Annotated in this window: 43 protein-coding genes (1 of these 43 running past the window's edge); 26 read left to right on the forward strand and 17 right to left on the reverse strand. The window is 56.0% G+C overall.

From position 1 onward, the window contains the following. The 10 genes from GYA94_RS11205 to GYA94_RS11250 form a co-directional block, all read left to right on the forward strand. The coding region (locus GYA94_RS11205) for an MBL fold metallo-hydrolase RNA specificity domain-containing protein (RefSeq protein ID WP_304363540.1) at window positions 1-420 on the forward strand (420 nt) is incomplete at its 5' end. 323 nt (window positions 421-743) lie between these two features. Further along, window positions 744-2186, forward strand: a complete 1443-nt coding sequence (locus GYA94_RS11210; protein ID WP_110677878.1) for a mannose-1-phosphate guanylyltransferase/mannose-6-phosphate isomerase — start codon at window positions 744-746, stop codon at window positions 2184-2186. A 122-nt stretch (window positions 2187-2308) separates the two neighbouring features. Further along, the gene (locus GYA94_RS11215) at window positions 2309-3670 is read left to right on the forward strand and encodes a phosphohexomutase domain-containing protein (protein ID WP_110677879.1); all 1362 of its coding nucleotides are present in this window, start codon (window positions 2309-2311) and stop codon (window positions 3668-3670) included. 2 nt (window positions 3671-3672) lie between these two features. Further along, window positions 3673-4467, forward strand: coding sequence for an ABC transporter permease (locus tag GYA94_RS11220; RefSeq protein ID WP_110677881.1), 795 nt, complete (start codon window positions 3673-3675; stop codon window positions 4465-4467). Next, the gene (locus GYA94_RS11225; protein WP_110677883.1) at window positions 4464-5678 is read left to right on the forward strand and encodes an ABC transporter ATP-binding protein; all 1215 of its coding nucleotides are present in this window, start codon (window positions 4464-4466) and stop codon (window positions 5676-5678) included. Before GYA94_RS11220 ends, GYA94_RS11225 begins: the two co-directional genes overlap by 4 nt. Further along, window positions 5678-7021, forward strand: a complete 1344-nt coding sequence (locus GYA94_RS11230) for a class I SAM-dependent methyltransferase (RefSeq protein ID WP_161892319.1) — start codon at window positions 5678-5680, stop codon at window positions 7019-7021. The genes GYA94_RS11225 and GYA94_RS11230 overlap by 1 nt, the downstream gene beginning before the upstream one ends. Next, complete coding sequence (locus tag GYA94_RS11235) at window positions 7022-9541, forward strand: glycosyltransferase (RefSeq protein ID WP_161892320.1); 2520 nt, start codon at window positions 7022-7024, stop codon at window positions 9539-9541. Window positions 9542-9583: 42 nt separating this feature from the next. Beyond that, window positions 9584-11224, forward strand: coding sequence for a DUF6311 domain-containing protein (locus GYA94_RS11240; protein ID WP_161892321.1), 1641 nt, complete (start codon window positions 9584-9586; stop codon window positions 11222-11224). Further along, on the forward strand, window positions 11221-12165 hold the full coding sequence (locus GYA94_RS11245; RefSeq protein ID WP_054913320.1) for a glycosyltransferase family 2 protein: 945 nt from the start codon (window positions 11221-11223) through the stop codon (window positions 12163-12165). The genes GYA94_RS11240 and GYA94_RS11245 overlap by 4 nt, the downstream gene beginning before the upstream one ends. Beyond that, complete coding sequence (locus GYA94_RS11250) at window positions 12162-12554, forward strand: GtrA family protein (protein WP_054913319.1); 393 nt, start codon at window positions 12162-12164, stop codon at window positions 12552-12554. Before GYA94_RS11245 ends, GYA94_RS11250 begins: the two co-directional genes overlap by 4 nt. Before the next feature lie 397 nt (window positions 12555-12951). On the opposite strand, the gene rfbC is transcribed toward GYA94_RS11250, so the two are convergent. The 12 genes from rfbC to GYA94_RS11310 form a co-directional block, all read right to left on the reverse strand. Further along, window positions 12952-13500 (reverse strand): dTDP-4-dehydrorhamnose 3,5-epimerase, encoded by a 549-nt coding sequence (gene rfbC / locus GYA94_RS11255; protein WP_161892322.1) that lies wholly within the window; start codon window positions 13498-13500, stop codon window positions 12952-12954. Then, complete coding sequence (gene rfbA, locus GYA94_RS11260; protein WP_154211210.1) at window positions 13500-14390, reverse strand: glucose-1-phosphate thymidylyltransferase RfbA; 891 nt, start codon at window positions 14388-14390, stop codon at window positions 13500-13502. The genes rfbC and rfbA overlap by 1 nt, the downstream gene beginning before the upstream one ends. Next, entirely contained in the window at window positions 14387-15292 is a 906-nt protein-coding gene (gene rfbD / locus GYA94_RS11265; RefSeq protein WP_161892323.1) for a dTDP-4-dehydrorhamnose reductase, read from the reverse strand. The genes rfbA and rfbD overlap by 4 nt, the downstream gene beginning before the upstream one ends. Continuing rightward, entirely contained in the window at window positions 15289-16365 is a 1077-nt protein-coding gene (rfbB, locus tag GYA94_RS11270; protein WP_161892324.1) for a dTDP-glucose 4,6-dehydratase, read from the reverse strand. The genes rfbD and rfbB overlap by 4 nt, the downstream gene beginning before the upstream one ends. 162 nt (window positions 16366-16527) lie before the next feature. Continuing rightward, window positions 16528-17694 (reverse strand): nucleotide sugar dehydrogenase, encoded by a 1167-nt coding sequence (locus GYA94_RS11275; RefSeq protein ID WP_161892325.1) that lies wholly within the window; start codon window positions 17692-17694, stop codon window positions 16528-16530. Window positions 17695-17707: 13 nt separating this feature from the next. Beyond that, the gene (locus GYA94_RS11280) at window positions 17708-19048 is read right to left on the reverse strand and encodes a glycosyltransferase family 92 protein (protein ID WP_161892326.1); all 1341 of its coding nucleotides are present in this window, start codon (window positions 19046-19048) and stop codon (window positions 17708-17710) included. A gap of 9 nt (window positions 19049-19057) precedes the next feature. Continuing rightward, window positions 19058-21697 (reverse strand): glycoside hydrolase family 99-like domain-containing protein, encoded by a 2640-nt coding sequence (locus GYA94_RS11285; protein ID WP_161892327.1) that lies wholly within the window; start codon window positions 21695-21697, stop codon window positions 19058-19060. A gap of 53 nt (window positions 21698-21750) precedes the next feature. Further along, window positions 21751-22998, reverse strand: coding sequence for a hypothetical protein (locus tag GYA94_RS11290; RefSeq protein ID WP_161892328.1), 1248 nt, complete (start codon window positions 22996-22998; stop codon window positions 21751-21753). 83 nt (window positions 22999-23081) lie between these two features. Continuing rightward, window positions 23082-25457 carry a glycosyltransferase family 2 protein gene (locus GYA94_RS11295; protein WP_161892329.1) on the reverse strand — a complete coding sequence of 792 codons (2376 nt, stop codon included), beginning with the start codon at window positions 25455-25457 and terminating at the stop codon, window positions 23082-23084. Further along, entirely contained in the window at window positions 25454-27925 is a 2472-nt protein-coding gene (locus GYA94_RS11300) for a glycosyltransferase family 2 protein (RefSeq protein WP_161892330.1), read from the reverse strand. The genes GYA94_RS11295 and GYA94_RS11300 overlap by 4 nt, the downstream gene beginning before the upstream one ends. Window positions 27926-28069: 144 nt before the next feature. After that, window positions 28070-29497 carry a DUF4214 domain-containing protein gene (locus GYA94_RS11305; protein WP_110677910.1) on the reverse strand — a complete coding sequence of 476 codons (1428 nt, stop codon included), beginning with the start codon at window positions 29495-29497 and terminating at the stop codon, window positions 28070-28072. Between the two features lie 17 nt (window positions 29498-29514). Next, a complete protein-coding gene (locus GYA94_RS11310) occupies window positions 29515-30396 on the reverse strand; it encodes a hypothetical protein (protein ID WP_161892346.1) in 882 nt (293 codons plus the stop codon). Between the two features lie 532 nt (window positions 30397-30928). On the opposite strand from GYA94_RS11310, the gene GYA94_RS11315 reads away from it, so the two are divergent. The 11 genes from GYA94_RS11315 (at window position 30929) to GYA94_RS11365 (ending at window position 44437) form a co-directional block, all read left to right on the forward strand. Then, window positions 30929-32734, forward strand: a complete 1806-nt coding sequence (locus GYA94_RS11315) for a type I secretion system permease/ATPase (protein WP_161892331.1) — start codon at window positions 30929-30931, stop codon at window positions 32732-32734. A gap of 12 nt (window positions 32735-32746) precedes the next feature. Next, window positions 32747-34072 (forward strand): HlyD family type I secretion periplasmic adaptor subunit, encoded by a 1326-nt coding sequence (locus tag GYA94_RS11320; RefSeq protein ID WP_161892332.1) that lies wholly within the window; start codon window positions 32747-32749, stop codon window positions 34070-34072. Next, complete coding sequence (locus tag GYA94_RS11325) at window positions 34069-35484, forward strand: TolC family outer membrane protein (RefSeq protein ID WP_161892333.1); 1416 nt, start codon at window positions 34069-34071, stop codon at window positions 35482-35484. Before GYA94_RS11320 ends, GYA94_RS11325 begins: the two co-directional genes overlap by 4 nt. 326 nt (window positions 35485-35810) lie before the next feature. Then, window positions 35811-36842, forward strand: a complete 1032-nt coding sequence (gmd, locus tag GYA94_RS11330) for a GDP-mannose 4,6-dehydratase (RefSeq protein WP_161892334.1) — start codon at window positions 35811-35813, stop codon at window positions 36840-36842. Next, window positions 36842-37738, forward strand: a complete 897-nt coding sequence (locus GYA94_RS11335) for a GDP-mannose 4,6-dehydratase (RefSeq protein WP_161892335.1) — start codon at window positions 36842-36844, stop codon at window positions 37736-37738. Before gmd ends, GYA94_RS11335 begins: the two co-directional genes overlap by 1 nt. Further along, window positions 37735-38877 (forward strand): glycosyltransferase family 4 protein, encoded by a 1143-nt coding sequence (locus tag GYA94_RS11340; protein ID WP_161892336.1) that lies wholly within the window; start codon window positions 37735-37737, stop codon window positions 38875-38877. Before GYA94_RS11335 ends, GYA94_RS11340 begins: the two co-directional genes overlap by 4 nt. After that, the gene (locus GYA94_RS11345) at window positions 38874-39983 is read left to right on the forward strand and encodes a glycosyltransferase family 4 protein (RefSeq protein WP_029885246.1); all 1110 of its coding nucleotides are present in this window, start codon (window positions 38874-38876) and stop codon (window positions 39981-39983) included. Before GYA94_RS11340 ends, GYA94_RS11345 begins: the two co-directional genes overlap by 4 nt. 141 nt (window positions 39984-40124) lie before the next feature. After that, window positions 40125-41096, forward strand: a complete 972-nt coding sequence (locus GYA94_RS11350) for a UDP-glucose 4-epimerase family protein (protein WP_161892337.1) — start codon at window positions 40125-40127, stop codon at window positions 41094-41096. Further along, window positions 41093-42097 (forward strand): MraY family glycosyltransferase, encoded by a 1005-nt coding sequence (locus tag GYA94_RS11355; RefSeq protein ID WP_161892338.1) that lies wholly within the window; start codon window positions 41093-41095, stop codon window positions 42095-42097. The genes GYA94_RS11350 and GYA94_RS11355 overlap by 4 nt, the downstream gene beginning before the upstream one ends. 105 nt (window positions 42098-42202) lie before the next feature. Next, window positions 42203-44209 carry a polysaccharide biosynthesis protein gene (locus GYA94_RS11360; RefSeq protein ID WP_054911858.1) on the forward strand — a complete coding sequence of 669 codons (2007 nt, stop codon included), beginning with the start codon at window positions 42203-42205 and terminating at the stop codon, window positions 44207-44209. Continuing rightward, entirely contained in the window at window positions 44210-44437 is a 228-nt protein-coding gene (locus GYA94_RS11365; RefSeq protein ID WP_255326921.1) for a CBS domain-containing protein, read from the forward strand. It begins immediately after the preceding gene. Window positions 44438-44484: 47 nt separating this feature from the next. Here the strand turns inward: GYA94_RS11365 and kdsA are convergent, their stop codons facing one another. The 3 genes from kdsA to GYA94_RS11380 form a co-directional block, all read right to left on the reverse strand. Continuing rightward, complete coding sequence (gene kdsA, locus GYA94_RS11370; protein ID WP_161892339.1) at window positions 44485-45327, reverse strand: 3-deoxy-8-phosphooctulonate synthase; 843 nt, start codon at window positions 45325-45327, stop codon at window positions 44485-44487. 304 nt (window positions 45328-45631) lie between these two features. Next, window positions 45632-45907 carry a DUF3077 domain-containing protein gene (locus GYA94_RS11375; RefSeq protein ID WP_009685953.1) on the reverse strand — a complete coding sequence of 92 codons (276 nt, stop codon included), beginning with the start codon at window positions 45905-45907 and terminating at the stop codon, window positions 45632-45634. Window positions 45908-46275: 368 nt separating this feature from the next. Then, window positions 46276-48207, reverse strand: a complete 1932-nt coding sequence (locus GYA94_RS11380) for a hypothetical protein (protein WP_161892340.1) — start codon at window positions 48205-48207, stop codon at window positions 46276-46278. A gap of 417 nt (window positions 48208-48624) precedes the next feature. Between GYA94_RS11380 and GYA94_RS11385 the strand changes: the two genes are divergently transcribed. The 3 genes from GYA94_RS11385 to GYA94_RS11395 all read left to right on the forward strand — a co-directional run bounded on the left by GYA94_RS11385 (window position 48625) and on the right by GYA94_RS11395 (window position 54481). After that, on the forward strand, window positions 48625-50421 hold the full coding sequence (locus GYA94_RS11385) for a hypothetical protein (RefSeq protein ID WP_161892341.1): 1797 nt from the start codon (window positions 48625-48627) through the stop codon (window positions 50419-50421). Window positions 50422-50826: 405 nt separating this feature from the next. Continuing rightward, window positions 50827-51162 (forward strand): ComEA family DNA-binding protein, encoded by a 336-nt coding sequence (locus GYA94_RS11390; RefSeq protein ID WP_161892342.1) that lies wholly within the window; start codon window positions 50827-50829, stop codon window positions 51160-51162. 265 nt (window positions 51163-51427) lie between these two features. Beyond that, complete coding sequence (locus GYA94_RS11395; RefSeq protein WP_161892343.1) at window positions 51428-54481, forward strand: NACHT domain-containing protein; 3054 nt, start codon at window positions 51428-51430, stop codon at window positions 54479-54481. Window positions 54482-54584: 103 nt separating this feature from the next. Here the strand turns inward: GYA94_RS11395 and GYA94_RS11400 are convergent, their stop codons facing one another. Beyond that, a complete protein-coding gene (locus tag GYA94_RS11400; protein WP_009685950.1) occupies window positions 54585-54752 on the reverse strand; it encodes a DUF2897 family protein in 168 nt (55 codons plus the stop codon). A gap of 182 nt (window positions 54753-54934) precedes the next feature. Between GYA94_RS11400 and pyrF the strand changes: the two genes are divergently transcribed. After that, complete coding sequence (gene pyrF / locus GYA94_RS11405) at window positions 54935-55636, forward strand: orotidine-5'-phosphate decarboxylase (RefSeq protein WP_009685949.1); 702 nt, start codon at window positions 54935-54937, stop codon at window positions 55634-55636. Window positions 55637-55752: 116 nt separating this feature from the next. Then, on the forward strand, window positions 55753-56949 hold the full coding sequence (locus GYA94_RS11415; protein WP_110677926.1) for an O-antigen ligase family protein: 1197 nt from the start codon (window positions 55753-55755) through the stop codon (window positions 56947-56949). On the opposite strand, the gene GYA94_RS11420 is transcribed toward GYA94_RS11415, so the two are convergent. Next, window positions 56946-57671: the 3' portion of a glycosyltransferase family 2 protein gene (locus tag GYA94_RS11420; protein ID WP_110677928.1), read on the reverse strand. It continues 165 nt past the right edge of the window; only the last 726 of its 891 coding nucleotides appear in the window; the start codon falls outside the window, past its right edge — the gene reads right to left on this strand; the stop codon is at window positions 56946-56948. The two genes, GYA94_RS11415 and GYA94_RS11420, sit on opposite strands and share 4 nt — an antisense overlap.

Genomic DNA, 57671 nt, shown 5'->3' on the forward strand with positions numbered 1-57671 from the left:
AAGAGTACCGGGCGCCCGGCGATCGTGATTGCAGGTAATGGCATGTGTTCAAGTGGTCGAATCGTCAATTACCTGGAGGCCATGCTCGGCGACCCTCGGCATGAAATAATTTTTGTCGGCCACCAGGCCAAGGGGACGCCAGGGGCGGTGATACAGGCCAGTGAAGGCGCGGAAGGCTTCTTGCAGATCGAGCTGAGCGGCAAGACGCATGAGATCAAAGCGAAGGTGCTAACGGTTGGTGGCTACTCGGGCCACGCAGACAGGGAAGGTTTGATAAGTTTTATCGAGGGTATTCCATCGCCTCCCGCAAAAGTTGTTTTAGTGCATGGTGAGCGGCAGGCGAAAACCGCATTGAAGCAGGCGCTTGAGCATCGTCTGGCTGAAGCGAACCGACCAATGGCGGTTTTTATAGGCAAATAAACAGGTCGCGCTCAGAACATTGGCGATCTCTGTTGTCTCAACCGCGCCCTCATCCGTTTCAAGGGCTTTACAGGTGGTTAGGTGCTTGGCTCCTTGGTACGTCGGAAGCCGTATGGACAGGGAGGGGCGCCCAACCTGGCGGGTAAATCTCTGGTATTCTAGCGCCGAAGCTTGCCTCTACAGCCTATGGATGGCTAGGGATTAAACTCGCTAAACGCGTATATTTATGCGCCGCTGCGGCTGCCGCGGTGGTGTTCAGTGATAAAAAACAGATGCAGGTTTCCTGAGGTTGACAACTTCAAGTGGCCGTTAAGGACTCGATTATGGAATTGATCCCGGTAATTCTTTCCGGTGGCGTTGGCAGCCGTTTGTGGCCAGTTTCCCGTGAGGCTCATCCCAAGCCATTCATGGCCCTGCCCGACGGGCAGAATCTTATACAGAAAACCTTCCAGCGCGCCGCGCGCTTGGAGGGTGTGGTCGAAGTACTGACTGTCACCAACCGGGAACTGTTGTTCAAGACCGAAGACGAGTACCGCAGCATCAATACCCAAGGCCATGCCCAGGGTTACATCCTTGAGCCCTTCGGCCGTAATACCGCGGCTGCCGTGGCTGCCGCTGCGCTGCAGTTGCACCAGACCCACGGCCCTCATGTGCACATGCTGGTGCTGGCTGCCGACCACCTTATCCAGAATGAACAGGCATTTGCCGATGCCGTCGGAAAAGCTCTGCACCTGGCCGAGCAAGGCTGGTTGGTTACGTTCGGCATCAAGCCGCAGTATCCCGAAACCGGTTTCGGTTACATCGAGGCCGCTGCCGGCGGAGCGCTGGAAGGTGGCCTCAAAGTCGAGCGTTTCGTAGAGAAACCAGACATGAAAACAGCCGAGGCCTACGTTGCTGCCGGCAACTACTTCTGGAATGCGGGCATGTTCTGCTTCCAGGTCGGCGCCGTCATTGATGAGTTCAGGGCCCATGCCCCCGATGTGCTCGAAGCCGTGGAGCACACCCTGGAGGCTTCCCGCCGCTCCACCTCCACCGGTTACAGCTGCCTGGCGCTTGAGCCTGACAGTTTTGCCAAGGTGCCAGATATCTCCATCGACTATGCCTTGATGGAGCGCTCTCGCAAAGTGGCTACCGTGCCATGCGATATTGGCTGGAGCGACATCGGCTCGTGGAACGCGGTCAGTGAGCTGACTCCGCCGGATGAGTTCGGCAACCGCTTTGAAGGCGAGGTAATGGCCTACGACGCGCGCGATAACTATGTCAATTCCGAGAACCGCCTGGCTGCACTGGTGGGCGTGCAAAACCTGCTGGTAGTGGATACACCCGACGCCTTGCTCATCGCCCACAAGGATCACGCCCAGGACGTGAAGCATATCGTCAAGCGCCTGAAAAACGACGGCCATGGGGCACACCTGTTGCATCAGACCGTGCATCGCCCTTGGGGTACCTATACCACACTGGAAAATGGCGAGCGCTTCAAGATCAAGCGTATCGTGGTCAAGCCCAAGGCTTCCTTGTCGTTGCAAATGCACCATCATCGCAGCGAACACTGGATTGTGGTCAGCGGCATGGCGGTGGTGGTGAATGACGACCAGGAATTGATGCTCAACACTAACGAGTCCACCTTCATTCGCGCAGGCCACAGGCATCGTCTGGAAAACCCCGGCGTCATCGACCTGGTGCTGATCGAAGTGCAGAGTGGTGATTACCTCGGCGAGGATGACATTGTTCGCTTCGAGGACAAGTACGGGCGTTGCAACGCCTGACACCGGTTATGCTGTCGGCCCCCTGCCAGTCGGGCGCGGGGCTGGTTTTCATGCGGCAATTCTTCGCCGGTCATCCCCTTCCAGTCGGAACCTGTTTTGCGCTTGCGCACCGAGAGAGATGCATGTACGCACCTATCCAGACCCGCTGCTTCAAAGCCTATGACATCCGCGGCCAAGTGCCCGCTGACCTCAACGATGACATCGCCTACCGTATAGGCCGCGCCCTGGTGGCCCAGTTGGGCGGGCGCAGTTATATCGTTGGCCGGGACATGCGCCTGGAAAGCCCTGGCCTGTCCCGTGCCCTGATAAAAGGGCTGACCGAAGGCGGCGCCGATGTAATCGACATCGGCTTGTGCGGTACCGAAGAAGTGTATTTCGCTACCAGCCACTACCAGGCCGATGGCGGCATCATGGTCACCGCTAGCCATAATCCCAAGGGCTACAACGGCATGAAGCTGGTCCGCGAGCAGTCTCGCCCCATCAGTGGCGACACCGGCCTCACCGATATCCGCCACCGCGTCGAAGCCGGCGACCTTGGCCCGCAGGCCGCCCACCCTGGCAGCGTGCGCGAAGCGTTTGATAAAACCGCCTACATCGACCACTTGCTGACCTATATTGACCTCGCCGCGCTCAAGCCGTTGAAAGTGCTGGCCGACCCGGGCAACGGCGCGGTCGGCCCCGTGCTGGAACTGCTGAAGGCGCGCCTGCCGCTGGCGATAACCATCATTAACGGCCAGCCGGACGGGCACTTCCCCAACGGCATCCCCAACCCGCTGCTACCAGAGAATCGGGACCTTACCCGCCAGGCCGTCCTGGACACTGGGGCAGACATGGGCATCGCGTTTGACGGTGATTTCGACCGCTGCTTTTTCTTCGATAGCCAAGGTCGTTTCATCGAGGGCTACTACGTGGTCGGCCTGCTGGCCGAAATGCTGCTGGCCAAGCACCCAGGCAGCAAGATCATTCATGACCCTCGCCTTACCTGGAACACCATCGAGCAAGTCAGCGCTGCCGGTGGCCAGGCCATCCAGAGCAAAACCGGTCACGCTTTCATCAAGGAACGCATGCGCGCCGAAGACGCCGTATACGGGGGCGAAATGAGCGCGCACCATTACTTCCGCGACTTTGCCTACTGCGATAGCGGGAACATCCCGTGGCTGCTGGTAGCCGCGCTGATGAGCGTGACTGGAAAGAGCCTGGCACAACTGGTGGATGAGCGTATTGCGGCATTCCCGTGTAGCGGCGAGATCAACTATGAAGTGGCCGATGTAGCAGGCACTATCGATAAGATCCTGGCCTTCTACCTGCCCCAGGCGCCGAGTGTGGACCGTACCGATGGCATCAGTGTCGAATTTGCCGACTGGCGTTTCAGCCTGCGCGGCTCCAATACAGAGCCGTTGCTGCGGTTGAATGTTGAAAGCCGCGGTGATCAAGCGCTGGTAGCGCAACGCGTGACTGAAATCGCCGGCCTGATCCAGGGATAACTATGTTTGGCATGCTTCGGGGCATCTGGGATTACAGAGGCTTCATCTTTACTTCCATCAAAAACGAATTCATCTCCAGGTTCGCGCGCAGCAAGCTCGGTGGCCTGTGGATGATCATTCACCCTCTGGCGCAAGTAGCCATCTATGCGTTGATTTTGTCGAATGTACTCGGCGCGCGGCTGCCGGGTATCGACAACAAGTATGCTTATGCGCTCTACCTGATTGCCGGCATCCTGGCGTGGAACCTTTTCGCCGAGATCGTCGGGCGTTGCCTTACGGTGTTCATCGACCAAGGTAACCTGATGAAGAAGATGCGCTTTCCACGCATCGCCCTTCCAGTGATTGTGGTGGGCTCGTGCCTGCTCAATAACTTGCTGTTGTTTGTGGCAGTGATGATCATTTTTGCAGTGCTGGGGCATGCACCCAACCTGCAGATGCTCTGGTTATTGCCGCTGACGCTGGTTGTGGTGGCATTTGCCGTGGGGCTCGGGTTGGTATTGGGGGTGATGAATGTATTCCTGCGCGACATCGGCCAGGTCGTACCGATCATCCTGCAGGTGTGGTTCTGGTTCACCCCGATTGTGTATTCGGTGAATATCGTGCCCGACTACCTGAAGGGCACGCTGGACATCAACCCCATGTATGCCATCGTCACTTCCTACCACAATGTAATGGTGTACAAACTCGCGCCGAATATCGCCGGGTTGGGTGTCACCATTGGCATCGCCCTGGGCCTGATGGTGTTGGGGCTGTTCCTGTTCCGTCGAGCCTCGGCTGAAATGGTGGACTCCCTATGACACTCATGTCCGTCAACAACGTGGGCAAGGCCTACCGCAGTTATCGCTCGGAATGGCAACGTATCGCACGCTGGTTCTATATGCCGGTCAAGGCCAGCAGCGAGCACTGGGTGCTCAAGCACGTCAGCTTCAACATTGAGGCCGGCGAAGCCATTGGCCTGGTAGGGCAGAACGGTGCTGGCAAATCGACCTTGCTGAAGATGATTACCGGTACGCTGCAGCCTACCGAAGGGCGCGTGCAGGTACACGGGCGTATCGCCGCTATTCTTGAGCTGGGTATGGGTTTCAATGCCGAGCTTACCGGCCGCCAGAATGCCTACCACGCCGCTGGCCTGATGGGGTTCAGCACGGAGCAGATCGACGGTGTCATAGCCGACATTGAAGCGTTCGCCGAAATTGGCGAGTACTTTGACCAGGCCGTGCGTACCTATTCAAGCGGCATGCAGATGCGCGTGGCGTTCGCGGTGGCGACCGCGTTTCGGCCGGAAATCCTCATCATTGATGAGGCGTTGTCAGTAGGAGACAGCTATTTCCAGCACAAAAGCTTTAGCCGTATCAAGGAATTTCAAAAGGCCGGTACCACACTGTTGATCGTGTCCCACGACCGTGGCGCGATCCAGGCCTTGTGCAACCGCGCGATTCTGCTGGACGGCGGTACCGTGATCAAGGACGGGCCGCCCGAAGAAGTAATGGATTACTACAACGCCATCATCGCACAGAAAGAAAACGCCACGGTCGAGGTCCAGACCTTGCAGGATGGTAGCGTGCAAACGCGTTCAGGTAGCGGGAAGGCCAGTATTGCCAAGGTGGCACTGCTTAACGCCGAGGGCGCGCCGGTTGAGTACATTACGGTCGGAGAGGCCGTTTGCTTGAGTATCGGCGTCCAGGTGCATGCACGCTTGCCGGAATTGGTGGTGGGTTATGTGATCAAGGACCGCCTTGGCCAGGACGTCTTTGGTACCAACACTCACCACCTGCAGTGCGTGCGCACCGACCTTGCGGCGGGTACAAGGTTGACCTACGCCTTCCGCTTCCCGGCAAACCTGGGGGTGGGATCTTATTCGGTGGCTGTTGCCTTGCACGCCACCGACAGCCATATCGCTGATAACTATGAGTGGCGTGACCTCGCGTTGGTGTTCAATGTGGTGAACATGTCCGAACAGAACTTCGTAGGCCTTGCGTGGATACCGCCTACAGTGGAGTGCAATTGATGAATGCAGGTTTTTACAGGGCTTTCGAGGACCGTTACCGTGGTTCGCGCGAGACGATCACACAGCGGCTCCAGGCCTATCTGCCGTTCCTCGAACCGCTCAAGGCGTTGTACGCTGACTGCCCTGTACTTGATCTAGGTTGTGGCCGTGGAGAGTGGCTGGAGCTGATGGTGCGCGAGGGCTTTTCACCACTGGGTGTAGACCTGGACGACGGCATGCTGGAAGCCTGCGAAGCGCTCAAGCTGCCGGCGAACAAGGATGATGTGCTGAGCGCGCTGCGCAAGCTGCCCGATAACAGCCAGGTGGCGGTAAGCGGGTTTCATATCGCCGAGCACCTGCCGTTTGCCGTTTTGCAGGAACTGGTTGCCGAATCTTTGCGGGTACTGCGCCCTGCCGGGCTGCTGATTCTGGAAACCCCCAACGCTGAAAACGTGACGGTTGGCACCAACAATTTCTACCTTGACCCAACCCACGAACAACCTTTGCCCAGCCTGCTGATGTCGTTTCTGGCGGATTACAGCGGGTTTGCCCGGGCCAAGATTGTGCGGTTGCAGGAACCGCCTGAAGTCCATGACGAGCAAGCGCCCCTTGGCGTGTTGAACGTGTTGTTCAGCGTCAGCCCGGACTACGCCGTGGTAGCGCAGAAAGCCGCTAGCCCAAGCCAGTTGCAGCCCTTTGACGACATGTTCGAGGCGGCTTATGGCATCTCACTCGACCAACTGGCGCACCGCTACGATCGCGCGATCGACCGCCGGTTCGCTGAACTGCACAACACGGTGGAAACGGTGCGAGCGACATTCTTCGAACCCGCTGAATTCCAGCGAATCATGGCCGAGGTCCAGGCCCAGCAAACCCATCAGTTGCTGGTGATCCAGGATCGCTACCAGACAGCTCTCAATGACCTGCAGCAGCAGTTTGGCGCAGTGCAGCAAGAGCGCAACGTGGCGCTGGAAAATTGCCATCATCACTTCCAGCGCGCCCAGGCCGTTGAGCAACAATTGCAGGCAATGCTTGCCAGCACCTCGTGGCGGGTTAGCGCGCCGCTGCGCATGATAGGCCGGGTGCTGTACTGGCCTTCCCGGCACGGCAAGGCTGCGTTGCGTCGCGTGGCACCGCATGCGCGGCTTTGGGTAGAGCGCCGCCCGGCGGTAAAACGCCTGGCGCTGGCGGCTTTGCACCGTAGCCCTTGGCTGACGCAGCAGATTCGCCGGGTGCTGGCATCCGAACCTGTGGCAATGGCCAGTGACCCACAACACGGCGTGATCGACCACGCACCCTTGACACCGCGTGGGCGCTCGATTGAAAGCGCCCTCAGCGAAGCCATGATTAAGAGCAAGCACTGAATGCGTATCGTAATTGACTTGCAGGGCGCGCAAACCGAGAGCCGTTTCCGTGGTATCGGGCGCTACAGCCTTTCCCTGGCGCAGGGCATCGTGCGCAACAGTAACGGCCATGAGGTATACCTGCTGCTCAACGGCATGCTGTCAGACAGCATCGACAGCATCCGCACAGCGTTCATCGGCCTGCTGCCGCAAAGCCACATTCGCGTGTGGTACGCCGAAGGCCCAGTGTCTGCACGCGATCCGGCCAACCGCGCCCGGCGCGAGGTGGCCGAGCGTATCCGCCAGGCCTGCATCGATGACTTGCAACCCGATGTGGTACATGTCTGTAGCCCGGTGGAAGGCTATATCGACGATGCCGTGATCGGCAGCCCGCAACTGGATCAGCGGGCGCTGGTCAGTGCAACCCTGTATGACCTGATTCCGCTGGTCAGCCCCCGGCAGTACCTGGACCCCAACCCGGGCTACAAGGCGCACTACCTGGACAAGGTCGAGGCGTTCAAACAGTACGGCCTGTTGCTGTCGATTTCCCAGTTCGCCCGCCAAGAGGCACTGTCCCTGCTGCCTTTGGAGGCCGCCAAGGTTGTGAATGTGTCGACAGCGGCCGACGAGATATTCCGGCCCATCGAACTGGACGCAGCGCAGCGTCAGGCCCTGGCCGTGCGCTTCGGCTTGCGCACCCCCTTCGTGCTCTACTCCGGGGGAGCCGATGAACGCAAGAACCTGGTAAGGCTGATCGAGGCATTCGCCAAGGTTCGCCAGGAAGCTGGCAATGTGCAGCTGGTTTTTGCAGGCAAGATGCCGCAGTTTCATATCGACCAGTACCGCGCCGCTGCGCGCAGCCAAGGCCTGGGGGACACCGACTTGGTCTTCACCGGCTACATTACCGATGAGGAACTGGTTGCACTGTATAACGCATGCCAGCTCTACGTGTTCCCTTCATGGCACGAGGGCTTCGGCTTGCCACCGCTGGAAGCGATGAAGTGCGGCGCCCCGGTTATCGGTGCCAATACTTCCAGCGTGCCCGAGGTCATCGGGCTGGAGGAAGCGACTTTCGACCCGCTCAATACCCAGTCTTTGGTGGCAAAGCTGCGTCAGGCACTGGGCGATGAAGCTTTCCGCGAGCGCTTGGCAGCCCATGGTTTGCAGCGCGCTGAAGCTTTCTCGTGGGACCTTACCGGCAAGGCTGCCGTGGAGGCCTTTGAGCAAGCACTGGCCCAGGCCGATAAACCGGTCGCGGTCGAACAGGCCACCGACGCTCTGCAGGCGCTGATCGACGGCCTTGCTGGCCGAGCCCTGTTGCAGCCCGGTGCAGTGGATATCAAGCGGCTGGCAAAAGCCATTGACTACTCGCTACAGGGCCCGGCTGGCAAGCCACAACTGTTCGTGGATATCTCCGAGCTGAGCAAGCACGACGGCAAGAGTGGCATCCAACGGGTAGTGCGCAGCATCCTGCTGGAATGGTTGACCAACCCGCCTGCGGCGTATGACGTGCGGCCTGTATATACCGTCGCCGGCGAAGCTTTTTACCGCCATGCCTCGCGCTTTACCGCCAAGTTCCTTGGCCAGGCGTTCGAGCACGTCGAAGATGAAGCCATCAGCTACCGCGCTGGCGATGTATACCTGTGCCTTGACCTGCTGATGGACGTGTTGCCGCATAAGCGCAGCTACCTCGATACCTTGCGTAGCCATGGGGTGAACATTTTCTTCGTGGTGTACGACCTGCTGATCCTGCAGTTGCCGCACTGCTTCGTCGACAGCCTGCAAGCCCACTACCGCACGTGGATCCATGCCGTTGCCGAATACGATGGTGCGCTGTGCATCTCCCGGGCTGTGGCGGACGAGTTGCGCGACTGGCTGGCCGAAAACAACCTGGCAGGCGAACGCCCGTTCCGAATTGGCGCGTTCCATCTGGGGGCGGACATCGACCAGTCCATGCCCTCCACAGGTCTTCCGCAAGACCCTGCCAAGCGCCTTGAAGCTTTGGCCGACAACACCAACTTCCTTATGGTCGGTACCCTTGAACCACGCAAGGGCCATGCTCAGGCACTGGAAGCGTTCGAGCACCTCTGGGCGGCCGGCGTACAGGCCAACCTGATAATTGTCGGCAAGCACGGCTGGCTGGTCGACGACCTGGCAGCCAAACTGCGCAACCACCCGGAGGCCGGCAAACGGCTGCTCTGGCTGGAAGGGGCTAGCGACGAATACCTCGAATATCTGTATAACAACTGCGATTGTCTGGTAGCGGCCTCGTACGGTGAGGGTTTTGGCCTGCCGTTGATTGAAGCTGCGCAATACCAACTGCCCATTATTGCCCGCGACCTCCCTGTGTTCCGCGAAGTGGCGGGTGAGCATGCGTGGTTCTTCTCGGGTGCCGATGCCCAGGCAGTTGCCGACAGTATTGGCGAATGGTTGTTGCTGCATGCCGAAGGGCGGCACCCGCAGTCCAGCCAGATGCCTTGGCTTACCTGGAAGGCCAGCGCACAGCAACTCATTGGCGAGATCGACAAGTACAAGTTTTGATAAGCCAGTCACGACACAGCAGAAAATTTGGGATATAGGGAAATGCGTTTGAAGTTAGACTCAACGGGGAGAGCCGGCTTTGCGGTCGCGCTGGCTATTGGGGTGTTTTTTGTCCTGCGCTACTTTCCCGCGGGCTTCATCACTGGGACATCCTCGTATTGGTTAACCGAGGTCGATGATGTCACTCAGTACTTCGCTGGGTTCAACGCCTTCTTTAATGCGCCATTCAGCTACCCGCTACTGGCTTTCGACAGCATCAACTATCCGCAAGGCACGCGCGCCACTTTTGTTGACGCGATCCCGTTGTACGCGTTGCTGCTAAAGGTTTTCGTACCTTCTAGCTTCGCGCCGTTCAACCCGTTCGGTGTGTGGGTCGCGCTTTCCTTCATCGCCCAGGCTGTATGCGGCTGGTGGATCCTGCGTGAATTGCGGGTGCATTCCTGGTTGGCGCTGTTTGCCTTGGTGGTGTGCCTGTTGACGTTCCCGGCGCTAACTACCCGCCTGGGGCATATCTCGCTGATGTCGCACTGGATTATCCTTTGCGCACTGGCGTTGTATGTCCGCAGCCGTCGCACGGTCACGCCAGAGCGGCTGGGCTGGACGTTGCTGTTGGTATCGTCGTTCTACGTCAACATCTATCTCTGTGTAATGGCCAGCGCCATCTACGTTGCCGGGCTGTTTCACCAGCCGTCGTGGCGCGCACCGCGTGAATTGGCCCGAGCTGCCATTCCCTTCGTGATAATCGGTGCCAGCCTGTTTCTTACCATCTTCCCCATGGAGCGGGTAGAAGTAGCACCAGAGTCCGGTTTCGGTACTTATTCAATGAACTTGCTATCACCGTTTCATGGTGGCAAGTACATCAAGTTCCCCGACCCTGAAATGCCTGGCCAGTATGAAGGCTTCAACTATCTTGGCCTGGGTGTGCTGCTGGCCTTTGCGCTTGCCTGGGTGCTGAACCGTAGTGCGTCCGAGAGCAGCTTTGCCAAACACCGGGCACTGACATGGCTGATGTTCCTCTTCACCGCCTACGCGCTTTCAGACACCATCTACCTTGGCGTGCATGAAATTGTCTCGCTTCACTATCCTTCGTTCATGGACCGTATCACATCTCAGTTCCGTGCCTCGGGCAGGTTCTTCTGGCCGGTGGGTTATTGCGTGGTGATATTTGCCATTGCGAGCCTCTATAAACGCTTGGGTGCCAAAGTATTTGCCGTCAGCATGGTGGTATTGATCGGCCTGCAATTGGCAGACCTGTCCAACTTGCGCCACCGTCTGGTCGATACCGCCAAACGTCCTGCTGCGGCCGTGCTGACCCAGCCGACCTGGGACCAACAACTCACTACCGACACCCAGTACTTGTACTTTTTCCCCAAGTTCCGTTGCGGTCGTGCCGACCAGATTTTGAACACGCTGATGCCAACCATGCGCTTTGCCTCCGTGCATAACCTGAAGATCAACACCGGTTATGTATCACGAGCGGCTTCTAACTGCGCAGTGGAAAGCACCCAGGCCGAAATTGCAGGCTCGCAAATGGCCAATTCGATGTATGTGTTCAACCGCGGCGATTTCCCTGCAGTAGCACAGGTGAAAGCGTTGTTCCCGGCAGACCGCCAACCTGCGTGCATAGAAATCGATTTCGCCCATGTGTGCAGCTTCCAGCCAACAGGGAGTAAAGTTCAATGACCCCTTTGCCAAAGCGAAAAGTTTCCCTGGTCTCGCCGTTTTATAACGAAGAAAAGGGTGTACAAGCTTTTTTCGCCAGGATCAACGAAGTATTCGCACCGCTCGCCGACCGCTACGAGCTCGAAGTTATTGGTATCAACGATGGTAGCCGTGACCGCACGTACGATGAGCTGGTCAAAGCCAAAGCAGCAAACCATTACCTTACCGTTGTCGACCTGTCGCGCAACTTCGGCAAGGAGGCGGCCATATCTGCGGGCCTTGATTTTGCCACTGGTGACGCGGTAATCCCCATTGATTCTGACCTGCAGCACCCGCCAGAGGTCATCCTCGAGCTTATTCAGAAGTGGGAGGAGGGTGCAGAAGTGGTGCTGGCCAAGCGGGTCGACCGTGACACTGACCACGCTGTGCAAAAGCTGACGGCCAACTGGTTCTACCGTGTGCACAACCGGATTTCCGACATTGATATTCCTGCCGATGTCGGCGATTTTCGACTGATGGACCGCAAGGTCGTTGAAGCCTTGAAAACCCTTCCTGAAACAAGACGCTTCATGAAAGGTTTATTTGCCTGGGTGGGCTTCCGGACCACTACCGTGGAGTACAAAGTAGCCCCGCGTGAGCACGGTACCTCAAGCTTCAATACCTGGAAACTGTGGAACTTTGCAATCGAGGGCATCACCAGCTTCAGCAGTGCGCCGTTGCGCATCTGGACCTATCTCGGTTGTGCAGTGTCGGCGTTGTCATTCTTGTACGCCGCTTACTTGCTGATCAAAACCATTTTCTTTGGTGCTGACACGCCGGGTTATGCATCGATCATGATCACCATATTGTTTGCCAGTGGTGTACAGCTAATTGGCATTGGTGTTTTGGGAGAATACGTAGGGCGGATTTTTGCCGAGTCGAAAAAACGGCCGGTTTACATAGTGCGTGATGTTATCAAGTGATCAATCTAGTCCCCCAACGTTACCACGAGTTCATCCGCTTCGGCCTGGTGGGCGTGACCAACACTCTAGTGCATGCGGGAATCGTGGTCACGTTGATGGAACTGTTGGCACCGCCGGCCTATGTTGCCAATGGCGTGGCGTTCATGTTTGCCAACGTGATGTCGTATATCCTCAATAGCCGTTTCACCTTCAAAACGCCCGCCAGTTTTCTTGGCTATCGGCGCTTTTTGCTGGTTTCTTTGGTGTCGTTGGCCCTTACCCTGGCGATCACCTCGCTGGTGGAGTTCCTGGGGTGGCATTACGCCTTTGGTTTGCTGATGGTGATTTTTGTGGTGCCGGTGCTCAACTACATAGTCATGAAACTTTGGGCATTTTCCCCCACGCGCTAGCATAACGGTGCGGGGCCTTTACGGCCCCGCGCTCTGTGCGGTGGTTAGCTTGCAGCCCAGGTTTTCAGCCAGCTAAGCGGCACAGTCATGCGTCAGCTGGTGGAGTTATGCACTGCCTCCAGCGCCAACTGGTGCTGGCTCTGTTCATGTTGTACGGGCTTTAGTTCAGCTGACGGCAGCGCAGGGGTCCAAAGCGGGTGTTGAGCCAAACCATCGTGCCATCCAGTTCTGCTTTCACGTTCTTGAGTTATAAGATACCGTGAGTGCTATGGGTCTCTCGCCCGATGCTAGTCGTTACAGCGATGCTGAGCTCAAGCGCCCCCATTCGATAAGCCTCGATCAGGATATGCCTTCAGAAAAAAGGCTGCGTTTTCGCAGCCTTTCTCAGCGCTAGTCGCTATTCAAACAACTCAGCGTCAGCCAGTGCCACCCCGAGTTGGTCTTTGCCAGACAAGCTTGGGATAAAGTCTATGGGCCACTCGATCCCGACTGCCGGGTCATCCCATGCAATGCAGCGCTCGCACTGCGGCGAGTAGAAGTCGGTGGTCTTGTAGAGGAACTCTGCGGTTTCACTCAAGGTGACGAAGCCGTGGGCAAACCCTGGCGGGATCCACAGCTGGTTCTTATTCTCGGCTGACAACACCGCACCCACCCATTTACCGAAGGTAGGGGACGAGCGGCGGATATCTACCGCAACGTCGAAAACCTCACCCTGCACCACACGCACCAGCTTGCCCTGAGCGTGAGGTGCCAGCTGATAATGCAGGCCACGCAGCACGCCTTTAGCCGAGCGGGAGTGGTTGTCTTGAACGAAATCAGGCCGCAGGCCGGTTACTTCGGCGAAGACGCGGGCGTTGAAGCTCTCGTAGAAAAAACCTCGTTCATCGCCGAATACCTTCGGGGTGAACAGAACGACTTCCGGGATACTCATCGGAATGGCTTGCATCAGAATACCTTCTCTTTCAACAAGTTTTGCAGATACTTGCCATAACCGTTTTTCAGCATGGGTTGAGCCAGCCGCTCGAGTTGCTCGGCGTCGATCCAGCCAGCGCGGTAGCAAATTTCTTCAGGGCAGGCCACTTTCAAGCCCTGACGGCGCTCCATCGTGGCGATGTATTGGCTTGCTTCGAGCAGGCTATCGTGCGTACCGGTGTCGAGCCATGCGTAGCCGCGGCCCATGATTTCTACCTGCAACTGCTGCTGTTGCAGGTAGAGATTGTTAAGGTCGGTGATTTCCAGCTCGCCGCGCGCTGAGGGCTTGAGGTCGCGAGCCAGGTCGACGACTTGGTTGTCATAGAAATACAGACCAGTGACGGCATAGCTCGACTTTGGAACAGCCGGCTTTTCTTCCAGAGACAACACACGGCCGCTGTCGTCGAACTCAGCCACGCCGTAGCGCTCTGGGTCGTGCACGTGATAGGCGAATACCGACGCACCGGAATCCCGCTTGTCGGCATTCAGCAGCAGCGCCTGGAAATCATGGCCGTAGAAGATGTTATCGCCCAGCACCAGTGCTGAGGGATCGTTACCGATGAAGTCAGCGCCGATCGTGAAGGCCTGCGCCAGGCCATCCGGACTCGGCTGCACTGCATAAGTGAGGTTGATGCCCCACTGGCTGCCGTCGCCAAGAAGCTGCTCGAACCGAGGCGTATCTTGTGGAGTAGAGATGATCAGAATGTCGCGAATACCTGCCAGCAGCAAAGTGCCCAGCGGGTAGTAGATCATCGGTTTGTCATAAACAGGCAAAAGCTGCTTCGAAACAGAAAGCGTTGCGGGGTGCAGACGCGTTCCGGAACCACCAGCCAGAATGATCCCTTTACGATTGGTTGCGTTCATTTGTTAAGAGCTTCCATGAGCATACGGGTGACACCACTTTGCCAGTCAGGCAAGTGCAGCGTGAAAGAGTTGCGAAGCTTGGCGGTATCCAAGCGTGAATTCAACGGGCGACTTGCCGGAGTAGGGTACTCGGTAGTAGCAATCGGATTCACGGCTTCGACCACGAGATCCTCGCCATGACTCCGCGCGAAATCAATAACATAGCTGGCATATGCATGCCAGGTCGTTTCGCCCGTTGGCGCCAGGTGGTAGACCCCGCTCAGCTCAGGTTTATGCAACGCTTGTTGCAGAGCAGCTACAGCCACATCCGCGAGTAACTCCGCTCCCGTGGGCACTCCTACCTGGTCAGCGATTACATTGAGTGCGGTACGCTCCTTTGCCAGGCGTAGCATCGTCTTGGCGAAATTGTTGCCCCGCGCGGCATACACCCAGCTGGTACGGAAAATCAGATGCTTGCAGCCCGAGGCCTGTATCAGCTGTTCGCCTTCGAGCTTTGTGGCGCCATAAAAGTTAACCGGCGCAACGCTGTCGGTTTCTTTCCACGGGGTAGTACCCGTGCCGTCGAAAACATAGTCGGTTGAGTAGTGTACCAACCATGCATCCAGGCGCTTGGCTTCCTCCGCCATCACTTGGCTAGCCAAGGAATTCACAAGATGGGCTGTGTCGCGTTCGCTTTCAGCCTTGTCCACTGCCGTGTAGGCGGCTGCGTTCACAATCGCTTGGGGCGAGATAGCGCGAATGGCGGCCCTGAGGCTTTCCAGGTCCGAAAGATCCCCTTTGAGCTCACCGTAGGGTGTGGCGGCCAGGTGTCGATCGAGTGCCACAACTTCACCGAGCACGCTCAGCGCGCGCTGAAGCTCCCAGCCAACCTGGCCGTTTTTTCCTAACAGCAGAATTTTCATGCTTGGCCTGTACGCTTGGCGTAGTTGCTGTCGATCCACTGTTGGTAGCTACCGCTTTTAACGTGCTCAACCCACTCAGGGTTGTCCAGATACCATTGAACGGTCTTGCGAATACCCGACTCGAAGGTTTCTTCCGGCACCCAGCCGAGCTCTCGCTGGATCTTGCTAGCGTCGATTGCGTACCGCAGATCGTGGCCTGGACGATCTTGAACGTAGGTCAGCAGGTCGACATGAGGGCGGTATTTGGAATCAGGACGCAGTTCATCAAGCAGTGAGCAAACTGTGCGTACCACTTCGATGTTTTGCTTCTCGTTATGGCCGCCGATGTTGTAGGTTTCACCCACTTCACCTTCGGTGACCACTTTGTATAGCGCGCGGGCGTGATCTTCAACATAAAGCCAGTCGCGAATTTGATCGCCTTTGCCATAGATCGGCAGTGGTTTGCCTTCCAACGCGTTCAAAATCACAAGCGGGATCAGCTTTTCCGGGAAGTGGAAAGGGCCGTAGTTGTTGGAGCAGTTGGTTACGATGGTTGGTAGACCGTAGGTGCGCGCCCAGGCGCGTACCAAGTGATCGGAGCTGGCCTTACTGGCCGAATATGGCGAGCTTGGCTGGTAGGGTGTAGTTTCGGTGAACAGATCCTCCGGGCCTTCCAGGTCGCCATAAACCTCATCGGTGGAGATATGGTGGAAGCGGAACGCTGCTTTGCGAGACTCATCAAGGGTCAGCCAGTAACCTCTGGCGGCTTCAAGCAGGGTGTAAGTGCCTATGATGTTGGTCTGGATGAACTCGGACGGGCCCGAAATGGAACGGTCTACGTGAGACTCGGCAGCCAAGTGCATTACGGCATCAGGTTGGTGCTCAAGGAATACGCGATCCAAGTCGACACGGTCGCAGATGTCAACGTGTTCGAAAGCGTAGCGCGAATCTTGATCGATCGATTGCAGGGATTCTAGATTGCCTGCGTAGGTCAGTTTGTCCAAGTTAACTACGGAATTGTTGGTATGCGACACTATGTGACGAACCACCGCCGAACCGATGAAGCCGGCGCCACCTGTAACCAGTATTTTCACGGGGTTTCCACCTTTATTTTCTGACAGAGCCCTGGCTCTGTTTAAAGAAGTATTTATGGAGTATATCGCATTGGCGCGTCTTGAAGCGATACCGTTTACATGACATCGTCAAAGGTCTGCAGCCTTGTTCTATAATGCTCATTAAGAAACGTGGAATATTTACTAATCATGCCCAAATAAGTCACGAGTATAGACTTTGTCTTTAACATCCAAAATTTCTTCGACTAATCTATTTGCCACAATCACATCAACGCTGTCTTTGAAAACTTGGAGGTCTGAAATATTTTCGGAATTGAAGAAGGTTTTTTCCTTCAAAGCTGGTTCATATAGTACTACCTCAATGCCCTTCGCTTTGAGGCGCTTCATGATCCCCTGTATTGATGAGGCTCTAAAGTTGTCGGATCCAGCCTTCATGATCAACCGGTAGATGCCAACCTTGCGGGGGTGGAGCTTGAGAATTGCGTCAGCAATATAATCCTTCCGCATCGTATTCGAATCAACAATAGCGCGGATTAAGGTGTTTGGGACCTCGGCGTAGTTTGCCAGCAATTGCTTAGTATCTTTCGGGAGGCAGTAGCCCCCATAGCCGAAAGATGGATTGTGATAATGATTTCCAATTCTTGGGTCAAGACCTACGCCTTCAATTATCTGACGGGTGTCAAGTCCTCTTGACTCTGCGTAAGTATCTAACTCATTAAAATACGCTACGCGCATCGCCAAATAAGTATTGGCAAAAAGCTTTATGGCCTCCGCTTCAGTCGAACCAGTGAGAAGAATGGCGGCATCAGTTTTTCTTGCGCCTTGCAAGAAAAGATCAGCAAGCATTTGCCCGCGGGCAGACTGTTCACCAACTATTATCCTTGAAGGATAAAGGTTGTCGTGTAATGCCTTCCCTTCACGCAAAAATTCTGGAGAAAAGATAATATTGTCTGTTTTAAACTTGGCGCGAATGCGAGTGGTGAAGCCTACCGGGACAGTTGACTTTACAACTATCAAGGGTTGCGGGCTGAGTTCGGCAGCGACGCGAATTACTGCTTCTACAGATTCTGTATTAAAGTTGTTGGTTTTTTCGTCGTAATTAGTTGGAGTAGCAATAACGACAATTTCTGGCGAGTCATAAGCTTTTGCGATATCGGTAGTAGCAATGAGATTTGCTGAAGACCCCTTCAAGGCCAAGCTTATCTCGGGGTCTTCAATGGGCGAGATCCCATTGTTGACCTTGTCTACTTTATCTGAGTCGATATCCAATGCGATAACTTTGTTGTGCTGGGCTAACAGTAAGGCATTTGACAAGCCAACATATCCGATTCCCACTACCGTGATTTTCATTTTAATCGCTCTACTAATTACTGATTGGTTCAATTAATAGTGTCTGGGTAATTCCGGAGGAAGCGAGCAAGAGACGCAAGTCTCCTGCGCCAGGAGCACATACGGAAATCTTGAAACCGCAACCTTTAGGAGCGTCAGGGTAGATCTTCTCAACATCGGGCCTGTCGTGTCGATAGATTTCAACTGGGAGAGCTTGGCCATCTTCGCTTAGGGCTGAAATAATCGGACGCACACTTGATAGCGCATCGAACGCCCACCCTTCGATAACAACACCATCCGATGAAACTTTGGTTTTGTCTACTGCAAATAACAGCTGATCGTGTGGGAGATATTCGTCCAAGAAATCATTAATCTTAATCCCTCTGATTTGATCGCGATGCAATGTTAACAGTTCAGGCGTTTCTCGAATTTTTCGAACTGCGGACCAAAATCGATTAATAATGAACTGCTGGGCTACCATAACTTGGTCGTCAATAATTGACAAGAACTTCGAAAGGCTTCGATTATGTTCAAATATACGCTGCAGATTAATGCCAAAATCCATAGCAGGCGCGGACTGGTTATCTAGGATATAACCTATCCGATTAGCCTTGAAGACTCTCTGATCATTTTTATGTCCGCGACCCCTGAGTAAGGAAGACAGATACTCAACAGGTGTCCGATTAATTTGGTGAAGTACGAAAGCCTTGTCTGGCCTCATGCCATTAATCTTTTGAAAGGCAATTGGTACAAGAGACTTGTTGAGGGTCTCTTGGTCTGTTCCAGGGAACTGAGTGCCATCTGCAAGGATAAATTCACCATCTTTGATGATGTGATTATGAACGGAAAGCTCCGTCATTCTGTTTGTGAGCTTAACCACCGTTTTAACATGACGATTTTTTTGCAGTTTATTAAGGTGGGAGAATGGTGGGCTAAAGATGTGTTTGTATGTATCTGGAGTATCAATTAACCACTGAAAGGATATGGCATCAGCATCCGGAGAGGAGGAGATAAAATCTGCAATGGTGGTAGTGAAATCTTGGGGGGTCCAAAATTCATCCAAATCAAGAAAGAGGATATGACTGAAGTCTGAGGTCTCGAAGGTGCTTTTGTAGATTTCACTATAAGCACCTTGTTGGAATTGTAGATTTTGCGACAAACACCGTTCAAGAAATTCATCAGCCATCTTGAATTTTATAGAGATTTCTGGGTGTTTGGATTGAATATCTTGAAGTAATTCAATTGAATTGTCAGTAGTGTTATTCAGCCAGATTTCGATCTCCTGAAATCCAAATGCCGCGTGGTGGTGTATCCACTGCGGTATGTAGGCCGCTTCATCTTTTGCAATTGCAGCCAGCTTAACTTTGATGGTCATAGAATTGTTTTATCCGATCTTCGCAAAAGCATACGGTTTATTAGTTTTTTTTCCGGTCTGCTCAGTCGTTACCAACCCAGCTGCCGCACAGCTAACGGTAAAAATCCTTTCTAAAGCGTGCGCAAAGGTACCATCAGTTTGACCTAGCTCTTCGTCGAAATCTTCATCGTCGATGGCCAAGTTAAGAATCGGGAGAATCGCTTTAGTCTGGGCGAAGAACATTGTACCTGCAGCAAACTTCATATCGATAATTTCTTCGAATTCATAGCCCAGCCGGGCGGCGAGGGTTGCACAATGCTCTGCATTTCCACCCCAGTGATTCTTGAGGGGTACAAGGTGACCTGACGGGCAGAGTATGCCTATAGATTGATCTCTAATAATATTCTGATGGTTTCTAAACAACTCGCCATTACCAACTAGCTTTTGCAAAAGCTCATTTCGCCACTGGTCGCCATCTTCCCGGTGTTTGGATTTCTTAGTGTGTAACTTAAGGATAAGAGGAAATCCATCTTTGGCTGCCATTCGGCAGAGCTTAATGAAGGGTAGAACATCCCGGCCTAAGTTTTGGACTTCAGTTAAAATGTAATCAAACTTGGAGGCATTGAGCATAGCTCGTGCGGCATCCGTGTTCCCGAAAGGTACGGAGACATAAATTTTCACTTTGAGTTTTGAAGAGTTTTTCTTGATTTCAATCAAAAATTCTTCAAGTACGTCTAAGTAGAATGCATGAATAATGACCGCAAGCGATTTTTCGTCGCTTTTGATCGCTGGCATATTAGCAATAGCCGACTTAAGGATAGAAAGTTTGGTAGCCTCGAGGTGTGCGTAGCCGTATTTTTGATCGGGCTCCAGGTGCGCTCCCTCTGCCCACTCATTCCAGGCATTAATAAAGACCAAACTGTCATTGGGCGCTGACTTGCACTCTGTCATGTATTTAATGGAGTTGTCTAGCCACTTCTGATACTTGACGGGCGAGCTATTTAAAAATATATATCCCTTATTTTTCTTTCTCGCGGTGTTGTCCCATGAGGGGCTTGCGCCGCGGAAGATTGTAAAATCTTCGACTCGATAATTATCACTTTGCGCGACTAGGTTATCATAATTGAACAGGCCGCCCTCGAATGACGGAGGGAGGTTCTCGATAAGGTCCCTTGTAGGGGACAAGCCCGCGCTGTTTGGGGTGAAGTCAACGACTGCATCGAATCCGTACTCGGCAGGGTTACTTTTCTCAAAGGAGTTAGTTGTTGCTAGGAAGATTTCGCCAATCCCCTGCTTGCGACAGTACTCTCGCCATATATTTGCGGTACGCTTGGCATCTGGAAGCTCGGCTGGACGGTAAACTACAACCAGCGGCTTGCCACCGACTTTGATATATCTGGGATCAGTAATGTATTTAGTTATATACTTAATAAAGTCAATATCATCCTCGTCCGAGTGGTCCTGGGCAATCAGTACGTCGGATTCGTTGCCGTCCCAGCGGCGAGACCAATTTTCATTCGCCCAACATAGACAGAATGGCATTTCGTGTGATTTGTCGCTCTGGAAAAGTTCAATCGGCTTTTCGAGCAGACGGTGACCGCCAAACCAATAGAAATAAAAGCAAAATCCATCTATTCCATATTCATGAGCTTGTTTGATCTGTCGAGCAATCACCCCTGGCTCGAGCAGGTTGTAGTAACCGACATCAGGGTGCGGCACATGAGGCTGATAGTGACCATCAAATTGAGGCTTCGCAGGTACTACATTAGTCCACTCAGTAAATCCTTTACCCCACCATTTATCATTTTCGGGGATTGCGTGGAATTGCGGGAGATAAAGGCATATAGTGCGGACAGTCTTTTCAGGGATCAAGGTGTAGCTGCCGCGTCGTGTAGGCGCGAAATCGATATTACCAAGTTCATCAGCTTTCAAGAATTTTTTAAAATTTCGACCCTCTTTCAATCCTTGGAATAGATAATGCTCAAGAGGGTTGACGCCCGCGTCATATACGTCTTTGTTAAGCTCAAAATATGTATTTGTTGAAAATTTAGGACTTGGGTCGCGGCCAATATGCCACCCGATGGACATATAATGTTTAACAGGATCAATTTGGCTTAGGGCCACATCTGGATAGGTATCAATGTACCACGCCTGGTCGAAAAGTTTCGATTCGGCAATTTTTGTGTACACTTGTTCATTGTAAACTGTTTTTGACTTCCCAAATATGCCTAAATGTCCATTTTCCTCAAGAAAGTAATGGCTTTGAGTGATCAATGCAAGCTCATGAATAGTCCTTTTATATTTATCGGCGTTGCACGAGAGCACACCGTTTTCGAGGATATCACCACGCTTTTTAATTTCTAGGCATTTGCCAGCGCTCGCTTCCGAGCTGAGATTTGTACGGTCTGACGTTTGCTCTATCTCTGTGCTGGATACGTCTCCCGTATCACTAACTTTGTTGTCCTGTGAGTCAATACGTAAAATCTGTTGGGTACTATGTTGACTTGCAGTACTTATGCGCGAGCGGGCAAGTTCGAGATTGAAGCGGATACTATCTGCCACACTCGGTTCTTCAGCTAAAGCAGTCTCGTACAGCTCTACAGCAAGTGCGTAATCTTTTGCTCGAAATGCTATATTGGCGAGCTTGAAATGGGAGGGTGAATCGGTCATCTATTAAGTTCCTTGCGATCGTAGGCTGATTGTTGTTCAAACCGCATGCTTAGTCAGCCTGCGCGATTAGTCATACCCTCGAACTGGCTTGCGAGTATGCTTCTCATGACCAGCCCAAGTTCATTCCATTTCTGCCAGTCCTGCATATGGATACCCTGTCTATCCAGAGCTGCAATTTGGGAGGGGATGCTGGTAACGAGTGCGGTGATTAGTAATCTGTCCTCATTCGATAGTCTGGTCCAGACATTCCAATCAAATGCATTTGGCTTTGCAAATCTCAACTCGAGTCGTGCTCCTCGCCCATCTAGGGTCTCAGGATACCAATTGCTTACAACCTGTTTGCTCGACTCCGGAAATTCCAGTCTTGGGTTTTGTCCAAAACTTCCATCGTGATCTACCGTCGCTATTCCGTAATCCAAGCGAGACCAGGTGAAGTTACCAATACTAAGATTCTCAATTCTGAACGTGAGTTTTTGGTACTCATGAGTTTGCAAGGTTTCACTCAATTGAATAGCGTCAAACCTAAAAATCCAAGGCCAGTTGTTAAGCCTTTGATTGAGGTTCACTAACCCAGTTCGGAGCACGCCTACATCTTTCTTCTTGAGTCGGCTGTGGCTGAACTCTGAATTTTCCACCAGGGATGTCAAGCGTCGTAGTATTTCTCTGGAGGCGTTCCAGTCGGAAGTTCCAAGATTGCTGATTTCGGCATTCGCCCCTTGATTTACCGGTTTGGATTCAGGAAATATTGTAATGGTATCGCCGTTAGCCAACTTTCCGAATTGAGCGGAGGAGGTCATGCTGTTCGATATGGTTCGCTTTAACACTACACCAGCATCACCATTGCGAAGATGAACCTCTACATATAATTCGGGAATATACGCGCCCGTGATGTAAACGTCTTTCAAGGTCCAGCATATGATTTCTGTTGCAGCTTTCCGCTTGCGGTGGATGTCCTTGACTTCCATTTCCCAGTGGTCGGGCAAAAGAGCTTTGAGCTTATCAATACGTGCCTGCTGCTGAATAGCCTGTTCACTCGTCGCTCTTTGGGATTTGCAAGCCTGCTCAAGCGCCTCTTGCGTCTTATGCAGTTCTACCAGTAGGCCAGAAGCTTCAGTTCTTAAATCCTCCAGAAAACGCGCTTGCTCCTGGATTTGCCTCTCAGCTAGTAAAAGCGCGGAGTTCTTTTCAGCAAAGGCGTGCTGGATTGCATTGATCAACTCTGCGTCTGATTTAATCGAGCTATCCGCAGTACTTGGCGCTGACTTGGTAAAGTTGTTCATCTTCGCTTGCCCGGTTGCCATGATTTTACCTTAATTGGATACTTCATAATTTTGCATGTCGGGTGGGAACTATGTTCTGATAAAATATAACTGCTACTTATCAGCTACGACCGGCTCGTAATATTGTATGGCGGTAATGCCAGGCCTCCATAAGTTCCACTGAGATAATCATGACTCAACGCAGGGTGGTAGTAAGGGTCAGTTTGCTCGGCTATAGACCACTTACCAATAAATCTATGTTGCTCTCTATCTGCCCTGGCTCTCTTTTCCGCGCTGATATCTTTACCGCGACTTGCGGATTCCGCGTGTATTAGTTTGGCAAATGCCGTCCACACTAAATGTAGGCCCGAGCAGCGGATGCGCAGGCAAAGATCTACGTCATTGAACGCAACCGGGAAATCTATTTCATTCAGGCCACCGAGCTCCTCAAATCTTGCTTTCCTCATAAGAAGGCAGGCTGCGGTAACTGCACTTTGACAATGAGTGAGCTGGTTTGTGGCCAAGTAACCCGCATCATGCTCGTTAAGATTGTTGCCTACATGAGCTGCTAAGCCATTTATTCCAGTGATTACCCCGCCATGCTGAACCATTCTGTTTGGCCACAGCAATTTGGCGCCTACAGCCCCAACGCCAGTTCTGAGTGCTTGCGCAACCATCTCCTTTAACCAATCAGCCTCGATAATTTCGATATCGTTATTTACGAGGCCAATCAGTTCACCGGTGGCTAAGCTCGCAGCCCGATTATTAATCGTGGAATAGTTGAATGGGTGGGGATGTGGTAGTACCGTGATTCCTCGCTTGGTGAGGTCAGCCAGGTAGGTCAGGGTCTGTGGGTCGCTAGACTGATTATCAACTACAATAATGTCCAGATTGGGGTAATCCGTGTCGTTCAGCAGCCCTTCGATGCAGGCATGCAACAGCTTGAATTGATCCCGTGTTGGCACGATAAGGCTTACCTGGGGTAGTCGCTCAGGCAGTGGCCAGTGGGCTCTCAATAATGCCGGGTATTCGGCCACTTGGCTTACCGTGGCGCCTGGCGCCAACTGCTGGCACAGCCATTCAACCGCCTGCAGACGCTGTGGGGACGGCTGCTGCTGTTCCGGGCTCGCTGGTGTATGTGGGGCGCGGTGGTAAAGCACGCGGGGCAGGTGTGTAACGCTCGCGTCGGAGTTTTCCGTTGCCAATGCGATGCCGACTGTAAAGTCATACCAGTTTACAGGCGTGTTGACTCCACGGGTCGTGAGGAGCGCCAACGCTTGCTTGACGATGCTCGCACCGAAGATCGCCCCTGGGGTAAAAATGTCAGCACCTATAAACAGGTCGATGTCCCAGACCGGTTTCAGCCAAGGCAGGCTGCGCTCACCCTGCGGACCGTCGCGATCGCAGTCGGCGAATGCCCATGCGCTCCCATCGTCGAGCAAGGCACTCAGGTGCGCCAGCGCCAGAGGCGCCAACCTATCGCCCGCCACCATTGGCAGGATGCGATCGCAGTCGCCTTCAAGCAGTTGAGTGAGCGCAGGCAAGAGGTTGGATGGTGGAGCGATAGCAACTGCATGCGCGCCAGCGTTGCAGGCACCTAGGCTGTTCAGGCTTATTTGTTCCAGTCCCGAATCGCCGTCACTCAGCAGCAGCACCCCCAACTTGCCTTGTAGCGGCGGTAAGGGCAGTGTGTCCAGGCGCTGGAACACCTCGAACCATTGAGGGTAGTGATGCCAGCCTGCACTTTTCGGCAGGCGCATGGTTTGGTCCTTGGCAACCTCAGTCAGCAGGGCCACCGTTGCGGCGTCGTGCGCCGGATCCAATTTCTGGAGCAGCCCTTCAACACCCTCCGGCCAGCAGCACAAACGAATGGGGCTACCTGCCAGTGGCTGGCCAAGATCATTGACGATTTCCAGCACATGCACCTTGCCATCGGCCAACTCCCAAGGCAGGTCGATAGCAAAGCCGTGGTCACTGGTGGCGCGGTACGCCAAGGCCTGGTTGTGCTCATTACATACCGCCCGACCAACCACTTGATCGCCTTCGCGTACCGTAACCTCCACATGTCGATCAGGTGCCTTTGGATCCCAGCACCAACCACCGACACGCAGGCCGCCTGTATGCCAAACCTGGGACGCAATTGAGGCACTGTCGTCACTGGGTGCTGCCGGGAGCGACAGTTGACCGTCCAATTCGAATGACTGGTTGGCGATGCGTGCGGTGATCAAGCATGCCTCGTCGAGCCAGCGCTGGCGCAATTGCACGGCAAAGCCATGGTACTGGTCGCCCATTGGTGCGTTGGGCTCATATTGGTCGGCACGTGCCAGAGCAACGCTGGCTCCATCGATGAACACCTCGATGACAGGCCGGTTTTCCGGTTGCGTGTTGTCCATCGCCCAGCCGTGCAGTACGTCGCCCTGAAGGCCAAGTATGGCGCCGCTGAAGGCGGGCAGGGCGACCGGCTGAGCCGTTTGCAGTTGATCCAGAAGGTGTTCGGTCATCGGAGCAGGCTCAAGGTGAAAGGCAAGGCGGTTAGGGCAGCGGCCCCTGTGTCGCTTGCCAACAAATTGGAGGGGGCGAACAGCGGTATACCCAGCTGGGCTGCCAAGCGAGGGGCCGCCCAGTCGCTGCCAGGATTTTCAGCCAGGCTGAGCACAGCATCACATCCGGCGGCTTGGGCTCGCTCGGCCAAGGTGAAGCCATTCAAGTCGGGCAGCACATGAACGGAACCGGTGGCTTGCAGTTGTTTCAGCAGGGGGCCATCGCTTGGCGCAACCAAACGGATGGACAATTCCGCGCGTTTAATATGCCTTGCAACATCCAGCCAATGCTGGGCAATGCTGGCATCGCGCAGGCTGTCACCAATGACGAGTGATTGAGGCATATGCACAGTCAACCCCCTGGTTACCGCAGTCGCTTCTATTACTAACTTGGAATCTGGCAGCGCATCGCTGTAAACAGGTTGTAGCGCTGGCCATGGCAACTGAACGCTAGCCGCTTCGCGAGCAAAACGCCGCCAGTCATAATCACCCCTCGAATCGAGCAAGCGGTCGTCGTTGCACAGAATGCGGTACGGAATGTCCAGCATTGCCGGCAGATCACATAAGCCAATCGGGCAGCGGGCAAGGTTCTGGAACAACATTGCCTGCAATGGCAGGCTGCGCAGGCATTCGACCAAGTGAGTGAAATCGCCCGGCAGTTCGTACTCCAGATTCAGAGGCAAGGGGCACAATGGGGCGGTCAGCACTACCCAAGTTCGATGACTGCTGTGGTGATAAGCCAAGCTGAAAGCGGCATCGTCATTTGGGCCATCGTGGATGTAGAGCGTTCTGTCCTCACCCATCTGCCAACTGAGATTTCGCTCGCTCGCCGGTTTACGTACCAAGTGCTCAAGGCGCGCTTGCTGTAAAGCCTGGCGTGCAGGCTTGATAGGGTCGCGCAGGCAGAATGCTTGATAGCTGCTGGATGCGTCGGGGTACCGTTGGCGCAAGGTTGCGTTGTTCACCGCCACCCGCATTACCTTCTCGGCACCGAACGAAATACCACCCTGGTGTGCCACAAACACGTTAGGCGCCCCCATGTGCCGCCAGCCTTGGCTGCGGGCGCGCAGGCACCAGTCGGTTTCTTCACCGTAGCCCCGAGCCAGGTGTACTTCGTCCAGGTAGCCCACCTGGTCCAGTGCGGCCCGCTTGATATACAGGCAAAAGCCGCAGCCCGTCTCGATTTCAACGGGTGGGCTGGCCACCTGCCGGGCGAGTTCATCCAGTTCGGCCTGAGCCTTGGCGCTGGGCATTTCGTGGCAGATCTGGCTACGGGGGAAGCTCATGAGCTCGCCGTTATTGGTGAACGGCGTTACCGACGCAATGCGTTTGTCGCTATAAGCAACTGCACGCAACCGATCCAGCCAGGCGCCGTGCACGCGGGTATCAGCGTTGAGCCACACTACGTCCTTGTTCGGGCTGAGGGCCATGGCGCGGTTCATGGTACGGATGAAACCGAGATTGACCGCGTTGTTGATCAACGTGATCTTGCCCTTGGCAGCAAGCACCTTGAGTGCCTTGGCCAGGGCAGGGACCGGCGTCTTGTCTTCGATAACCACCAGGCGGTGCGGGGTGCGGTTCAATTTGCGGGCGTCCAGCGCGCTGTTGATGCACTCCAGTGTTTCCTCAAGGCCGTTATAGACCGGAATCAGCACATCCACTGGGTTGTTTTCGCCGCCACCTACGCTAGCAGGCGGAACGAAGACCGGCATGGCGTAAACCGGGCTGCCTTGCAGGGGCATGCCGTTGGTAAATTGTATGTGCACCGCAGGGGTGGGGTTCGGTACGCTCACCCGCAAACCACCATGGGTCGCTGGGAGCCCCGCTGCACCAAGCAGCGGGTGGGCGGCGCTGGCAGTCGCGTTAATGCGGGCGCCATTGGCTTCAATCTGCAGCGCTGCGGGCGCTTGCAGATTCTGCAAGTCGATCGCCCAGCCCTGAATTTCCTTCTGTTCCGGCAGATAGCGCACAACACCAATAGTGCCCGGAGCGTCGCTTTGCGCCGCCAGCAGCTTGACTACCAACCCGAGCTCTTTACCTGTCTGGATATCGGGCAAGTGGGCCAGGATTGTGCGTCGCAACTCGGCAGGCGTTTCTGACCGGCTACGAGCCTCCCAAAGGGTCAGCCGCAGCGCCAGATCGTTGGGTTGAAGTTTCCAGGCATTTGTAAGGTAGCGCGTGGCCATCTCGAAGTGGCCTTGCGCCAGTAGGCTGCGCCCCACCAACGCGTGAACGTCGGCCCGCTCGGGCAATGCCCTGGCGGCATTGGCAAAATATAAAAAAGCCAGCTCGGGCGTCTGCGGCAAGGCCGCGATGCCTTTCCATACGAGTGCTTCGGCCCGATACTCGGGAACCTGCAACGCACGTTCGAGTGCAGTTGCCGCCGCGTCATGCTCGTTGGCCTGACGGTGGCGGTGGAAGATGCCCATGAGCGTCTCTCGCCCATGGTCGAGTTGTCTGGACATAAGCTTGGCTTGGCTACAGATAATAAAAAGAGGGGCGACCCGAAAGTCGCCCCTTTGGCATATGCCCGGCCCTGAGGCCGGACATACGCAGCGCTACAGCAGGGCTAGTTACACTTGGCCGTGCAGTACAACGACGTTGTCGATGTGAGCGATAGCTTCGGCGGAACCAACGATGCCCAGAGCTACGTCGGCGTGGGTGCCGCCGTTCTCCAGTACAGCTTCCCAAGCAGCTTTGCCAGCGTCGTCAGCAGCACGGCCGGTAGCCGACTGGTACAGAGCGTCAATGAAGTCGCTGTTGGACTTGTCGGTAGCTTCAACCGAACCAACGATGCCTTTGGCAACGTCTGCGCGGCTGGTGCCGTTGAACAGCTGGGACACCCAAGCGTCCAGGCCAGCTTCGTCGGCTTCGCGGCCCAGAACGCTGGTGTACAGGTCACGGACGAAGTCGCCATTGGACTGGTCGCGGTCCTGAGCTTCCTCAGACACAGCGATAGCTGCAGCTACGTCGGCCAGCGAAGCGCCGTTGGCCAGTACAGCCTGCCATGCATCGGAGCCAGCTTCGTCAGCGTCGCGGCCCAGCAGGGTGTTGTACAGGTCGTTGATGCTGGCTTCGGTAGCAGCACCGCCGAACTCGGCAGAGTTCAGGAACTGGTTGGCGATGTCAGTCAGCGAAGTACCTTCGTTCACCAGGCCGGTGAATGCCTTGGCGCCTTCAAGGTCAGCGTCGCGACCCAGGATGCCTTGGTACAGGCGCAGGGCTGCTGCTTCTTCGTCGCTGTGAGCCAGGGCTACAGTGTCACCGTTGGCGAACGACAGGAACTCAGCGTTGCTGATAGCAGCGGTCTGGTTGCCGGTCAGGTTCACGGTGAAGTTGTTGCCGACTGCGAAGTCGTAGTCTTCGGCAGAGCCGTCCAGTTGAACAACGTCGTAACCTTCGCCAGTGTTGACGATGTCAGCGTGGTTGCTGCCGCTCAGGATGACAGTGTCATTGCCCGAACCGGTGGTCACGTTGTTGTTGCCAGCGCCAGCGATAACTACGTTGTCGCCATTGCCGGTAACGATGGTGTCGTTGCCGTCGCCAGCGTCGATCAGGGTGTTCTGGTCGCCTTTAACGGTGATTACGTCGTCACCGTTGCCGGTAGCTACTACCAGTTCGATAGCCGAGGTGTCGACCGCAGCCAGTGCGAAGGCTTGAACGTCGGCAGCTGGGGCAGCAGCTTGGCCTTCCAGGTTCACGACCAGGTTGGCGTCGCTCTGCAGGTGGTAAACGCTGGCGCCAGCAGCTTCAGCTGCGGCCAGGTCCAGTACCACGGTGTCGCCTTTAACGCCTTCAACAGTGCCTTGAACGATGCTGGCAGCACCGGATTCTGGCAGCTGAACGGTAGTGCCGGTGATACCAGCAACCGAAACGGTCTCTGCGTTATCCAGGTTCAGCAGGCTGTTGATGGCCTCGATGGTGGAGTCGGACAGGTTGGCGCTTTCGGCGGTCAGAGTAGCTTGTACGTCGCTGCTCGATACGGGATTATCGTATTGCATGGTGTATTCCTGTTACTTCAGGCCGGTTGGCCTGCTGCAATAGTAGTCTGCTCAGTTGCAGAGTTTTCCCACGGAGACTTAAGGCGGGCAGCGTTCATCTTCGTAACGGGGGTCAGGGCGATATGCAGCGCCACCAGCGGCTCGTTGCCGGTGGGGCCATGCATCATCTGATTGGCGACCAGGCGTTGTGGTTCGGCATTGCCGAACACCACAACGCCAGTCAATTCGTAGTGTTTGCGCAGAGGGCCGACAAGGCTGAAACCAACACACAGTAGTGGTAGGCCCTGCGCCTTGGCGCCGACGAACGTCCCCGTCGACACATTGCGACAAGGCCCTGAGCCAGCCACCATGCAGGTGTAGAGCAAATCTACGCCTACCGGTTTTTCAGCCCATTCGACGGCAAACGATTCAATGAAGTCCTCTGTACCGGGTGCACCTACCCAACCCTCAGTGGAGCTTACCTCTCCCGCCTTTTTCAGGTGGGCGGTAAGCTTGACAGGCAAGGGCTTGGCGCTGGCAGCAATGGCCTGGGCTGGCTCCGCGGTTGCGACAACAGCGTAGGTGCGCATGATGGCCGGCGAGGTGTCTATGCGGTCGATGCGAAGGTCGATTGGGTCGATCACTTCGTCGAACATGTGGTATTCGGTGATCAGAACGGTGGTCACGCCACCTTTGACCCGAGCCACGATGGTATCGCCCAGTTTGGTCAGCATGTTTTTGCTGACGCCCTCGGCGGGGAAGAAGTCGATGGAGCCTTTGCCCAACGGCGCTTGCTGTAGCGCGATGCACACGGGCTTGTCGGCAGGCGGCTGCGAGGCGTAGCGGAAGATGTACATGCCCGGCTCGAGCAGTGTAACCCGGGAACTGATTTTCAGGCCGTCAAGGGTCTGCGAAGGCATAGACATGGCGTTGTTAAGCTCCTTTTAAGCAAAAACACTGGTAGCTAACTTGCTCAAACCCGTGCGTGCACCAAACGGCCGGTGAAGGCTCCCTGCGAGTGGCGAGGATGCCGTCAGAGGGAAGGGTTGTCAACCAAGAAATTTAAAAAAAATTTCATATCCGTCCGGAACTTAGCGCTAACTTTCGCGCTCTCGACGGCCTGGTTTTAGTACCCGACAAAAATAATAGGATTACCTAGGCCAGAGAAAAATATTAGAAAAATCAGCAGCCTACCCAAAGCGCTACGCAGGCTTCGCCTCGCCCTGATTTTTTTGACAAAGACTTGGCAGGAGGGTTTGACCTGCTAGCCGTTTGTCGCCTTGTGTTGCGTCTGGCGAAAGGTGGAGGTTCAGGGCCGGATTGCTTAGCAAAACTTCATGAATAATCGCGGCTGGTCGGGGAACGAGCTGGTTTCCGGATAATCTGAGAGCCAGACGTACCTATGCGGGTGTTACACTGCCTGCCGCTTCCGCCTTCCTCAGTATGGATACCATGAGTTCACAATCCGAAAATAATCTGCAAGCTGCCCTGAAAGCTTGTAAAAGCAGCTTCCTTTCGGTCGGTTTCTTCAGCTTCTTCGTCAACGCGCTGATGCTGGTGCCTACCTTCTTCATGATCCAGGTATCGGGTCGAGTCGTGCCCTCCAGCAGCACTTCAACATTGCTCATGTTGACGCTGATCCTGACTGTGCTGCTACTCACAATGGGGGCACTGGAGTGGGTACGTTCTCGCATCATGGTTCGTATCAGTAACCGTCTGGATGTGTTGCTCAGTCGGGATGTATACCGTGCAAGCTTCAAGCGCGCGCTGACCAGTGGTGGTGCGGATGCAACTGCGCAATCCTTGAATGACCTCACAGCCTTGCGCCAATTTTTTACTGGGCCAGGCTTGTTTGCTTTCTTCGATGCTCCCTGGTTTCCGATTTACACCATCGTGATGTTCCTCTTTCACCCGTGGTTCGGCTGGATGACGCTGGCGTGTGGTGCCGTTCTGTCGGTGCTGGCTGTCGTCAACCACCGTCTTACAGGGCAGGCGTTGGCTGCGGCCAACAAAGAGAACGTGGCTTCCAACGTGGTAACGACCAAGACGCTGCGTAACGCCGAAGTGATCGAGTCTATGGGTATGCTCGAGACGCTGATGAACCGGTGGGCTAAACGCCAACGCAACATCATGATGCTGCAGTCACAGGCCAGTGACAAAGGTGGGATCGTAAGCTCTACCTCTAAAACGTTCCGTATGTGGTCGCAGTCGATCATGCTGGCCATTGGCGCGTATCTGGTCGTTACCCATGAAATCAACCCCGGGTTGTTGATGGCGGGCTCGCTGCTGCTGGGGCGTGCGCTAGCGCCGATCGACCAGATGATCAGCAGCTGGAAAGGCTTTGTCGCAGCCAAAGTGCAATATGACCGCCTCAACAAAGTGATGGATGACCTGAACAATGAGCCTGAGCGTATGCCATTGCCTGCGCCAGAAGGCCATATCCAGGTCGAGAACCTGATCGTGGCGCCCCCTGGTGCCAAAGCTCCTGTATTGCGAAGCATCAGTTTTGTAGCGCCGGCAGGTTCAATCGTGGGCATCGTTGGCCCGAGTGCGGCGGGCAAATCCACGCTGGTGCGCGCATTGATGGGGATCTGGCCGCCGCAGCATGGCGTGGTGCGTCTTGATGGCGCCGATATTGCCAGCTGGGATAAACAGGCGCTGGGCCCGTATGTGGGCTATTTGCCGCAAGACATCGAACTGTTCGAGGGCAGCATCAGCGAAAACATCGCGCGGTTCGACAAGGTCGACCCTGAAAAAGTAGTGCAAGCCGCGCAAATGGCAGGTGTGCATGAAATGATCCTGATGTTGCCAGACGGCTACGACACAGTCATTGGTAGTGAGGGCGTGAACTTGTCAGGCGGTCAGCGCCAACGGATCGGTCTGGCGCGCGCCATTTACGGCAACCCGCGCCTGATCGTGCTCGACGAGCCGAACTCCAACCTGGACGATGTGGGGGAGCGTGCATTGGGTGTGGCACTGCAAAAGCTCAAGGAAACAGGCGCCACGGTATTTATCGTTTCTCATCGCCCCAATATCCTCACCCGCCTGGACCGTATTCTGGTAATGGCCGGTGGCACCATTTCGCTGTATGGCGAGCGCGATCGGGTTATCGCTGAACTGGCCGCCCAGCAAGCCAAGCTTCAGCAGCGTGGTGCGCAAGCGGCGCCTGCCACTGCGCCTACTGCTCCACCCGCGCCAGGTGCTGCCCCTGCTGCCCCAGCGGCTGTTGTGCCCGCCACTACCAGTACTGGCGCTTGAAAGGATTTCTAGATGAGCAGTAAAGCAATTACAAATTTCGACCACAATTTCGATGATATGCCTACGTCGGACCGGGGTATACGCCGGATTGGTTTGACCATCGTCTTTGTCACCTTCGGCATTTTCGGTACCTGGGCGGCGTTCGCCCCCTTGAGCAACGCAGTGCACGGCACTGGCGTGGTCACCGTGCAGAACTACCGCAAGACCGTGCAGCACCTGGAAGGCGGTATCGTCAAAGAGCTGCATGCCCGGGATGGTGACCTGGTAAACAAAGGTGACCCGCTGATAGTGCTGGACGAGTCACAGCTCAGCGCTGAATACGAGTCCACCCGCAACCAGCTTATCGTTGCACGCTATAAAGAGGCACGCCTGCGCGCCGAGCGCGATGGCCTGGAGTCGATCCCGGCGGTGACGATGGAGGGCACCGACTCCAGCCGTGCCCAGGAAGCGTTGGCCGGGGAGCAGCAAGTGTTCAAGGCACGCCATGATTCCTTGCAGGGCGAAATTTCTGTCAACCGCGAGCGTATCCAGCAAATGCAGCAGCAGATTGCTGGCTTGAACGACATGATTCGCACCAAGACAGGCCTGGAGAAGTCCTATTCCGGTGAAATCAAGCAACTGAAAGAGTTGCTGGCAGAGGGGTTTGTCGACAACCAGCGGTTGCTGGAGCAGGAGCGTAAGCTTGACATGCTCAAGACCGAAGTGGCGGACCACCAGTCCAGCATCACCAAGACCAAGTTGCAGATTGGCGAGACCGAACTGCAAATCGTGCAGTTGAAGAAGAAGTTCGATGCCGATGTTGCCAAGGAGCTTTCCGACGTACAGGCTCAGGTGTTCGACCTGCAGGAAAAGGAAGCAGCGCTTCGCGACCGCCTTTCCCGCGTAGTTATCCGTGCCCCTGAAAGCGGCATGGTGCTGGATATGAAGGTGCACACCATTGGCGGTGTCGTCAGTGCCGCAACGCCTCTGTTGGATATAGTGCCAGCACAGTCCGAGCTTGTAGTAGAAGCCAAAGTAGCCCCGCGGGATATCGATCGGCTGGAATTGGGTAAAACTGCGGACGTCCGCTTCTCGGCTTTCAACCAGGCCACTACGCCGATCATCGAGGGTAAGCTGACGCGCATTTCGGCGGACAGCCTGATTGATGAGCGCTCGGGCGATCAGTACTACCTGGTGCGCGTTAATGTCACCGAAGACGGCATGAAGAAACTGGCCGGTCGCAAGCTGCAACCTGGCATGCCGGCCGAAGTCTTGATCAATGCAGGCGACCGCACCATGCTGCAATACCTGCTGAAACCGGCGCGCAACATGTTCGCTGAATCGCTGATTGAGGAATGATCGTGCTGCGTTTGCTACCGGGAGTAATGTTGTGCATGGTCGCCTGGCAGGCGGTGGCTGTGGAGGGGAGGGGTGGCGAAGGCGTTGCTCCGAAGGGCGTGTCGGCTTCTACTTATGCGTTGGACCTGGCCGGGTTGTACCGGGAGGCGCGCCTTGAAGACCCGCGGGTGTTGGCGGCTTACGCACGGGCGCGCTCTGCGAGTGAGCAGCAGCGTGCCGCGCTGGGTGGGTTGTTGCCCCAGGTGTCGGCCAATGCCAACTCCAGCCGCATTCTGCGGAAGAACGAACTCGAGCGCGACATCTACAACACCGAAACCTATTCGCTGAGCTTGACCCAGTATCTGTACAACAAGCCGGCTTGGGAGCGTTACCAGAAGTCCAAGAGCGTAAAGGCACAGAAGGGGTTTGAGGCGGAGGATACCTTGGCGGAGGCTACGGTCGACCTGGCCAAGCGCTACTTCGTAGCGCTGGCGGCAGACGATGAGTTGGCCCTGGTCCAGGCGGAGCGCCGGGCCACCCAGAAAAACCTTGACCGCGTCAGTAGCATGTTCGACCGGCAAATGGCCAAGATCACCGACAAGCTGGATATGCAGGCGCGGGTAGACTTTTTGCTTGCGCAGGAAGTGGAAGCGCGCAACCAGGTGCAGGTCAGCCGCGAGGCGTTGGCCGAGATTGTCGGGCGCCCGATTACCGAGCCGCTTAGCCGGGTTCGTAATGACGTGGCGTTGCAGGCGCCTACCCGCCCCTTGCAAAACTGGGTCACTCAGGCTATCGAAACCAATCCGATGCTCAAGTCGTACCAAAGTGGAGCAGACGCAGCCACAGCGGCGGTGCGCGAAGGCAAGGGTGAGCATTATCCGCAGTTGGGCCTGAGCTTGACTGCGCAGCAGAACGACCAAGGTTATGACAACACCCAAACGCCGCGCAGTGACAGCTATGTAGCGTCGCTGGGGTTGAAAATCCCGATCTACAGCGGGGGTTCCACTTCTGCTCGGGTGCGTGGGCTGTACGATGATCAGCTGGCAGCTGAAGAGCAGTTGGAGGGCGTGCGGCGCCAGGTGGTCAAGGAAACTACCACTGCCTACCTTACCGCTCAGGCCGCTGTCGAGAAAATTCGCGCCAACCGCAATGCGTTGTCATCGGCGCAGCAGTCCAGCCTGGCGGCGCAGAAGGCATTTTCTTTCGGCGTGGTGAATGCCGTGGATGTGCTGACCGCAGTTCAGAACGAATTCAAGGCCCGGCGCGACCTGCTGAAAACTCAGTACGACTTCATCACCAACCTGTTTCTGCTGAACCGCTGGGCAGGGGAGTTGACCGAGGAAAGCGTCCACAATGTCAATGTCTGGCTTAGCCCGGTGCCTGAAACCAGCCTGCCGGGTGGTGATGTGGCGCGGGTCAATGCGCGCGGCTGATTGAGCGCCCGACGGCAGGCAGCGGTCCACATGGGCCCCGCCTTCCGTTTCAGACCTTTCCTACACGCTAGATGCTGGCAAGCCATTGCGCGGGTACTTATCCTTTAGCTCATCAGCTAGGTCGTTCATCCGTTGCACCTTCCCCAAGGCGCTGGCCGGCAAGCCGTAAATGGCACAACCCGCCACGCGGTTATTTTGCGAGTCGAGTCCTCCGTCCGACCTATGTATACTTCCGCATCAAATCTTTACACGCGCGGCAGGAACGGCCCGCGTGGTTCCATTATTTATCCATGCCCGCACGGCACTATCGGAGTTGGTTAAGTCGCATGAAAGCAATCGTTACGGGGATCACTGGTCAAGACGGCGCCTACCTGGCGGAACTGCTGCTGGACAAAGGTTATACCGTTTACGGCACCTACCGTCGCACCAGCTCGGTCAACTTCTGGCGCATCGAGGAGTTGGGTATCCATACCAACCCTAACCTGCATTTGGTCGAATACGACCTCACCGACCTGTCGGCCAGCATCCGTTTGCTGCAAACCACCGAGGCCACCGAGGTATACAACCTCGCCGCACAAAGCTTTGTGGGTGTGTCGTTCGAGCAACCGCTGACCACCGCCGAAATCACCGGCCTGGGCGCGGTCAACCTGCTCGAAGCCATTCGTATCGTTAACCCCAAGGCGCGCTTCTACCAGGCTTCCACCTCGGAAATGTTCGGCAAGGTGCAGGCAATTCCGCAGGTCGAAACCACCCCGTTCTACCCCCGCAGCCCTTACGGCGTGGCCAAGCTCTACGCTCACTGGATGACCATCAACTACCGTGAGTCGTACAACATCTTCGCCACCAGCGGCATCCTGTTCAACCACGAGTCGCCACTGCGCGGCCGTGAGTTCGTGACCCGCAAGATCACCGACTCGGTAGCCAAGATCAAGCTGGGCCTGCTGGACAAGCTGGAGCTGGGCAACCTCGACGCAAAACGTGACTGGGGCTTTGCCAAGGAATACGTTGAGGGCATGTGGCGCATGCTGCAGGCTGACGAACCGGATACGTTCGTGCTCGCCACCAACCGTACCGAAACCGTACGCGACTTCGTTACCATGGCCTTCAAGGCAGTCGGTATTGAAATCAAGTGGAGCGGCAAAGACGAAGCGGAGCAGGGTAGCTGCGCTGCAACCGGTAAGGTACTGGTTGTCATCAACCCGAAATTCTACCGCCCAGCCGAAGTCGAACTGCTTATCGGCAACCCGGAAAAGGCCAAGAACGTGCTGGGCTGGGAGCCCAAGACCAGCCTCGAAGAGCTGTGCCGCATGATGGTCGAAGCCGACCTGCGTCGTAACGAACAAGGGTTCTCGTTCTGATGCAAATGGCCAGCAAACGCGCACTCATCACAGGTATACACGGGTTCACCGGCCGCTACATGGCGGCAGAACTACGAGCTGCTGGCTATGAAGTTTTCGGCACTGGCAGCCAGCCCCTGCAGGCCCCTGACTACCGTCAGGTCGACCTTGCCGATGGGCCTGGGTTACGCGCGTTGCTGGCCGAACTGCAGCCGGATGTCATCGTCCATCTGGCTGCCATCGCTTTTGTAGGGCATGGTGCTGCCGACGCGTTCTATCAGGTCAACCTGATAGGTACGCGCAACTTGCTCGAAGCTGTTGCGGCCTGCGGCAAAACACCCGAGTGTGTGTTGCTTGCCAGCAGTGCCAATGTTTACGGCAACGTTTCCGAAGGGCTGCTGAACGAGCAGACGCCGCCGGCGCCCGCCAATGATTACGCGGTCAGCAAACTGGCCATGGAATACATGGCCAGGCTTTGGTGTGATCGGCTGCCTATCGTTATCGCGCGGCCCTTCAACTACACCGGTGTTGGGCAGGCAGACAACTTCCTGCTACCCAAGATCGTCTCGCACTTTCGCCGCAAGGCCGAAGTGATCGAGCTTGGCAACCTGGATGTCTGGCGCGACTTCAGTGACGTGCGCGCGGTTGTCCAGGCCTATCGTGGCTTGATCGAAGCACGGCCGGTCGGGCAGGCGATCAATGTCAGCTCTGGTACAACCCATTCGTTGCGCGAAGTGATCGGCAAGTGCTCGGCTATCACGGGGCACCAACTCGAGGTACAGGTGAATCCGGCTTTTGTCCGCGCTAACGAGGTCAAAACCCTGTGTGGTGACAACGCAAAGCTGCGGGCCTTGCTACCTGGCTGGGAAACCCCGTCGCTGGATGAAACGCTGGGTTGGATGCTTGCTGATAAATGAAGCTTATCCTTTCTGTAGAGTCGGTGCGCTTTCCGCTTACCGGCATTGGGCGTTATACCTATGAATTAGCCTCGCGGCTGCAGCACGCTGAGGAAATCAGCGAGTTGCGGCTGTTTGCTGGTCGCAAGTTTTTGCCCGAACTGGTTTCACCTTCTGACCAGTCCGACGCTGTGCACGGCCTGAAGCGCTTTGTGCAGAAAAACGCACTGGCTGTGGAAGTGTACCGGCGGCTGATGCCCATTTTGCGCAAGCAAGCGCTGCGCGGGCATGAAGACTTCATCTATCACAGTACCAACTTTTACCTGCCGCCATTTGCAGGTCCGCGGGTGGCGACGTTTCACGATTTGTCGCCGTTCACTTGGGCGCACTGCCATACGCCGCAAATCGCGCGGTATCTGCAAAAGGAGCTTACGCAAAGCCTCAAGCGTGCAGATGCCTTGATTACCGTATCGCATTGCATGCGAAAGGAACTGGCAGACTATTTCAATTGGCCGCTGGACCGGATTCACGCGGTCCCCCTGGCCAGTTCACCACAGTTTCACCCCCGCAGCCCCGCCGATCTGCGCGAGGCCTTGGCCCGCCATGGCCTGGAACCGGGCGGCTATAGCCTGTTCGTCGGCACCATCGAGCCGCGCAAGAACATCGTCTCGCTACTGGATGCCTACAGTCGTCTCCCACTGGCCCTGCGCCAACGCTGGCCGTTGATTCTTACCGGTTACCATGGTTGGCGCAGCGAAGCCATTCATGACCGTATCGCCCAGGCGCAGCAGCAGGGGTGGGCCCGCTACCTCGGGTTCGTGGCCAGCGCAGACCTGCCTTTGCTGTTCGCCGGCGCGCGCCTGTTCACCTTCCCGTCGCATTACGAAGGGTTTGGCTTGCCGGTACTTGAAGCCATGAGCTCCGGGGTGCCCGTTGTGTGCTCCAACAGCTCGTCGCTGCCGGAGGTGGCAGGCCCGGCTGCGCTGATGTGCGCACCTGATGATGTAGAAGGGTTGACTGCATTGTTGCAGCAAGGGCTTGAGGACGAAGCCTGGCGAGCAACGGCGGTGCAGCAGGGCCTGTTGCATGCCGGCGGCTTCTCGTGGGAGCGCTGTGCCCAGGCGACGGTCGAGGTTTACAAGTCGGTCAGGGAAAGATGATAAAGGTTCTGCATTTTTTCAAAACGTACTACCCGGACTCCATGGGCGGTATCGAGCAGGTAATCTTCCAGATTGCCGAAGGGACTCAAGCCCACGGGGTTGAACCTGAAGTGCTCTACCTCAGCCCACGGGGCTCAGGGCGTGACGAACGCGTGGCCAACCACCGCACCCATCGGGCCAAGCTCGATTTGCACGTCGCCTCCACGGGCTTTTCGCTGTCGGCAATGAAGGATTTTGCCGAACTCGCCAGGCAGGCAGACATCGTGCATTACCACTTCCCCTGGCCGTACATGGATGTTGTGCACTTCCTGGCCCGGCTGAACAAACCGACCGTGGTCAGCTACCACTCCGATATCGTCAAGCAAAAGTGGCTGCTCAAGCTCTACCAGCCCTTGATGCGGCGGTTCTTTTCCAGCGTCGATCGTATAGTTGCATCTTCGCCGAATTACGCCGCGCATAGCCCGGTGCTGACCCAGTTCAAAGACAAGGTCGCCATCATTCCCTATGGTCTGGACCGGTCCACTTACCCCGCCGCCAGTGCCGAGAAGCTGGCCTATTGGCGGCAACGCCTGGGCGAGCGTTTTTTCCTGTTCGTTGGCGCCTTGCGCTATTACAAGGGCCTGGATTATTTGCTGGAAGCCGCGCGTATCAACGGCTTGCCAGTAGTGATCATGGGGGGCGGCTTCCTTGAGCATCAGCTGAAGCAGCAGGCGGCGGAGGCGGGGTTGCACAATGTCCAGTTCCTGGGCGGGCTGCCGGATGACGACAAGGCGGCGTTGCTTGAACTGTGCTACGCCTTCGCTTTCCCGTCCCACCTGCGTTCGGAGTCGTTCGGCATCTCGCTGCTGGAGGCGGCCATGTATGGCAAACCGCTTATCTCCTGCGAAATGGGATCGGGCACCACGTTCATCAACCTGGCCGACGAGACGGGGCTGGTAGTGCCTCCACGCGATGCCGCAGCGCTGGCGCAAGCCATGCAACGGTTGTGGGACGATCCGGCCATGGCCCAAACCATGGGAGGGCGGGCGTTGCAGCGCTATGAGCAGGTATTCACCGCATCGGCCATGGCGTCTGGCTATGCCGAACTCTATCGTAGCCTGCTTTAGCTGTTCACCCGCGCAGCCAAGCAGCAAGTCCGGTCGGCCATTGCGGCACCCAAGCGCGTTGCACGGTGGTGGATCGGGCAGTGGTTGCGCTCTGGCAATTTCCGTTTAAACCTGCGCCCCGTTGACTCGAGACAGAGCTATATGGAAAAACGCACGATACTCGTTACAGGTGCAAGCGGCTTCATCGGCAGCGCGCTATGCCGTCAGCTGGCCAGTAACGCGGGCTTCGATACCCGAGCCGCACTGCGTGGCAATGGCCAGGCGCCCGTTGCGGGTGCGCAAGCGGTGCGCATCGCTGACCTCGCCGCCAGCACCGACTGGGCTGCAGCACTGGCCGGTGTCGATACTGTGGTGCATGCCGCTGCCCGGGTGCATGTCATGAAGGAAACTGCCAGCGACAGCCTGGCCGAGTTCCGTCGGGTCAATGTCGAGGGCACGCTCAATCTGGCCCGCCAGGCCGCTGCCGCAGGTGTAAGGCGCTTTATCTTCATCAGCTCGGTCAAGGTCAATGGTGAGCTCAGCCAGCCAGGCAAGCCGCTGCATGCTGATGATGTGCCGGCACCGCGGGATGCCTATGGGCTGTCCAAGCTCGAAGCAGAGCAGGGGTTGCGCCAGCTGGCAGCGACTACCGCGATGCAGGTGGTTGTGATTCGCCCTACGCTGGTCTACGGGCCGGGGGTCAAGGCCAATTTCCATAGCATGATGCGTTGGGTGCAGCGTGGTGTGCCACTGCCATTCGCAAAGGTCGACAACCGTCGCAGCCTGGTGTCGGTGGCCAACCTGGTCGACCTGATCATTACCTGCATTGACCATCCAAACGCCGCCAACCAGACCTTCATGGCTAGTGACGGGGAAGACGTTTCCCTCAGCCAGTTGCTGCATGCGCTAGGTCGCGTGCTGGGGCAGCCGGCGCGCCTGCTCCCTGTGCCGGTGGGGGTGTTGCATGGCGCAGCGCAGTTGGTGGGGCGGCGGGACCTCGCTCAGCGCCTGCTCGGCTCACTGCAGGTGGATATCGCCAAGAACCGGCAGTTGCTCGGCTGGTACCCTCCCTACACGTTGGAACAAGGACTGAAAATGACCGCTCAATCTTTGCTGGAAGCGCGCCGCCCATGATCTGGCTCGTTTTGGCGGCAGGCGTGGCAGCATGGTGGATGACGGCAGCGCTGCGGCGTTATGCGCTGTCCCGTAGCCTGATGGACATTCCCAATGCACGTAGCTCACACACACTGCCTACCCCGCGCGGCGGCGGCTTGAGCTTTGTGGTGGCTTTTCTGCTGGCAGCACTTTGTATGGCCATTGCAGGGCCTATCGCGCCCTCCGTGGTGGTCGGGGTGCTGGGCGCCGGGGGGCTGGTGGCGGTGATCGGTTTCATGGACGACCACGGGCATATCGCTGCGCGCTGGCGCCTGCTGGGCCATTTTGCGGCTGCGGCCTGGGGCCTCGCTTGGCTGGGGGGCATGCCGCCCATCAGTGTGTTTGGCGTTACGCTGGCCCCCTTATGGCTGAGCAGCCTATTCGGCGCGCTGTACCTGGTATGGCTGCTGAACCTCTATAACTTCATGGATGGTATCGACGGCCTCGCCAGTGTCGAGGCCATCTGCGTTTGCGTGGGGGCCAGCCTGTTGTACTGGGTAACCGATCATGCTCATCACGCCTGGCTACCCCTGTTGCTGGCTGCGACGGTGGCCGGCTTCCTGTGCTGGAATTTCCCCCCCGCCCGCATCTTCATGGGTGATGCGGGCAGTGGTTTCCTCGGTATGGTGCTGGGCCTGCTGGCGTTACTGGCAGGTTGGGTAAACCCGCTATTATTCTGGGGGTGGTTAATACTTTTGGGTGTGTTCGTGGTGGATGCCACATTTACCTTGGTTCGGCGTTTGCTGCGCGGCGACAAGGTTTACCAAGCGCATCGCAGCCATGCTTACCAGTACGCGACCCGCCACCACGGCAGCCACCGCACAGTCACCTTGGCCGTGGCGGCCATCAACCTGGGTTGGCTGTTACCCGTGGCAATGGTGGTCGTGGTATTTCAGCTCGATGGTGCACTGGGAACCTTGGTGGCCTACGTACCTCTGATAGTGTTGGCGTTAATCTATAAAGCAGGGGAAAAAGAATAGGATGAGCAAGCTCCCAAGGCATCCAGCAGGTGAACCTACCCTGCGCCTGGCCCCTGAAACGCCGCCGGCCGTCATTCGCAGCCTGTTCGCGCTGAGGCATGCCAGATGAGCGCAGCGAAGAACAGCAGGGTGCGTGAATACCTCGTCAATCTGTCCAGGCGGCAAAAACGCCTGGTGCAAGTGTGCGCCGACGTGGTGTTGATCTGGCTAGCACTGTGGTTGTCGTTCATCGTGCGCCTGGGCATCGACGAGATGTACAACCCTATAGTCGAGCATCGCTGGTTGTTCATGGCTGCACCGGTGGTGGCCATTCCGCTGTTCATTCGCTTTGGCATGTACCGGGCGGTAATGCGTTATTTCGGTAATGACGCCTTGGTCGCCATCATCAAGGCGGTCACCCTGTCATCGCTGATATTGGCCGTGGTTGTGTATTGGTACAGCAACCACCAGGTCCTCGTCCCTCGCTCCATCGTGTTCAACTATTGGTGGTTGAGCATGGTGATCATTGGCGGGTTGCGCCTGGTCATGCGCCAGTATTTCATGGGTGACTGGTTTACAGGCGCCCATCAGATACCGTTCGCCAGCCGCGATGACGGCTTGGTCAAAGTGGCTATCTACGGCGCTGGCACGGCCGGCAACCAGTTGCTTGCAGCGCTGCGCATGGGCCGTGTGATGCGTCCGGTGGCGTTCATCGATGACGATGGCGATCTGGCCAATCGGGTCATTTCCGGCTTGCAGGTCTACAAACCGAAGCATCTGCAGCAGATGATCAAGGAAACCGGAGCGCAAGAGATCCTGTTGGCCCTGCCTTCCGTGTCGCGCGCCCGGCGCAAAGAGATACTGGCCCTGCTTGAGCCCTACCCGCTGCATGTGCGCAGTGTGCCGGCCTTTGCCGACCTGGCCAGTGGCCGGGTCAAGGTAGACGACATTCAGGATGTCGACATTGCCGACCTGCTTGGGCGGGACCCAGTGCCAGCCCAGGAAGATCTGCTCGAACGCTGTATTTACAAGCAAACGGTCCTGGTTACCGGGGCAGGGGGCTCCATAGGCTCAGAGCTTTGCCGCCAGATCATCGGGCTCGGGCCTACTACATTGCTGCTGTTCGATCATAGTGAGTACAACCTCTACGCGATTCTTACCGAACTGGAGCAGCGCATTGCACGCGAATCGCTTTCGGTGAGGCTGTTGCCCATTCTGGGCTCAGTGCGTAATCAGCAACATCTGGCAGATGTGATGGCGACCTGGCGTGTAGCCACTGTCTATCATGCGGCCGCTTACAAGCATGTGCCGATGGTTGAACACAACATGGCCGAGGGCATTCTGAATAATGTCTATGGCACGCTCTGTACGGCGCAGGCGGCTCTGCAGTCAGGCGTCGCGAACTTTGTGCTCATCTCCACCGACAAGGCAGTACGGCCTACTAATGTAATGGGCGGCACCAAGCGGCTGTCGGAGTTGATTTTACAAGCCCTCAGCCGCGAGACGGCTCCCGTGTTGTACGGTGACAGCAGCAAGGTTGCGCGAGTCAATAAAACCCGCTTCACCATGGTGCGGTTTGGCAACGTACTGGGGTCCTCTGGCTCGGTGATACCGTTGTTTCACAAGCAGATCAAAAGCGGTGGCCCGATCACGGTTACGCACCCAAAAATCACCCGCTATTTCATGACTATCCCCGAAGCTGCCCAATTGGTCGTGCAGGCCGGGGCTATGGGCCAAGGCGGGGACGTCTTCGTTCTCGACATGGGCGAGCCGGTGAAAATCGTGGAGCTGGCCGAAAAAATGATTCACCTGTCGGGCCTTAGCGTGCGTAGTCCAGCGAACCCCAGCGGCGATATCGCAATTGAGTTCACAGGGTTGCGCCCGGGGGAGAAACTGTTTGAAGAGCTGTTGATCGGTGACGACGTTTCTCCTACGGTTCATCCCATGATCATGGTGGCGAATGAAGACTATGTAGGCTGGGAATTTTTACGTGAACGTCTGGGTGTAATGCTTAACGCTGTTGCCGTTGATGATTTTGCCCGTATCCGCCAATTACTGAGGGAATTGGTCAACGGCTACGCGCCATCAGGTGAAATTGTCGACTGGATCTACCAGCAACAACAAAAAAGCTAATTGCTGCTTTTCGGTCTGCGCCGTGCCTTGCTGAAGGGTAACCAGGTCATTCATTCTCCCGTTACCGAATTCATGACGTTGAACCCTCATGCCATCGCCGCAGATTGCCGCGTGTCCGTTGTTGAAGCCTACATGCTGGAAAACAAGATCCGTGCCCTGGTAGTGGTGGGCCCCGGCGGCGCCATGGTCGGTGTTGTCGAGATTTTCGACGGCAACCCTGGGTCTTGATACTAGGCCGCTTCTAACGCAGAAGCGGCCCAGTTCATCATCGCAGCTTAAGCAATGGCCAACGGCGGGAACGACTTGACCAGGTCATCAAGCGCCTTGATTTGCGCCAGGAAGGGTTCCAGCTTGTCCAGTGGCAGGGCGCTGGGGCCGTCACACTTGGCTTGATCAGGGTTAGGGTGGGCTTCCAGGAACAGGCCGGCCAGGCCCACGCCCATTCCCGCACGCGCCAGCTCTACCACCTGCTCACGCCTGCCCCCGGAAGCGGCGCCGGATGGGTCACGGTTTTGCAGGGCATGGGTGACGTCAAAGATGATCGGCAGGTCTTCGCAGGTGCGTTTCATGACGCCGAAGCCAAGCATATCCACGACCAGGTTGTCGTAGCCCATGCAAGTTCCCCTGTCACACAAGATCAGCTGGTCATTACCCGCTTCCTTGAACTTGTGCACGATGTTCTGCATTTGCGACGGGCTAAGGAATTGCGGCTTTTTGATATTCACTGGCTTGCCGGTTTTGGCAAGGGCGACCACCAGGTCTGTCTGGCGGGCGAGGAAAGCTGGCAGCTGCAGTACATCGACCACTTCCGCGACCGGGGCCGCCTGGTAGATTTCATGAACGTCGGTGATGATCGGTACGCCGAACTCGGCCTTCACCTTTTCGAAGATCCGCAGCCCTTCTTCCATGCCGGGGCCACGGTAGGAGTGGATCGATGAGCGGTTCGCTTTATCAAAGCTGGCTTTGAACACATATGGGATGCCCAGCTTCTGCGTTACGCGCACGTATTCGGCACAGGCGGTCAGCGCCAGGTCTTCAGACTCGAGAACATTGATGCCGCCGAACAGCACAAAAGGAGCCGAGTTGGAGCATTCGATGGTGGAGTTGATCTTGATCATTTTTTACTCGATAGGCCCAAAGGGCAGCCATTGGGACATGGCAAAGGAATTGTAGTCAGCATGCCCTTGCTAACTGCAGACGGGGGGATTCTACAATCTTTCTGCCGCTTTTTGAGCATTCGCGGGGAGGTAAGCTTTTGGCCGGCTCGTATGCATTCAATTTCGGTCGGGGGTATCGCCGCATTTGCCTGCTGTCCAACCGCCGGGTGCGGAAAACCGCACCTCCGGTGGTGTGGACGGGGGACGGGCTTGTCCCGTTACCGCGACCCGATCACTGGGTTTGGATTGCCTGGTGGCAGTGCTTTTAGTGGCGTTTGTTCTTGGCAATTTCGATGTCGTTCATCAGGGCCTTGGCCAGGGCCAGTAGATAATCCGCTGCGCCCAGCATCTTGTGGTCATCTTCCATGTCGCCTTCGCGTACCAGGTGCTTGCAGTAGCCTAGCAGCACGGAGACGTGCTCATACGCATCGTCTACCGGAACGCCGGGTTGCACGCGCAGCAGGTCCAGGGTGGGGTTGCCGGCTTCGAGGAAGGTTTCGATGCCTGCGGTTAGGATGGGGGCTTGGTCGTGGTTTTTCATGGCTGTAGCTCCTGAAAAGTGGAACCGCCACGCGGATCTTTCTCACGGATCAGGGTGGCAGTCGTACACGGGGTGAGAAACCGAGGGAGCTACAAAGCCCGGCCAGACCGTAGTCTGCCCGCGTACGACTGCCATTACAGTCAAGCCAGATAACTCGCGTCGGGTTCTCACACCCGGTCACCAAATCGGCGACCCGGTGAAGTTATCCCTGGGGCATTTCCCCGGCTATTCAGCTGCTTCTGACCGGAGCGTAGGATAGTTCGCTTGTTGTCCAAAGCTGAAGAGGCGGGGAAGTGTTTCAGGAAAGTCTGACATGTCAGCCTGCACCCGCTCCTCACGTCCCCGTGGCGCTGGTGAGGGCGGCAGAGTCAGGATTCGACGGTGATTGTGCCGTCTGCATCAATCATCAAAACCGCCATTTTCCATTCGGTGACGTTATCCACGGGTGGAGTCGCCAAGATTCGGTGATTGCCGAGCAAGATGCGTCCGCACAGGTGCGCTGCTGGGAGATAGCCTATGTTCGAGTAGTTACGCACTATCACTTCGTATCGCCGCGACGTCAGTTGGTAGATATCAATCGTCTCTTTGCCGGGGCCGCTGCGTACATCCTGCTGTAGCATCGCGTAGTAGGGCGCACCCATGCTGCCTTTGTTGCCGTAATTGATTTCGACAGGTTGATTGGTCGCATCGGGATCGAAGGCCAGGGCAAGGTCAATGTCTTGTAACGCGGCGTCCCATTCCACCTCCACCGACAACAGTGGCAAGGTCAGGCTTCCGGTTCTTGGGGCATTGGCGCTTGCCTGGGCGCGGGGTGAAGGAACCGACGGCGCCCTGGCGGGGGTCGAGAACAGCGCAGTTTGTAGAAAGGCTTGCAGTTGGGCCGGCGTGCCAGGCGTGGCATCGCCGATGAAGCGTGCGCGGTTTTGAACTTCAGGTTCCACGGCGCTCAACAGTTTGGGTTCTTCCACGGGGCCGTGGTTCACCACCAATACAGTGGCGTAGCGGCAACTGCGTGCATAATCGCTGGCGGCGGTAGCGAAGTTGTTCACATTTTGTTGGAGGTAATGCTTGCATTCAACCACCAGGTAGGTGGCGTCGTTGGGGGTGGCGGTACCGCCTTCCCGGAACACCCTGAAGTCTGGCTGAATGGCGCGCTTGCGCTTGGTGCTGGTACCTACCAGGTCGCTGCGTACCTCGCATTTGATTGCGAACTGCTCGCCGTTGTACGTGTAGGTGGCCAACGCACTTCCACCAAAGGCGAACGACAGCACCTTGCCGCGCGTGTGGAAGGTGAGCTGGCTTGCATGGGTTTTGGCTACGTTGAGCAGCCGTGTGCCAACCCAAACCGAATACAGCTCGTGGCGCCGTTTCCAGGTTGGCAGGTTCAGTAGGTCGAGCAATTGCTTGTAGGTTTCGTCGACCCACTGTTGCTTGGTCGGGATCAACGCCACGGCCTCATTCAGCGTGGCCAGTAGTGAGGTTTGCTCCGAGGGTGTGGTGCTTGCGCGGTGTTTGATGAAGTTGATGCTATCGACGATATCAACGTCCCAGTAATCAGTCGCAGCGGCGGCCCTGGAAATAGCTTGCTTCTCTTCCTCGCTGAAATCTTGCCAACGTCCGTCTGGCCTTATACGGCTGTAATTAGCCTTTCGCGACTCACCATAGACGCGGCACAGTTGAAGAAAGTCTGCCACCATCGTTTCCAGCGCAAGCAATGGGGCACGGAACAGTGCCGGAGCAGGTGTGGCATCGACCTGGGGTGTGAGCGGAAGGCGATCGTCGCGGTCGCCCAGGCGGGGGTAATCCAGGGTGCGGAGAATGCTGTAGATCTCACTGCGTTGTTCTTGCGACAGCGAAACAAAGCGGCTGACACATACTCTACGGGTGCGCTCTTCATCTACCCGGAACTGTTCCAAGGTCTGTTTCAGGTGGCTATCGGTCACCGCGTCATAGCTGAAGTCGATAGTCAGGTTGTGCTCACCCAAGGTGGCTTCGGCCATGGCCAGCGTGTCGAGAATCTCGCCCATCATCGCCGCAAAACCTTTCTGGGATTCCAGCACGGCCACCAGCAAGCGTTCTACCGTTACGGCCGGTGCCGCTGCCTGTTGGTCGGCTTTGAGCAGCGCTTTAACGCTAGGGTAGGCCGACGGGGTGCCGTGGGCGGGGTCTAGCTGCCGGAGTACCTCCAACTCCAAGTCGGCATCACGACCGGGTTTTTTCTTCAGGTTCAGCTCCAGGCCCGCATCCTTGACCAGATGGTTCCATAGCTGGCTGGGTGTGGATTTTTTTCCGCTCGGCATCGCGCATCCTTGGCATGTGCAAATAATCAACGCCTTTAATGCCACAATATTGCGAGATGTCAATGTGCCATTGTGCGTGAGGTATGCTGCTTTCAGTGGATGAGCCGGTTTTACCGGTGTTCGCGGTAGCAACCCCGCGCATAGGGCGGCTCATGTCGCTTCAGCACGCGCAGCTTGTGTAGCGCCGTTAATAGCAAAAGCTCTTAGCGAACACTACGTTGTTCATCAGGGCAACGCTCATGCCCAGCAGGTGCTTGTGGCAGTTGAGCAAGATGGGGTCATGTTTGCCGGCACTACCGAAGTGGGGGTCGGGCTGAGTTGGGCAGGCCCAGCGTTTGCAGAACACGCCACTTTGAAGTTTCTCACGTCCAGGGGCAGATTGGTCTATCGTCAAGACGGATAAGGGAGGGAGCGCACATGTGGAGACATCGCCGTTTTTGGACTGCGTTCGTACCGGTGCTGCTGACATCGCCTGCACATGCCTGCCAGGAATGCCTGAGCGCAATAGCCCCTACAACATCCGTTTTCAATAATGCCTCAATCAACATTTCCCTGGGCGGCTCTGATCTATTGCTTGGGGGGCCGCTGATCCCCCTTGTAAAATATCCAAAGGCGTTGTCACAGCCTGTTCAAGGATTACTGGGCGGTTTGGGCGATTCAACTCGAGTCATTAGGGAGTTGGGTGATGCCACACTCACATCCTTCTACAATAGCGCCGGCGATGTGGTTCGAACACTGGAAAAAAGCAATGGAGATGTAATCGCGACAGTCAGGAAGGCAGGCGAAGATACCGTTAGAACTACCTATACGGTAGCCAATGATGCAGCTGCGACCTATGTTAGGTCCTGGCAAGATGTTGGTGAACAAGGGCGGCGCAGTTTCGATGATGCGGTTGATGCAGGAGAGGCGGCAGGCCAATTTCTAGAGAACCAAGCCAAATCAGAGTTGGACATCTTCGATAGCGCGGTCAAGCGAGTACAAGATGGCAAGGTGATCGATGCCATGTGGGAGGTTGGCACCGAACAACTCAGGGCCAACGAAGAGAATTTTGCCAAAGCCACACAGCAGAGTTCGCTGATCAATTCAGCAGCAGCTTCAGTGGCCGCCGCCTACGGCGGGCCTGCAGGTGCCGCGGCATATGCAGCCTGGTCAACCTACCGTCAAACGGGTAACGCTGACCTGGCACTGCGCGCCGGGTTGTTGGCTGCAGCCACTTCACAGCAAGGGTCCACCGTCGCGCAACTCCCGGCGGGGAGCGTTGGAGAGGTAGTTAAGAAAGCGGCCATAGCCGGGGCTGCCGGTGGTATCGCGGTGGCTGCCGCTGGTGGCGACGAGCAAGCGATCAAAGATGGGTTTTTGAGGTCCTCTGGCGCTGTATTGATTCAAAGGGGGACTGATGAATTCAAGGCATATTCCCCAAATGCGCAGGATGCCTACAACGCGGTGCAATGTATATCGGCTCGTGACGTGGACTGTTTGTCCAAAACAACGTGGGTCAAAGAGAGGGGTAAGATAGTATACGATACCTACGGTAAGCCGATAGTCAATGACATGCGTATTGATCCCGCAAAGTACGTAGGGAAATGGAGTGCGATCGACCCGAAATCTGCTCAAGGAGAGGTTGATGCCCTCATCGCACAGGCCTCTAAGTTACCTAAAATGGAAGCGATCCCGCTTTTGAAGAATAAGTGGGTGCTGACCTGGAATTTTGGTAAGCAGGAAAATATCAATTATGCTTACCCCGTGGCGGTATTGACTTATGTCGGTGAAAGCCCACCTTTCAATTTTGAGGTTGATTATGAAAGCCTCGGGAAAAGACCTGCTGAGATTCGAAAAAAGAAGCGGGAAACAAGCGTAAATGATGTCGTGTACTACTTTAAACCTGCAGACAGAGGTCGTGTGGCCAAAGCGCTCGAAAAAAAATCGATTAAATACTCGCTAAACTTTTTTGTAGGGCCAAGGCATAAGGCGGCGCTATCGAACGCCTTGATATGTGGGCCCAATACGCGTGGTGATCATCTAAGGCGGGTAGCATATGCCTTGGTGGAAGGGGGGGTTGACATCAAATTCATTGGAACCAATAGTGGTTACAAAGCCGGATCGATTTCCATTATAAATCTGCACAATAAAGAATACACTGTAAATTATCCGAATATCACCCTGGAACAATTGAAGAATCTCAAAAAGTGCCCAGTGGAGTTGAAGAACCGCTGATGATGGACGTCTTGTCAGTTCATCATTAAGGATTGGTTGCAGTAAGGCTGGCAAGTTTTGCATCGCGATGCCGGCCGCTCTCCCTGAGCAGTATCATTTGTGCTGGTTGAACTGTTCAGTGGGTGCTGTGGGAATAGGCCCGGGCAGGCGTGAGAAGGGGCTATCGTGGCAATAGGAATGTGTGAATAGGGCGGTTACCAAGGCCTTATGCCGGTCGGAACTGTGGCTTGCCTTGGTGAAATCCATACGCGTGAAGGGTCGACCAGGTTGGCCACTTCGCTGAATGATTCAGTAACTAATCCTATGGGGGCGTGGCTGTTGGGCGGTAGGGGTTAACGCTAGGGTTGTTGGCGCAGCCGAAGGAAAACGGCTGCTGGCAAATGACCAACCCAAGGAGTCTTCACCATGCGTAATAACGTTCTGTCCTACCTGCTGCTGCCCCTGTTCGCCAGTCTGTCCTTTTCCCTCAGTGCCGCCCCGGCCAATACGGCAGCGGTTGCCGATCCGGTGCCGATAGTCAGCCAGCAGCAGGTGCAGCAGCCGCAACGGCTGGACCTGAACAAGGCCGATGCCCTGACCCTGCAGAAGGAGCTGAATGGCATTGGCAAGGCCAAGGCCGAGGCTATTGTGGCCTACCGCGAGGCGAACGGGCCGTTTGCTTCGGTGGATGAGTTGCTGGAGATCAAGGGGATAGGCAACGCCCTGCTCGAGCGTAACCGCGACAAAGTGATGGTGGAGTAAGCGACGAAGGGGCCGGGGTATAATCCCCGGCCCTGCTTTTTGTAAATACACATGCGTCTACCTTGGAAGGTGCTTGCGCTGATGATCCAGCCCTACCGTATTCATATCGATGAGTCTCAACGCTATCGGCCATCAAGAAAGGGGCCGAAGTATCCGCCGAATAGCAATTGACAGCTGGGAGGGGTGTGCAAGATGACCGGCGAGGCACTTGTCGGTATAGTCGCGTCCGCATCGAAACCACTCAAGCATAGGACGCTTATCTGTAATGTCGCAGAATCAAAAATTTGTCATCTGGATTTTGGTTATTTCCATCGTTGTCGTATGCACGGCAGTATTTGCGTCAGGTGGGCTAGCAATCGGTTTGGCGATTTTCATCAGCGCTCTGGTGTGGATGCTTCGGCCATTGGTAATGCCGGCAGGTTACGGCGTCAACAAAATTCGCATGGCTTGCCTCTTGGGTGCCATCGCGCTAACGGCAAGCGTGCAAGGCTGGTCGGCCGTGCTAGGGGCCACGGTTGCCTCAGCGGTTTCATCCAAGAACCTGGAATGGCTACCGGCGTGGGCGAAGAAGCTGGATTTCAATGTGACCACACCGATATCGGTTTTGGTCTTCTATGCGCTGGTTGTGCTGATGGTTTTCTACTTCACGCGAGACAGGACAATCACTGGCAATGGTTCGGCGCCCTTGAAGGACGATTTTCCTGAGGAAAACTTCGAAAAGAGACTGAAGGCGTTCTGCTCAATTCTACGTAACGACCTTGTTACGCTCGACCGGCAAAGCAATTGGAATCCAGAGCATTATGCAGAGTTGGAAGCCGAGGTTGAGGTGCTTTCCAGTCATGGTGTTGCAACTCGCAAAAAAGTATTAAATTTGCAAGAGGCGATCAAGGTCGACAGAAAGCTTCAGTCATTCCTGTTGTTAGGTGTGCCCGGTGCGGGAAAAAGCGTCGCACTGCGTAAGCTCGCACTCGATATGATGGATGAAGTCAATGCCACGAAACGTATCCCTATTTATATCAATTTGAGAGAGTGGGTGCCTAAGCGCGTGGTTGACAGCGGGCGGATCAGCTTTGACTTTAGAGACTTGAAGTCCTTCGTATTAGCCAGCATTACCAAAGACGACGATTTTCTCGAGAGTTTCGCAAATGAGTATTTTACCAGGCTGTGGCATGCCGGCAGGCTGTTCTTCATTTTCGATTCTTTCGACGAGATTTCTGAGTTACTCGATACTGGCCAGGATGAGGAGGTGGTCGACGCCCTGTCGCGAGTCATCTCTCGGTTCATAGGCGACCACCCGGAGTCCAAAGGAATTTTAGCCTCCCGCATATTCCGTCGGCCGACGCAGTCGTTCCTGGCGCAGAAAGTACTCGAAATCCGCCCGCTTTCTGAAGCGAGTGTGCTTCATGGTTTATCGCGATTCGCCAGCTTCACACGTGAAAGAGGGGTGACACTGTTCAGTGAGCGTCGTGATCTTGTCCCATTGGTCCGCAACCCGTTCATGATGGCGTTGTTGGGTGACTGGGTCAAAGACAATGCTGGGCTGCCGGACAATCAAGCCCAAATTTACGAGGGCTATATCTTAAAAAGGCTCAAACGCCGGGAACAGCGTCTTCACGAGGCGGGGGTGACTATTGCCGAATTCATGAGCCTCTCTACTGAAATTGCGTGGTTCGTGTTCACCATATCCTCTTATGGGTTGGAGGCTCCCGTAAAAGATATCAGTGGTCATTTCGGTTCCAAAAAAATCGATCTGGTGATCAGTACATTACGGGGCATTCGGATCGCACGCGTTACCACGGGCGATGAGCAGTCGTTCGCATTCGTCCACAGGCGCTTTCTTGAGTACTTTGTAACGCGCAGACTGCTCGAGAACCCCAATGAGGCACCCATCTCAGACATCCCTACCGACTCTAGGGGGCGTGATGCATTGGTGCTCTACGCGCAAATCTGTCAGCCCGATGAAGCTGAGCGAATCGCCAGGCTGTGTTGGGACGAGATCAAGGGCAGTTTCGATGTTGAATCTCAGCGCATACGCGCCATTCACTGTCTGCGTTTTCTAGTGGATGCGTTTTGTTCCAGGCGCAGCGCAGTGAAGTCTTTTGAGGGCGAACTTCACCGGTTCATTGGTGAGCATGTCCAAGGCGGTGACAGCCTTGTCATGGCCAAAATCTGCCTTGAAGCGACTGGTCTACTACCCGAAGCAGAAACGATGCCTCTTCTATCTTTGGCCCTTTCGGGCGGTAATGAGTGGCTGCAAGAAACCGCTTTCCGGGCCTGCCGACACCTGCCACGGGTGGAGCCGGCTTTGGAGAATGTGATCATATCTTATGTGCTTGCAATACCAGATGTTAGGTTCTGGCGGGCGCGGAAAGGTATTCTGTTGAGCTTGTCTTTGTCTGAGGCCTTGAAGGGAGTTGGCACTATTGCCCAGCTCAGGGTCAGGAACCAGCAGATATCATTCGTGGCGGCCATTGCGCTACTCACGCTTTCACCCTTGCTATTTTTATTTTCGATCATGAATGCTGCGGTTATGGGGTTAACCGGCCGAAATGATGTGTTCAGAGAGATTACGGAAGTTATTCATGAGCGTGAGCTTCTGGGGTCGGAGAAGATTTCCAAACGTATTGCCAACTCAGTTTTCGATTCCACTTATTGGGCGGATTTACCTGTTTTCATAAGGCTTATGATTTTTGCTGTTTTTTGGGTCTTTGCAGGCTTAAATATTTTTGCGTTCTCATCAAGTCGCCATAATTCGCTGGTATGTATTTATCCTATTTGTAGCGAGTACTCGGCTTTGCACCTGGTTATATGTTTACTCTTGACGGTATTGATACTGGACTATCTCTTTGTCTCGCGCGGCGTACGGTCGCTACTAAAATTGGCGGTCACTAAGAATTTTTGGTTTATTTCAAGTGCGACGGCCGTAATTCTAGGTCTGGTTGGTGGGTTCATAGCTATTTTGATATATTGGCTCTCTGCCTATGAACGCTATGTTATCGGTGCCATGTCTTTGCTTGTTGGTGCAGCATGTGCCTTCCAGTTGGTACGATGGCTGAAAGAAATAGCGCGTATGTTCAAGGATCGCAAAACTGTTGCTCGTCAAATTTTTGCGGGCAATGTGGTGCGAGCGGAAATTGCTCGTGTAATGGGTGAGCTGCTCACTGACTATGGGCGTAGGCTATATGTACGGCGCTTGGAGGTTGACCGTGTAGGCGTTACTGGTGAGTGGCCGGCTGAGTTCAAATTGTCGGTAGGGAAGGAGAGTTCAATCACCGCCCTCGCGCGTTTGGAGGAGCGATGGTTAGGCTTGGATCGTTAAGGCAAGCTTAGGCTGTACTGCCTTCAGCTAGGTGCTCGCTTGCGAGCACCTACAATAGGGCTACGTTCACACAGAGACGCAGAAGCTAACAGGCGCAAGGGCGTTAGCGATCCCGCGCATCCTTGGCATCTGCCTCGGCGTTGCGCTCATGCACCTTGCGCAGTTGCTCGTCGGTCAGCGGCAGTTTTTTCGCTGTGTCGCGCAGCATCATCAACCCGCCGACGATGGAGCCAAGGGCTATGATGAGGATCAGCCAGGCATACCAGGGCATTGTCGTTCTCCTTTGATCGGGCCATGGGCAACGCTTGTGTAAAGTTTGAGCAATTACCCGTTCCGTTGGTTCAATTATAGGTGCCGGCCGGTGCCGGGCCAATTCCGTGACCTGCGGGCCCCAAAGCCCGCGCCACTTCGTTTACAATGCGCGCCGTTTTCGACTTGCCAAGAGACCCTGCCATGTCCGCCTGCCAGACGCCCCTGATCGTCGCCCTGGATTTCCCGACCCGTGATGCCGCCCTGAAGCTGGCTGACCAGCTTGACCCTGCGCTGTGCCGGGTAAAGGTGGGCAAAGAGCTCTTCACCAGCAGCGCTTCGGGTATTGTCGAAACCTTGTGCGCCAAGGGCTTCGAAGTGTTCCTCGACCTCAAGTTCCACGACATCCCCAACACCACGGCCATGGCGGTAAAGGCAGCGGCCGAAATGGGGGTGTGGATGGTCAACGTGCATTGCTCCGGTGGCCTGCGCATGATGGCGGCCTGCCGCGAAGAGCTGGCCAAGCGCAGCGGCCCGCAGCCGTTGCTGATTGGCGTGACCGTGCTGACCAGCATGGAACGTGAAGACCTGGCCGACATCGGCCTGGATGTAGACCCGCAAGAGCAGGTATTGCGACTGGCGGCATTGGCGCAGAAAGCGGGCATGGACGGGCTGGTTTGCTCGGCGTTGGAGGCCCCGGCCTTGAAGGCGGCGCACCCCGCGCTGCAGCTGGTGACCCCGGGTATTCGCCCGGCGGGTAGCGCGCAGGATGACCAGCGCCGCATCCTCACCCCGCGCCAAGCGCTGGATGCCGGCTCGGATTACCTGGTGATCGGCCGGCCCATCAGCCAAGCGGCAAACCCTGGCCAGGCGCTGTCAGCCGTTGTTGCCGAAATTCGCAACTGAGTGCCGAGCCATCGTTGGGCCAAAGCCTTGCGCGTTAGGCGCTCTGTTCACATGCCTGTGTTACGGTCACATCGAGTAAGCAGCCCGTGAGTTCCCCACTCTTGTCGAGAACGTCAATGTCAGCCGATGTATTAGTCGAATCCCCGGCCCAGCGCTGGGGAAGGAAGGTCAACAGCTATGTTCTCCCTTTGGGTTGGCTGGTCATGCTCACGGGCATGTTCTGGGTGGGGGAACGTTCTCTCTACCACAAGCTGTTCTATATCCTGCTGGCAATGCCAACCTTGGTGGCGCTGCTATTGCAGCCGGCAATGCTGAAAAAGCTGGCCGGCAATCCTTTATTCATCGCATTCCTGGTGTTTTGTGCGTACACCATGTTGAGCATTGCATGGTCCGACTCGGCCAACTCCGCAGGGAGCTTGCTGAAAAGGCCGTTGTACATCGCCATGGTGCTGCTATCGGCGGGCATGATCAGCCTGCATGCCCCGGCCCATCTCCAGCAGTGCGTGCGCATCGCTGCAACTCTGGTAGGGATAGCGGCGGCCCTATACCTCGGCTATTTCCTGCTTTACCAACGGCCAGCGGGTGCCAGCCGGCTGGAAGGTTACGGGGCCCTATACAACCCTCTACTAACCGCTCATGTGCTGGGCGCTTTCACAGCCGTATGGCTGGCGTACTGGTTCCAGGCAAAGCGCCTGCTCGATCCAATGTCGCTGGTGTGCCTGGCGATCCTGGGCGCCACGGTAGTAGCCACAGGTTCGCGGACGCCTTTGATGGGCCTTGGCGCTGCATTGGCGTGGCTGATTATTGTCGGCGACCGTAAACGCGGGCTGTTGGCGCTGGCTGCGGTGTTGGTCGCGCTGCTGGGCATGGTGCTGGTCTACCCGGAGGCCTTCACGCAGCGGGGCTTTTCGTATCGCCCGGCCATTTGGCTGGAGGCGCTGCGCCAGATTGGCGAGCATCCGTGGCTGGGGCATGGTTACGACGCGCCCATGACCGTGATTATTCCGGGCCTCGCGCAAACGCTTGCCGACCCCCATAACATCGAGTTGGGCGTGCTGTATTCAGGCGGGGTGGTGGGCTTGGTGCTGTGGATGACGATCTACAGCCTGGCCATGTACTTCTGCTGGAATTATCGCAAGCACCCTGGTGTAACGCTGGCTGCCACCTGGCTGATCTTCGGCTTTGTCTCGGGCCTGACTGAAGGCAGTGCGTTCATGTCACGCCCGAAAGAGCATTGGTTCCTGATCTGGATTCCGTTGGCGCTGGTCTACGGGCAGTCACTGATCCATTGGCAGCGCGGCCGCGTTACTTAAGACCAGAGCAACCGCCACAGCCCGCGCAGGGTCTTGCGGTTCCAGTACCTGAGCGGGATTTGCGCAAGCATTTCCCGGCTCAGCGCTTTGTCCCGGTTGGCGTACTTCAATAGCATGGAGTTGCGGAATTTCATGCAAACCTGCTCGTACTGCGGGTGGTCGCTGAACACTGCAAAGGTTCGCAGTACGTTATCAACCATGAAGCGGCCGTTCTTGAAGGTATTGGTAGGGTGGTCACGGTACTGCGCCAGTACTTCACCCAACACGTCGATGTAATAACCGGCCCGAGCAATCGACAACTCGATGTAAACGTCTTCCAGGCGGATATCCGGGTTGAAGCCACCTACCTTTTCCAGGGCCTCACGGCGCAGCATCAAAGTGGCTGCCATGGGCCCTGGCTTGCGGTCGAGGAACAAGTCGTCGAAGTCCAGGCGGCGGAAGGGCAGGTTGCGGTTGCGCTGCTCACGGGCACCCATCACCTTGCCGTCCTGGTCGATGGTTTCGATGTTGGCTGAGCAAATTCCCACCTCGGGCTTGCCCTGCATATACGCCACCTGGGTGGCGATACGGTGCGCAAGCATGATGTCGTCAGAGCCAAAAGGCACTATCAGGTCGCCCTTGGCTTGCGCGATCGCATCGTTGAGGGTGCGTGCCAGGCCCTGGTTGGCCTGCAGGCGTAGGTAGAAACCGTGCTGCTGCTGCAAACGCGTGAGCAATGCGGG

It is taken from the genome of Pseudomonas juntendi (assembly GCF_009932375.1).
In the GTDB taxonomy this organism is placed as follows: domain Bacteria; phylum Pseudomonadota; class Gammaproteobacteria; order Pseudomonadales; family Pseudomonadaceae; genus Aquipseudomonas; species Aquipseudomonas juntendi.

Coding starts and splice junctions, on each gene's coding strand:
- GYA94_RS11225 (WP_110677883.1), top strand. CDS start 4,464: ATGACACTCATGTCCGTCAACAACGTGGGCAAGGCCTACCGCAGTTAT.
- GYA94_RS11305 (WP_110677910.1), bottom strand. CDS start 29,497: ATGCAATACGATAATCCCGTATCGAGCAGCGACGTACAAGCTACTCTG.
- GYA94_RS11375 (WP_009685953.1), bottom strand. CDS start 45,907: ATGAAAAACCACGACCAAGCCCCCATCCTAACCGCAGGCATCGAAACC.
- GYA94_RS11350 (WP_161892337.1), top strand. CDS start 40,125: ATGGAAAAACGCACGATACTCGTTACAGGTGCAAGCGGCTTCATCGGC.
- GYA94_RS11245 (WP_054913320.1), top strand. CDS start 11,221: ATGACCCCTTTGCCAAAGCGAAAAGTTTCCCTGGTCTCGCCGTTTTAT.
- GYA94_RS11315 (WP_161892331.1), top strand. CDS start 30,929: ATGAGTTCACAATCCGAAAATAATCTGCAAGCTGCCCTGAAAGCTTGT.
- GYA94_RS11325 (WP_161892333.1), top strand. CDS start 34,069: ATGATCGTGCTGCGTTTGCTACCGGGAGTAATGTTGTGCATGGTCGCC.
- GYA94_RS11275 (WP_161892325.1), bottom strand. CDS start 17,694: ATGAAAATCACGGTAGTGGGAATCGGATATGTTGGCTTGTCAAATGCC.
- kdsA (WP_161892339.1), bottom strand. CDS start 45,327: ATGATCAAGATCAACTCCACCATCGAATGCTCCAACTCGGCTCCTTTT.
- GYA94_RS11415 (WP_110677926.1), top strand. CDS start 55,753: ATGTCAGCCGATGTATTAGTCGAATCCCCGGCCCAGCGCTGGGGAAGG.
- GYA94_RS11335 (WP_161892335.1), top strand. CDS start 36,842: ATGCAAATGGCCAGCAAACGCGCACTCATCACAGGTATACACGGGTTC.
- GYA94_RS11290 (WP_161892328.1), bottom strand. CDS start 22,998: ATGGCAACCGGGCAAGCGAAGATGAACAACTTTACCAAGTCAGCGCCA.
- rfbC (WP_161892322.1), bottom strand. CDS start 13,500: ATGCAAGCCATTCCGATGAGTATCCCGGAAGTCGTTCTGTTCACCCCG.
- GYA94_RS11380 (WP_161892340.1), bottom strand. CDS start 48,207: ATGCCGAGCGGAAAAAAATCCACACCCAGCCAGCTATGGAACCATCTG.
- GYA94_RS11395 (WP_161892343.1), top strand. CDS start 51,428: ATGTCGCAGAATCAAAAATTTGTCATCTGGATTTTGGTTATTTCCATC.
- rfbD (WP_161892323.1), bottom strand. CDS start 15,292: ATGAAAATTCTGCTGTTAGGAAAAAACGGCCAGGTTGGCTGGGAGCTT.
- gmd (WP_161892334.1), top strand. CDS start 35,811: ATGAAAGCAATCGTTACGGGGATCACTGGTCAAGACGGCGCCTACCTG.
- GYA94_RS11235 (WP_161892320.1), top strand. CDS start 7,022: ATGCGTATCGTAATTGACTTGCAGGGCGCGCAAACCGAGAGCCGTTTC.
- GYA94_RS11390 (WP_161892342.1), top strand. CDS start 50,827: ATGCGTAATAACGTTCTGTCCTACCTGCTGCTGCCCCTGTTCGCCAGT.
- GYA94_RS11285 (WP_161892327.1), bottom strand. CDS start 21,697: ATGACCGATTCACCCTCCCATTTCAAGCTCGCCAATATAGCATTTCGA.
- GYA94_RS11345 (WP_029885246.1), top strand. CDS start 38,874: ATGATAAAGGTTCTGCATTTTTTCAAAACGTACTACCCGGACTCCATG.
- GYA94_RS11280 (WP_161892326.1), bottom strand. CDS start 19,048: ATGACCATCAAAGTTAAGCTGGCTGCAATTGCAAAAGATGAAGCGGCC.
- GYA94_RS11220 (WP_110677881.1), top strand. CDS start 3,673: ATGTTTGGCATGCTTCGGGGCATCTGGGATTACAGAGGCTTCATCTTT.
- GYA94_RS11215 (WP_110677879.1), top strand. CDS start 2,309: ATGTACGCACCTATCCAGACCCGCTGCTTCAAAGCCTATGACATCCGC.
- GYA94_RS11355 (WP_161892338.1), top strand. CDS start 41,093: ATGATCTGGCTCGTTTTGGCGGCAGGCGTGGCAGCATGGTGGATGACG.
- GYA94_RS11295 (WP_161892329.1), bottom strand. CDS start 25,457: ATGACCGAACACCTTCTGGATCAACTGCAAACGGCTCAGCCGGTCGCC.
- GYA94_RS11360 (WP_054911858.1), top strand. CDS start 42,203: ATGAGCGCAGCGAAGAACAGCAGGGTGCGTGAATACCTCGTCAATCTG.
- GYA94_RS11300 (WP_161892330.1), bottom strand. CDS start 27,925: ATGGGCATCTTCCACCGCCACCGTCAGGCCAACGAGCATGACGCGGCG.
- GYA94_RS11385 (WP_161892341.1), top strand. CDS start 48,625: ATGTGGAGACATCGCCGTTTTTGGACTGCGTTCGTACCGGTGCTGCTG.
- GYA94_RS11310 (WP_161892346.1), bottom strand. CDS start 30,396: ATGCCTTCGCAGACCCTTGACGGCCTGAAAATCAGTTCCCGGGTTACA.
- GYA94_RS11240 (WP_161892321.1), top strand. CDS start 9,584: ATGCGTTTGAAGTTAGACTCAACGGGGAGAGCCGGCTTTGCGGTCGCG.
- rfbA (WP_154211210.1), bottom strand. CDS start 14,390: ATGAACGCAACCAATCGTAAAGGGATCATTCTGGCTGGTGGTTCCGGA.
- GYA94_RS11320 (WP_161892332.1), top strand. CDS start 32,747: ATGAGCAGTAAAGCAATTACAAATTTCGACCACAATTTCGATGATATG.
- GYA94_RS11210 (WP_110677878.1), top strand. CDS start 744: ATGGAATTGATCCCGGTAATTCTTTCCGGTGGCGTTGGCAGCCGTTTG.
- pyrF (WP_009685949.1), top strand. CDS start 54,935: ATGTCCGCCTGCCAGACGCCCCTGATCGTCGCCCTGGATTTCCCGACC.
- GYA94_RS11230 (WP_161892319.1), top strand. CDS start 5,678: ATGAATGCAGGTTTTTACAGGGCTTTCGAGGACCGTTACCGTGGTTCG.
- GYA94_RS11340 (WP_161892336.1), top strand. CDS start 37,735: ATGAAGCTTATCCTTTCTGTAGAGTCGGTGCGCTTTCCGCTTACCGGC.
- GYA94_RS11400 (WP_009685950.1), bottom strand. CDS start 54,752: ATGCCCTGGTATGCCTGGCTGATCCTCATCATAGCCCTTGGCTCCATC.